Consider the following 54,017-nt stretch of genomic DNA (forward strand, 5'->3'; position numbering starts at 1 on the left):
ATAGCGCGGCCGACTGTGAATCGAGCGATCGCCGCTTGTCCAAGCCGCCTCGCTAAAAAACGCCAGCCTTGCCAAATCGAAGCCGCCCGGCCATGTTCGGCGGGCGTGACGGCGTGAGCGCCGTTGCCTTTATGGGAGTGCAATCTGTCATGACTGAAATCTCCAAGCCGATGTCCAATCTCGCCGCCATCGATGCCGCCCATCACCTCCACCCCTTTTCCGACATGGGCAAGCTCAACGCCGCCGGCACCCGCATCATCGAGCGCGCCGAAGGGGTGTTCATCTATGACAGCACCGGCAAAAAATATCTCGACGCCTTTGCCGGCCTTTGGTGCGTGAATATCGGTTACGGACGCCGCGAGATCGCCGATGTCGTACAGCGGCAGATGAATGAACTGCCCTACTACAACGCGTTTTTCGGCACCACCACGCCGCCCGCCACACTTCTGGCGCAGAAGATCGCTTCGCGCGCCGGACCGAAAATGAACCATGTGTTCTTTACCAATTCCGGTTCGGAAGCCACCGACACCTGGTTCCGCATGGCGCGGATCTACTGGAAGGCGCTCGGCCATCCGACGAAGACCAGGGTAATCGCGAGACGCAACGGCTATCACGGCTCGACCGTGGCAGGCGCTTCGCTCGGCGGCATGAAATGGATGCACGAGCAAGGCGATCTGCCGATCGAGGGCGTGGCCCATATCGGTCAGCCCTATTGGTATGTCGAGGGCGGCGATCTTTCGCCGGCCGAATTCGGCCTGAAGGCGGCGCGCGAACTGGAGGCGAAGATCGATGAACTCGGCGAGGACAATGTCGCCGCTTTCGTGGCCGAACCCATTCAGGGCGCCGGCGGCGTCATCGTGCCGCCGGAAACCTACTGGCCGGAAATCGCCCGCATCTGCAAGGCGCGCAACATTCTTCTCGTCTCCGACGAGGTGATCTGCGGTTTCGGCCGTCTCGGTTCCTGGTTCGGTTACCAGCATTTTGGCGTGGAACCGGATCTCGCGCCTGTCGCGAAGGGGCTATCATCAGGTTATCTGCCGATCGGTGGCGTCATCGTCTCCGACCGGGTGGCGGAGGTGATGCTTTCCGAGGTCGGTGACTTCAATCACGGTTTCACCTATTCCGGCCATCCCGTCTGCGCCGCCGCCGCCCTGGAAAACCTCCGCATCATCGAGGATGAAGGGCTGGTGGAGCGGGTGCGAAACGATATCGGCCCTTATTTCTCCGAAGGCTGGAAAAGCCTGACGGATCACGAACTGGTGGGCGAGGCGGTGAATGTCGGCCTGATGGGCGGCCTGCAGATAACGGCCGACAAGGCGACGCGCCGGCGTTTCGCCAAGCCGGACGATATCGGAACCGCGGTGCGCAACCATTGCCTGGCCAACGGCTTGGTCATGCGCGCCACCGGCGACCGTATGCTGGCCTCACCGGCCTTGACCATCAGCCGCTCGGAAGTGGATGAAATCATCGAAACACTGCGCAAGGGGCTCGACCACCTGCGCGATACGAGGGAGCATTTCCAGTAAAAGGGCGTAGCGGTTTTACGTCCGGAAAATGCGACGAAAAACTCTTAGGGAGGACTAACATGGCAGGACAGGAACATCATTACGCCGTTCAGGTGAAATGGACGGGCAATCGCGGCAAGGGAACGTCGGGCTATCGCGACTATGAACGCGACTATACGATTTCCACTTCGGGAAAAGCTGACATCGCCGGCTCCTCCGATCCCGCCTTCCGGGGTGACGCCTCCCGCTGGAACCCGGAAGACCTGCTCGTCGCCTCGCTCTCGGCGTGCCACAAGCTCTGGTACCTGCATTTCTGCTCCGTCAACGGCATCATCGTCGAAGACTATGTCGACAATGCCGAAGGCACGCTTGTCATGGAAAAGGATGGTGCCGGGCAGTTCAGCGAAGTGGTGCTGAAACCGGTCATTACCATCTCGAAGGGTGATCCCGCCCGGGCGGATGAGCTGCACCATGATGCGCATGACAAATGCTTCATCGCGCGCTCGGTGAATTTTCCCATCCGCGTGGAGGGGATGGTGAAGATGGTTTGAGGCTCACGCCAGTCGCAGACCGAGATGATCGGCCATCGGCTGAAAGTCTCGGTCATTTTGCAACAGCTTGTGCCCGTGCTCGATACAGTAGGTACCGATAATGAGGTCGTTGCTTTTTCTGATCGTATAGCCGCGCTCCCGCAGGAAGCGGTAATTGGCGGCGGCCTTGATGGCGAGCTGGGGCGACATCATCGCGACGCAGGGAAATTCGCCCAGCATCTGCTCAAGTCGGCGCGCATGATGACCGTCACGCGCGCCTCTAAGCACCTCAAGAAGAATGATGTCGCCGATCAGAATTTCGCCCTGCGCCATTAAGGCGCGAAACTTGGCGGAGAGGGTAGGCGCGTCTTTTCGAATAAATGAAATCCAGGCAGAGCTATCTGCTACGATCATTTGGTGTTCTTCACGTCCCAGTCCGTCTCAGCATCCCAATCCGTCCGCATCTCGTCCAGATCACCTTCCCAGCCCATGCCCTCCAACGCGTCGAGGGCACGCATCTGACGATGAATGCGCACCAGATCGCGCAACGCCTTTTCCACCGTTGCCTTTTTTGTCGAAAGGCCGGTGATTTCCATCGCCTCGGCGAGCAAGGCGTCGTCAAGCTCAATATTCGTGCGCATGGAAAAATCCTTGGTGTATCGATTTTTGAAATCATACACCAAGGCAGGCTTTCGCGACAGCTGTTTTTACTGGAACGCCGTCTCGTAAAAACTTCTGAGCTTGCGCGAATGCAGCGTTTCCGTTGGCATGGCCGCAAGCTTCTGCACGGCGCGGATGCCGATCTGCAGATGCTGGGCGACCTGCGTGCGGTAGAACTCCGTCGCCATGCCCGGCAGTTTCAGTTCGCCATGCAACGGCTTGTCGGAAACGCAGAGCAGGGTGCCGTAGGGCACGCGGAAGCGGAAACCGTTGGCGGCGATGGTGGCCGATTCCATGTCGAGCGCAATGGCGCGCGACTGCGACAGGCGCTTGACGGGGCCGGCCTGATCGCGAAGCTCCCAGTTGCGGTTATCGATGGTGGCGACGGTACCGGTGCGCATGATGCGCTTCAGCTCGAAGCCCTCGTAGCCGGTAACTTCTGCCACAGCGCCTTCCAGAGCCAGTTGCACTTCGGCGAGAGCCGGGATGGGCACCCAGACCGGCAGGTCGTCGTCGAGAACATGATCTTCGCGCACATAGGCATGCGCCAGAACATAGTCTCCCAGCCGCTGGCTGTTGCGCAGGCCGGCGCAATGGCCGACCATCAGCCAGGCATGCGGGCGCAGCACGGCGATGTGGTCGGTGATCGTCTTGGCGTTGGAAGGGCCGACGCCGATATTGACGAGCGTAATGCCGGCATGACCCTTTTTCTTCAGGTGATAGGCGGGCATTTGCGGCAGCCGCGCCAGTGTCATATCGGTTGTCGGCCTGTCGGAACCGGCAAGCGTGACGATATTGCCCGGCTCCACGAATTCCGTATAACCTTCACCGCCGTCGGCCATCAATTTCCGCGCCCAGGCGGCGAATTCATCGATATAGAACTGATAGTTGGTGAACAGCACGAAGTTCTGGAAATGGCTGGCGCTCGTCGCCGTATAGTGGCTGAGGCGGGCCAGCGAATAATCGATGCGCTGTGCGGTAAAGGGCGCAAGCGGCGCCGGTTCGCCGGGCACCTGATCATATTCGCCATTGGCGATGAGATCGTCGGTATTGTTGAGATCGGGCGTATCGAAAAGATCGCGCAGCGGCACGTCGGAGAGCGAAGACGCCGCCGCCGCCTCGACATAGGCGCCTTCGCCGAAGGCGAAATGCAGCGGAATGGGTGTGGCCGATTCCGACACCGTTACCGGAACGCCGTGGTTCTTGATCAGAAGCCCCAGCTGCTCTTTCAGGTAGTGGCGGAAAAGCTCAGGGCGGGTGATCGTCGTCGTATAGACGCCGGGGGCGGTGACATGGCCGTAGGAGAGACGCGAATCGACATGGCCGAAGGTTGCGGTCTCAAGGCTGACCTGCGGGTAGCAGGCGCGGTAACGGCCGGTAATCGGCGCACCCTTGGCGAGTTCGGTAAAGGATTTGATGAGGAACGCGGTATTGCGTTCATAAAGCGCGGTCAAAGCCGCCACGGCTTCTTTCGGATCCGTGAATGTCTGCGGCGCGAAAGGCTCGGGGCTGATGAAGGTGAGGGGCGGAATCGTTCGTTTTGCTATTGTCATGGCCCATTATAAGAGGCCAATTTCGACAGGCAAGCGACAGAAATACGAAGAAGCTGAAAAGAAACGCGAAAATGCAGTTCGAATAACTGTGGGGCGGCAGAAATTTCAGCCGAGCGCGCCGCGCTGCAGGCTCATCAGGAGTACGAATCCGGCGCCCTTCGAGGCCGGGCGGGGATCGGCCTTGTAAACCGCAAGTCCGGCCACCGGGCCGAGAAAGATCGAGGCCATCAGCATCAGCCGCAGGGCGGAAAACAGGCCGTTGGAGAAGCTTGTCGTCATCATCAAATCCCTTCTTACAGTACGACGGGGCAATTGGCGGCGGGCGCCGGGCTGTGCTGGCAGGCAATTGCCGCACCGGCATTCACCCGCTGGAAACTGCGGTTGGGATTAACGACGAGCGAGGCGAAGGACATGGCGAAGATCGCCATGAGAAACGCGAAGATTGCCAGTCGGCTGATCAGCTTTGTCATGCCCATTCCCCTTTATTGGAGTTGATGGACAGAGTTTTGCCACACTCGGACTGAACGGACCCTGAGGTCCCGGTTCATATGGTGTTCAGGGATGTTAACGGGTGGTGACATGGTGGATTGATGCCACAGTGGCGCTGGAGAACCCGCTTTTCGATCAGGGCAGAGGGGCTTCCGCACGCGCCGCAAGATCGGTCAGCAGGGTCTCGAATGCCCGAGGCTGGGTCACATTGACAACCGGCACACGGTGCTCCTGCGCGGATGCCAGCATGTCCGTGTTTTCCCGCAACGAACGCTCGATGAAGGCGTCGATGATCCGCCGCTTCTCAGCCGCTGCATCTTGATAGCGGGCGTGAGAGCGCATTCTCTCGAGAAGAAAATCATTGCCGGCATGGAGAAAGACACCGGCGACCTCGTCGCCGAGCAGGGGCGAAATCAATTCCGGCCGCAGGGCCGCGCCCTCGAAGATTGCGGGCGTGCCGGTGCCTGACCTGCTGTCGATCATCGTGCGGATCGATGGCCATATGTTCTGATGATGTATCTTGAGAAACCAGTGGATCGTTTCCGCCGAGAGCTGCGAGTAATATTCCTCCACGGGCACCGGAACGCGCGGCCATGGCCTTCCCGGATGGCGGGCGAGACTGTCGGTCGATATTGCCTCGCAACGCAGCCTATCGCTCAACAGGCCCGCAAGGGTGCTTTTGCCGACATGCGAAGTGCCTGCGATCAGGATTGTCGAAAGGATGGGGCGCATGCGTCGCTCTCGTTGGTGTCGGGCGCAACAATACATCAACGGATATATGGCTTCCATGCGGCCTGCGCCCGCAGGTTCGGGCGAAGTCCTTGGGCGGCGCACCGCACCGTCAGCCGTAGAGTCGCAAGCGGCAGGACAGAAAGCCCACCCGCCGCCTTGTCGATTACAGCCGCGTCCAGGTCTGCGATTTGCACAGAACCTTCAATACGCAACCCTTCATGCTCAGCGAGTTGCCGGAAACGGTGCCGGAGCCGCTATAGGTCTTGTCATTGGCAGGATCGGTGATCTCGCCGGAATAGCTGTTTCCCTTGCCGGAAAGCTTGCCAATCTGTTTTCCGGCATGCTTGCCGGTCTTCAGCGTCACGCAGAAAGCGCCGCCGCAGGGGCCGATCACGGCGGTTTCGCCGCTGGCCGTCTTCCAGTTGCCCTCAATGGCTTCTGCGGCAAAGGCAAGGTTGCTGCCCATCAGCAGGGCAGCGGTCATCATCATCACACGCTTCATGGAAACTCCTCCGTTCACGTCGCGCTGGTCTTTGCCCGTTCATCCTCCGCACGGGCAGGCGGATAGTATTTGACGTTAACGTAAAAGGAAATAGAAATTTGCGTCCATTGCACGGCATTTGCGACGTTTGAAAGCGAAGAAAAGAGGAAAACAGAAAATCGGTGTTTGGATCGTGGTGAACGAAGGGTTTAAATCCAATTCTAAACTTTTCGTAAAATTCGCCGCAAAGTCCTTAATTTCCGCACCTCGTGATATTTAACGAAAACCCAATTTTACCAATCGTTTGCAGTTTGTTTGCGGCCCATTAATCATGCCTTTTAAGCGACCGTTGAAGGCCCGGTGGCATAGTGAACTCATCAAAAGCGCAGGGAAAACCTGCCGGACGGAAGGGCAAAAAAGCCGCAAAAGACGGCGGGTCCGGACGATAGCCTCGGCAAGAAGGCAATGATGAAACAGGCGAGAGCATTCCAGCAAAAGTGCGAAGCGTTTTTGCGTCGGGAAATGCGAAAAAAAAACAAAGAGACAGAGCGCTTCGCTTTTTGACGAAAAGCGGAAAGCTCTGAACGACAGGGATAAAAACGATGGCACGCTTTGAAATCCGCGATATCGAAATGGCTGCCGGTGGCGAAACCCGCGCCGACACTCTTTGCAATCTCGGCCTGGTCTATGCGACCGGCCGGGGCTGCAAGGTGGACCTGATCGCAGCCCATAAATGGCTCAACATCGCCGCGATCCGCGGATCGGAAAGAGCCGCTTCGCTGCGCGCCGATCTCGCCCGCAACATGACGAAATCGGAACTGGCCGAAGCGCTGCGCGCTGCCCGCGACTGGATGACGATGCACTGATTGACCCACGCCATCATTGAGATTTCCGGTCCGGTTCCCTCCAGTCCCGATGACCGGCGCAAAGGAAAGTAAACCCGAAGGGGAACGCGGCGAGGGCTTTGAAAACAGGCTTTTGCGCTGACACATCAAACCGCGACCGGCAGGAACAAGGCCGGCGCGGTTTTCTTATGTTTGGCGATGTCCGTTGCCGGAAAATGATTCGCGGGCAGGAGCTTGCGGGAGGTTGTTGGTTCGATGCGTGCAATGCGGCGCATTCTCCAACCTCATTCCTGTAACAGCCACAGAAACGAGAGTGGGGGGAGTTTACCCGATCGTCTTGAGAACCTTCGGCAGCGCTTGCTCGAAAAGATCGAGCTTGTCACCCGGCCCCACGCTCACGCGAATGCAGCGGTTGAGCGGCGCAACGCCCGGCATGCGGATGAAGACGCCATGTTCCATCAGCCCATCGACGATGGCGCGGGCATAAGCGCCGTCGCGATGGCAATCGATGGTGACGAAATTGGTGGCGGAGGGGAGCGGTGATAGGCCGTTATCTCGGGCAATTGCCGAAATGCGCTCACGGGCGTCAGAAATTTTACCAACGACTTCATGCAGATAGGCTTGATCTTTCAGTGCCGCCAAAGCGCCGGCGATCGAAATGCGTGCCATGCCGAAATGGTTGCGGATCTTGTCGAAGGCTTCGACATTGCCGAGCGTGCCGATGGCATAACCCACGCGCGCGCCGGCCAGCCCATAGGCTTTCGAGAAGGTGCGCATGCGCAGGATGTTCGGCTGGCCGATCAGCGCGTCGATGGCCGGCACGGCGCTGGCCGGCGCGGTTTCGCAATAGGCTTCATCCAGAATGAGCAGGCAGGTTTCCGGCAATGCGCGGGCGAAGGCGACGACTTCGCTCGCTTCCCACCAGCTTCCCATCGGATTATCAGGGTTGGCGAAATAAACGAGTGGCGCATTTTCCCGGATGACGAGATCGAGCAGCCCGTCAAGATCTTCGTGATCGTCGACATAGGGCGTGGTTATGAGTTTCCCGCCAAAACCGTTCACATGGTAATTGAAGGTGGGGTAACCGCCGAAAGAGGTGACGACAGGCGTGCCCGGCTCGACGATCAGCCTGGCGATTTCTCCCAGCAATCCATCGACGCCGCCGCCGATGGCAATATTGCCGCGCGAGACGCCATGGTGGATGGCGAGCGCTTCCTTCAGCTCGAAATTTTCCGGATCGCTGTACATCCATGTCTCTGCTGCCGCATCGCGCATGGCCACAAGCACGGAAGGAGCAGGGCCGAAGCCGCTTTCGTTTGCGCCGATACGCGCTTCAACCTTCAAGCCGCGGTTCCGCTCGATGGCCTCCGGGCCAACGAAGGGAACGGTGGAGGGTAGCGAGACGGCGAGGGGGGTAAGGCGTGAAAAAGCGGACATTGGCTTCAGAGTTTCCGGTATCTGTGTTTAAAACCCGGCTCACAATAGGTCCAAAAAAACCGGACGCAAGGCGCAGCCGGTTGCGGCATGACTGTTTTGGAACAGAATTTTACGTCCCGGTGAGGGGGCGGAAAAGCCATCGGCCTATCGTGCCGGGGTCACGCGTTGGTCTCGAAGCTCAGGCGTCGCACATGGTGCAGGAACTCCGCATCGATCAGCATATTGAAGCCGATCGTCACTTTTTCCTCTTCGCGCCGGATCAGCGTGCAGCCGATCTCATCGCGGATACCGAGAATTTCCAGATAAAAATTGGCCGGCATTTCCAGGTCGGGACTGACATCCAGTTCCGCGCCGTAAAGGGAAATGGTCCGCACCAGGCAGCGCATGGTGTCCTTGGCGCTGAGATGATGCCCGATGAAGGTGATCTTGCCGGGCCGGTCGATCTGAAATTTCTCGTACATCTCGTCCTGGGGGACGTTCTGACGGGGATCCATATGCAAAGCCATGACAACCTCCCGGATTGCCTCTTTTGATGCCGATTTTAACGCCGCTTCCTTGCCAGGGCATGAAGGAAATCCGCGCAATTGTCTGTTCTGTGTCTCGATCTCGACCAATCTTCCCTTCGGAAGCCGATGTTTCCGCTATGGAAATGCGTTCGGCCCCATCCGGTTGCAGCCTGTGCTTATACTGCGTCACGCTTGCACGGGGCTGGTGTTGACTGGGGCCGTACTTGGCGTTACGCCTGAGCCTTGCAATATCGCTTCGCGAGGCCCGGCAGGACCGGCGCTTCGTGATTCTTCTGGGAGTGGACTGTGACGGGAAGGCTGGTAATCGTCGGGGCGGGGCAGGCCGCTTTCGCGCTGGCGTCGAAGCTTCGGGCGCTGAAGGATGAGCGCCCCATCACCATCGTCGGTTCCGAGGATGCCTATCCCTACCAGCGGCCGCCGCTCTCCAAAAAATACCTCCTCGGCGAGATGAGCTTCGACCGGCTGATGTTCCGGCCGGAGGAATGGTACGCCGAAAACAATGTCGATATCCGGCTTTCCACCTGGGTCGAGGAGATAGACCGCTCAGCCAAATCCCTGCGCATGCAGGACGGCAGCACGCTTTCCTATGACCGGCTGGTGCTGGCGACCGGGGCGGCTCCCCGGCTGCTGCCCGCCAGCATTGGCGGCGATCTGGAAGGCGTCCTGACCGTTCGCGACAAGCGCGATGCCGACCGTCTGATGGAGGAGATGAAGCCGGGCCGCAGGCTGCTGGTGATCGGCGGCGGTTATATCGGCCTCGAAGCAGCGGCCGTCGCCCGCAAGCTCGGCCTCGAAGTGACCTTGATCGAAATGGCCGACCGTATTCTCCAGCGCGTGGCGGCGAAAGAAACCGCCGATATCATGCGCGGCATCCACCACGCTCACGGCGTTTCCATTCGCGAAAAGACCGGCCTTGTGCGCCTTGTCGGCATGGATGGCCGGGTGGCCGCTGCCGAACTCTCCGACGGCTCGACGCTGGATGTGGACTTCGTGATTGTCGGCATCGGCGTAACACCGAATGACCGCCTCGCTCGCGAATCGGGCCTCGACGTCGGCAATGGCATCGTGGTGGACGACCATACCCGCACCTCCGACAGCGCCATTCATGCGGTGGGCGATTGCGCGCTGCTGCCTTGGCGCGGTCAGCATGTGCGTCTCGAATCGGTACAGAACGCAGTCGATCAGGCTGAGGCGGCCGCTGCCGTGCTCACCGGGGCTGCAACCGCCTATGATCCCAAGCCATGGTTCTGGTCGGATCAATATGACGCCAAACTGCAGATCGCCGGCTTTAATCTTGGTTACGACGAGACGATGCTGAGGCAAGGCGCGCGCGAGGGCAGCTGGTCCGTCTGGTATTTCCGCGATGGCCGATTCGTGGCGGTGGATGCCGTCAACGACGCCAAGGCCTATGTCGCGGGCAAGAAACTGCTCGATACCGGCGCGGAGCCGGATCGCGCCATCCTGGCGGATGCTTCCGCCGATCTGAAATTACTGCTTTCCTGAGGACATCATGCCCGCTCCCGAAAACCATTTCAAAACCGCCATCCATGCCGGCAAGCCGCAGATTGGCCTCTGGCTCGATATGGGCGAGGCCATCACGGCGGAAATCGCCGGCACTGCGGGTTTTGACTGGCTGGTGATTGACGGAGAACACGGGCCGAACGATCTGCGCAGCATCATCGATCAGCTTCGCGCGCTTGCCACATCGCCCGCCGAGCCGGTGGTGCGCGTGCCGGTCGGCGAAAGCTGGATGATAAAGCAGCTTCTGGACGCGGGTGCGCGCACGCTTCTCGTGCCTATGGTCGATTCGGCCGATCAGGCGAAAGATCTGGTCAGTGCCATGCATTATCCGCCGCGCGGCATTCGCGGCATGGGGGCTGCCGTCGCCCGCGCTTCCGCCTTCAACACGATAACCGACTACGCCGACAGCGCCTCGGACGGCGTCTGCCTGCTGGTGCAGGCCGAAACGCGTGCGGCGATCGACGATCTCGACAATATTCTTGCGGTGGAAGGCGTGGACGGCGTCTTCATCGGCCCGGCGGATCTGGCGGCGGATATGGGTTATCTCGGCAGGATAGACGAGCCGGAGGTGCAGACGGTGATCGAGGCGGCCATTGTCAAGATCGTCAAGGCGGGCAAGGCCGCCGGCATTCTCACCTTCAACGAAACCTACAATCGCCGTTATCTCGAACTCGGCGCTTCCTTCGTGGCCGTCGGCGCCGATGTAACGGAATTCGCCAGCACCCTGCGTGCGCTATCGGCCCGTTACAAGGGCGGGGCAGCACCTGCGCCATCGCGGTCGGGATATTGATTCAGTCGTCGTTGCTGGCGTTCAGCTTTTCCGGCGGAATGCCTTCTTCGCCGGAGGCGAGATAACCGCCATTGATAAGGGCGGCGCGAACGATGCGCTGGATGGCTTCATCCCTGTCGATGCCGTGATCCCTCGCAAAATCCGACAAAGCCGTTTCAAGATCGTCGCTGAACCGCATATTCGCCCCCATTCATCCCATTTCAAATCAATACGAAAAGGCAAGGCGGGATTGACCCGCCTTGCCTGAATTTTAAGCCCGTGCGGCCATCAGCGCCAGCGATAAAGGCTTCCGTTCGACGAATTCTGCTGCGTGCTTGTGCCGACCGCATAACCGATTGCAAAACCGAGTGCGCCAACGATCGTCAGCAGGGAGGTTGCCGTGCCGGGGTTCTCCTTGACCGCTTCGACGACATGCTGGCCCTGGGCGCGCACATTGTGGGCCGCCTTGCGAACGCGCCCGCGCGCCTCATCCAGAAATTCGGATGCATCTTCGCCCACGCCTTCCGCGCGGGCCGAGACGGATTTGGAGAGGGATGCGATCTGCGAACGCAGCTCCGCAATCTGGTTTTCGATCGTGTCTTCGACAACATTCAGTTTGGTCTGAGCCATTAGAACACCTCTTTTGTTACCGAAGCCAGAACGTGCCGGCGTGCAAGAAGTTCCCGAAAGGCCCGCAAAGTTTCGCAGGAGGATGTTCAGCCAACAGGTTTTTGTGCTTCTTGGCGAAAAAGCCTTGCAATCATTTTTTTTACGCAATAATCAGGCCGCACCGGAGAGGTGGCCGAGTGGTCGAAGGCGCTCCCCTGCTAAGGGAGTATACGTCAAAAGCGTATCGTGGGTTCGAATCCCATCCTCTCCGCCATTTCGGCGCAAGACCGGAAATTCCAGCCCGCCCGCTCCTTCACTTCAAGACTGCTGCCGGAGCGCTTTGTCGACTGTCGCCGCTTGTCACCTGTTCTTCCGTCCGTTTCGAATTGGCGCGCGCAACAAATCGGCTGCTGCCGATCATAAAAGCCAATTGTCGAATGCGACGCCGCCTCATCACATCAGATATCCCGAGCGAATAGACGCGATCGATACGACGTCGGTCCCTCGAATCGTTGCGTGGGGAAACGGTGTCAAACGGCTTGGCTTTTCCCTAGTCTCTCCACGCGCGCCGTGAGGGTGTGTTAGATGCAGGGGTGTAAGGATGCGACGGTTTCCACCTCTCTTGCCCGACGAGGCAAGGTTTCTCCGAAAAAGCCGGCAGTTTGTAAATATCTCGTTAATCTAACTAACTAACGGATTTTCAAGCAATTTCTTAACGCATGGTAAACCCGCCTGCGGGGTGGCTGCGCATGGTGTGTTGTTTCCGCAACAAATCGAAATGAAGCATATACGTAAATGCTATTTATCGGATGTTGGCGATTGCATGCGGCGAAACCTTTTGTATTTTCACCACCAGAAGCGAGGCGGTGGATCGTTTGGCTTCTAAGAACACGGGAATGGGGCAGGGAATGCTGTCCTTCAGCGAAAGTACCCAGACCCACTTAAAAACTTTGACTGGAGGTCAACCATGAACATCAAGAGCCTTCTCATCGGCTCCGCTGCGGCTCTCGCAGCAGTATCCGGCGCACAGGCCGCTGACGCTATCGTCGCTGCTGAGCCTGAGCCCATGGAATACGTTCGCGTTTGCGACGCATTCGGCACCGGCTTCTTCTACATCCCCGGCACCGAAACCTGCCTGAAGTTCCAGGGCTACATTCGTTTCCAGACCGACTTCGGTCGTGACAAGTCCGGCACCTCTGACTGGGATTCGTTCACGCGCGCTCAGTTCGAAGTTGACACCCGCACCGACACCGAACTCGGCGCTCTGCGCGGCTTCATCGGCCTGCGTGGCGATGCCGACCAGGACTCCAGCCGTGGCGTCAACGTTGACCAGGCTTTCATCGAACTCGGCGGCCTGAAGGTCGGTAAGTTCTACAACTGGTGGGATGACGGTCTCTCTGGCGAAACCGACGCGCTCTCCACGAACACCAACTTCAACTCCATTCGTTACACCTACGACGCAGGTTCCTTCTGGGCTGGCGTTTCGGTTGACGAACTCGAAGGCCTTGGCTCGAAGTTCGTGACGATCAACGCTGCTGGTACGGCCGCTCGCGCTCTGGAAGCTGACAACAACGTCGGTATCTCCGCTGGTATCGGTGCGAAGCTCGGCGCTGCATCGCTGCAGTTCATCGGTGGCTACGACGTAGACCAGGAAGAAGGCGCTCTCCGCCTCATCGCTACGGCTGACATCGGCCCCGGCACGCTTGGTCTTGCTGGTGTTTGGGCTTCTGGCGTAAACGCTTACTACGCTGAATCCGAGTGGGCAGTTGCTGCTGAATACGCAATCAAGGCAACTGATCGCCTGACGATCACCCCCGGCTTCCAGTACTCTGGCAACATTGCCGGTAAGGGCACTGGTGCAGCGTTCACCGCAGCAGGTGTGCCTGTTACCGGCGGTACGTCCACAACCAGCTACTACATCGTTAACGACTGGTCGAACGATGATGCTTGGAAGGCTGGCGTAACCGTCGATTACAAGATCACCCAGGGCCTGACCACCAAGGTTGCAGTTAACTACTACGACCCGGACAACGGCAACGAGCAGTGGACCGGTTTCGTCCGCCTGCAGCGCGCGTTCTAATCTGATCTGACATTGTCAGTGATGGAAACCCCGGCAGAAATGCCGGGGTTTTTCTTTTTTCAAGGAATGGCGAATCGGGTGGAGCATATCGGGGCCGGCCCATAGATGTGCTATTCCCTCTCTGTTTGCGGTGCATGCTGGAGTTTCTCGGGCAAAAACGAGCCGCATTCCCACGGGGAGGGCTGAGTCGGCCGGTTGCCGAACATCAGGGCGCAGAAAGCAGAAAATGATGTTTCATCCCGATTCACCTCGGCCCAAAGAGTTCCTCTCCGTCCGTACAGTCGCCTTTTGGACAATCTTTCGTGGCGCGAAAATGCTGAGTTTTCGGCAACTAGGTGCGTTCCTAGTCTTTCGACTTTTTTGGTTTTCGCTTAAGTGGCTGAAAATGAATATTTATTAATGATTTTTTAACGAACGGGGTCCCGTCTGTTAGAATTGTAGCTATTTCGCAACAATGAAAAACTAAGGACACCTTACTGTCTTCCTTTTGTCACGATTGCGATTGCCTGTGCGGGAGGTTTTGGCTCTAATCATCTCCATAAGCGGCACGCATCTTTGAAGTGCTTCCCACCCGCTGCTTAGAAGATTAAGCGTTTGACTGGAGGTCAACCATGAACATCAAGAGCCTTCTCATCGGCTCCGCTGCGGCGCTCGCAGCAGTATCCGGCGCACAGGCCGCTGACGCTATCGTCGCTGCTGAGCCTGAGCCCATGGAATACGTTCGCGTTTGCGACGCATTCGGCACCGGCTTCTTCTACATCCCCGGCACCGAAACCTGCCTGAAGTTCCAGGGCTACATTCGTTTCCAGACCGACTTCGGTCGCGACAAGTCCGGCACCTCTGACTGGGATTCGTTCACGCGCGCTCAGTTCGAAGTTGACACCCGCACCGACACCGAACTTGGCGCTCTGCGCGGCTTCATCGGCCTGCGTGGCGATGCCGATCAGGACTCCAGCCGTGGCGTCAATGTTGACCAGGCTTTCATCGAACTCGGCGGCCTGAAGGTCGGTAAGTTCTACAACTGGTGGGATGACGATCTCTCTGGCGAAACCGACACGCTCTCTACGAACACCAACTTCAACTCCATTCGTTACACCTACGACGCAGGTTCCTTCTGGGCTGGCGTTTCGGTTGACGAACTCGAAGGCCTTGGCTCGAAGTTCGTAACGATCAACGCTGCTGGTACGGCCGCTCGCGCTCTGGAAGCTGACAACAACGTCGGTATCTCCGCTGGTATCGGTGCGAAGCTCGGCGCTGCATCGCTGCAGTTCATCGGTGGCTACGACGTAGACCAGGAAGAAGGCGCTCTCCGCCTCATCGCTACGGCTGACATCGGCCCCGGCACGCTTGGTCTTGCTGGTGTTTGGGCTTCTGGCGTAAACGCTTACTACGCTGAATCCGAGTGGGCAGTTGCTGCTGAATACGCAATCAAGGCAACTGAAAAACTGACGATTACGCCTGCATTCCAATATTCTGGTAATGTTGCTGCGAAGGGCTCTTCTGCTGCATTCGCTGCCGCTGGCGCCCCCATTGTTGGCGGTGCTGCTGGTACGACGTACTACGTTGTTAACGACTGGTCGAACGATGATGCTTGGACTGCAGGTGTTACCGTTGATTACCAGATCACACAGGGTCTGGCCGCGAAAGTTACTGCCAATTACACCGACACCGACAACGCACCGGAAGAATGGACCGGTTTCGTTCGCCTTCAGCGTTCGTTCTAATCTGATCTGACATTGTCAGTGATGGAAACCCCGGCAGAAATGCCGGGGTTTTTTGTTTGAGTGCGGTCAGTCCATTAAACAAAAAAGCACCGGGCCTGCCGGTGCTTCGATAGTTTGACAGCGATCAACCGATGAGCGGGTTTCTATCCCGCCCGCCCATGGCGCAGGTCGTCAACGATATCGGCCTGTTGCCCGAGCCTCGTCTTGTAGACCTGATAATTCTCCATCACCCGCTGCACGTAATTGCGGGTTTCGGGGAAGGGGATGCGCTCGATCCAGTCAATCACCTCGTCGATTGGCTTGCCGCGCGGGTCGCCATAGCGGGCGATCCATTCCGGCACGCGCTTGGGCCCGGCATTATAGGCGATGAAGGTGAGGATATAGGAGCCGCCGAAACTGTCGATCTGCTCGCCGAGATAATGCGCGCCGAGCGTAGCGTTATAACCCGCGTCGGTGGTCAGTCGCGCCTGGATGTAGGGCAGGCCATGGCGTCCAGCCACGCCTTTGGCTGTTCCGGGCAGCAGTTGCAAGAGGCCGCGTGCATTGGCGGCGGAGACGGCGGCCGGGTTGAAGGCGCTTTCCTGCCGGGCGATGGCATAGGCAAGCGCCTTGCCGGAGCCGGCAATATTGGCGCTGGCGGGAATGACGCCGAGCGGATAGGCGAGTGCGGCCGCATCGATGCCGCGGCTGAAGGCGGTCTTGCCGATCTGTAGCGAAACCTGATGGTTGCCGTTGCCTTCCGCCCGAGCTGCAAGAATGGCAAGTTCGCCGGGACTGTCGATCTGTTCCGCCAGCGACCGGTAAAGGCTGTCGGCCCGCCAGCCGTAACCCGCCGCTTCCAGCCGGTCGATGGCGCGCACGGCTTCGCGGCCGGCGAAACGTTCGCGGTCGCCGCTGCTGGGGCTTGGATAGGTGACGTTCAGTGTCTTCGTACCTATCCGCGCGGCGGCGAGCTGGCCGTAAAACGTGCCGGGATGCGCGGCGGCTTTTTCGAAATAGTCACGGGCATTCCCCGGTCCGCCCGCTTCCGCCGCCCGTCCGAGCCAATAATAGGCGCGCGAGGCCGAAAGCGGCCGGTTCGACGTCTGCAACAACGTATTGAAATGGCGAGAGGCTGCCGCCGGATCGCGCAGCGCCCTCAGCGCATACCAGCCGGCATGGAATTCTGCATCGGCAATATCGACGGCTGAAGTGGCCGAATGATTGGCGACGATGCGATAGGCTTCGGCAAAATCACCCAGATCGGCAAGGCCGCGGGCGACGATACGGCGTTCGTTCCACCATTCGCCGGGGTTGACGAGCCTGGCCGTTTCCTTCGGCGCCTGCCGCAGAAGCACGGCGGCTTCCGGATATTTCTGCTGGTTGCGTAGGTTCTCGATGCGCGCGAAGAGATAGGTCGGATCGTTGCGCCAGGAGGCGTCGACCTTGCCCAGCAACGCCGTGGCATTGGCGGATCGCTGTAGCACCGCCACCCAGGCATTATAAAGCGACTGCGCCTTGCCGAGATCGCCGAAACGTTTCGCCTGGCCGATGCGGCTGCGATACATCAGATAATCCATGCGCGCCTTGTGATCGGCCGGCGTCAGATAGGTGGGAAACTCGGCAAGCACACGGTCTTCCATGTCCTTGTCCATGCCTTCGCTGACCCAGAGCTGGCGAATGAGGCGCTGCGATTCGTCTGTTTTACCGGAGGAGGCGAGCGCCTTGGCAAGCACGACTGCGCCTTCCGCGGTTTCCGGCCGGCTGCTACCGAAGGCTGAAAGCACCTGCGCGGCCGGCGGATCTTCCCGGTAAAGCGCCTTTTCGGAATTGGCCCGCAGGGTGGCGGCACCGGGCCAGCCAGCCAGTTCGCGCTGGGCAGTGGCAATCTCGGCTGATGGCACGTCCTTCTGGCCGGAGACGGCAATCGCCCAGGAGAGAATATGCCGGTCGAGGCTGCCGCTCGGCATGGTGTTGCGCAGCGCGATTGCCCTGGCCGCATCGCGGCTGGACAGCGCGTCGAGGCCGGCCTTCAGCTGGCTGGTATCATCGGGGCGGGTAAGGCGCGGTATGGCGCCGGTGATCTCGGGCGAGGCCGGCATGAAGGCCGGAACAGCAGGCGCATTCGGCTTGACATAGGGAAGCGGCACCGCACCTTCCGGCGGCGGCCCGGCCAGTGCGTTCCAAACGGTTGCGGCAAGACCCGCCGCCATCAATCCCCAGACTGTCTTTTTCATGCCGTTCTTCATTGTGTAAAGGAGTTGCCGATTTTCCTGTAATATCGCTTCATTGCAGCAGGATTGCCGAAAACGGTCTGATGTCCCACACCGGAATCTTGAGATTTCAGCCTTAATGAAATCTTAATAACCGCCCCGCAATTCAATCAACTTTTATTCACCGGCCCGCGAGCGATGTCTCTTTTCGGCGCCGGCTTTTTGCACTTGCCGGTCATGGTCCGGAGACTGTCACACTTCCGACAATTTCGGACAAAATACGGTGCCTTTGCGCTTGTCGGCGTCAAGGGCTGGCTCTAATGTGTGCCGGTTTTAACCATCGAATGCGGCCGAAGCATGAACCGGCTCGGCGCCAGGAGCTTTGCATGTTCAAGGGATCAATTCCCGCCCTCATTACCCCGTTCACGGACAATGGCGCCGTGGACGAACAGGCATTTGCCGCCCATGTGGAATGGCAGATCGCCGAAGGCAGCAGCGGACTTGTGCCCGTGGGCACGACAGGGGAATCTCCAACCCTCTCCCACGACGAACACAAACGGGTCGTCGAGCTGTGCATCGAGGTGGCGGCGAAACGGGTTCCGGTCATTGCGGGTGCTGGCTCCAACAATACCGATGAAGCAATCGAGCTTGCGCTGCACGCGCAGGAGGCCGGTGCGGACGCGCTGCTGGTCGTCACACCCTATTATAACAAGCCGACGCAAAAGGGCCTGTTCGCGCATTTTTCCGCTGTCGCCGAAGCGGTGAAACTGCCGATCGTCATCTACAATATCCCGCCGCGCTCGGTGGTCGACATGTCGCCGGAAACCATGGGTGCGCTGGTCAAGGCGCATAAGAATATCATTGGCGTCAAGGACGCGACCGGCAAGATCGACCGCGTTTCCGAGCAGCGCATTTCCTGCGGCAAGGACTTCATCCAGCTTTCGGGCGAGGATGGCACGGCGCTCGGCTTCAACGCCCATGGCGGCGTTGGTTGCATTTCGGTCTCCGCCAATGTCGCGCCGCGCCTCTGTTCGGAATTCCAGGCGGCAATGCTCGCCGGCGATTATGCCAAGGCGCTGGAATATCAGGATCGCCTGATGCCGCTGCACAAGGCGATCTTCATGGAGCCCGGCGTCTGCGGCACCAAATATGCGCTGTCGAAGACGCGCGGCGGCAATCGCCGGGTCCGCTCGCCCTTGATGAGCACGCTGGAACCGGCAACGGAAGCGGCCATCGATGCGGCGCTGAAGCATGCCGGCCTGATGAACTGAGGCAGGCCCGAAAGCGTTTAAGGCGCGCCATGAACCGCTTCGCGACAGAAGCCGTTCGGCGCGCCTTTTCTTTTCGCGACGACAACATTAAATAGAGGTTCGAAAACCGCTCTCGGCGGTAAGCCGAAGGCGCAATAAGAAAAACAAGGGATTGAAATATCATGGCCCCCAAAGGCAGCCAGCGCGTGGTGAACAAGATCGTTGCGGAAAACCGCAAGGCTCGTTTCAACTATGAAATCATCGATACCTATGAGGCAGGGCTGGTGCTGACCGGCACCGAGGTCAAGTCGCTGCGCGAAGGCAAGGCGAATATCGCCGAATCCTACGCTTCGGACGAGGGCGATGAAATCTGGCTCATCAATTCCCACCTGCCGGAATATCTGCAGGCCAACCGCTTCAACCACGAGCCGCGCCGCCGCCGCAAGCTGCTTTTGAGCAAGCGCGAGATCAACCGTCTGCGCGCCGGCATCAACCGTGAAGGCATGACGCTGGTACCGTTGAAGGTCTATTTCAACGACAAGGGTCGCGCCAAGCTGGAACTGGCGCTCGCCAAGGGCAAGAAGCTGCACGACAAGCGCGAGACCGAAAAGGAACGCGACTGGAACCGGCAGAAGTCGCGGTTGCTGAAGGGCGGCAACGCCTGAACCGGTTTGGCCGGGCAGGGGATTTGCCGCCTTTCGCGACATGTACCCCCGTCATGCCGGGCTAGATCCGGCATCCAGCCACGGCGCTTCTGTGCCGTGAAAGAGTCTCTGGCGATCAAGGACTTGATCACGCTGGCCCCCGGATCAGCTCCGGGGTGACGGAGTAAAGATCACTCCGGTCATGTCTCAAGCAGCCCGATACGTCCGCTCCACATGCGCCCGCGTTGCAGAAACGCTGAACCGGCTGACAAGCGCCGCCAGATTGGCGCTGACATCGCTCAGATTATGCGTCGCCGCATTCGTCTCTTCCACCATGGCCGCATTCTTCTGGGTCAGGTTGTCCATGCTGTTGATGGCGGCGTTGATTTCCTGAATGCCGACGGACTGCTCCTGCGCCGCCTTTGTCAGCGAGACGATATGTTCCTGAATATGATCGACCTTGTTGCCGATCGTATTCAAGGATTCGCCCGTCTTGTTGACCAGCGAAACGCCCTGCATCACATCGTCGGAAGATTTGGCGATCAGCGTCTTGATTTCCTTGGCGGCGTTGGCGGAGCGTTGTGCGAGTTCGCGCACCTCCTGGGCGACAACGGCGAAGCCCTTGCCGGCCTCACCGGCGCGTGCAGCCTCCACGCCGGCATTCAGCGCTAGAAGATTGGTCTGGAACGAAATCTCGTCGATGACGGAAATGATCTGGGTGATCTTTTGCGACGATTCCTCGATGGCGCCCATCGCCTTCACCGCTTCCGTCACCACATCGCGCGAGCGCGCGGCTTCAACGGCCGAGCTTTCAACGATGGCCTTGGCCTCTTCGGAACGCTGCGCCGACAATTTGGAAATGGTGGTGATTTCCTCGACGGCAGCGGCGGTTTCCTCAAGGGCGGCGGCCTGCTGCTCCGTGCGGCGGGCCATGTCGTCGGTCGCGGAAGTCAGTTCACGGGTATTGCTGGAAATCTTGTTTGCTTCCTCGACGATCTGCGCAAAGGCGCCGGAGAGATTGCCGACCGCGGCGTTGAAGTTGGCGATCAGCCCCTCGAACTGGGGTGCGGTCTTTTCGCCGATGCTGGAAGTGAGGTCGCCGTTTGCCAGCTTGTTGAGGGCATTGTTGAGCAGTTCGAGAACGTGATCCTGCTCCCTCTTCATCTGCGCCTGTTCGGCTTCCACCTTCTGCCGCTCGGCGGCCAGCACGTCGAGATAGACGGAGATCGAATAATCCATGTCGAGAAGGGCGGCCTTGATGGTGGCCGACAAGGCGTCCTTCACCTTTTTGGCCTTCTTCTCCATGAAAAGGCCCTTCAATTCGGACTCGATCACCGCCTTGACGATGCCATCCAGCATCAGCGCGTAACCGCCGATGTACCATCTCGGCTCCAGCCCCAGTCTTGCATGGGTGCGGCCGATGGCGGTTACGGCATCGGTATAATCCGCATTGAATGTACCGGAGGCTATCCTCTCCCAGTGCTTGAGCTGCATGCCCTTGGCGTGCTGGATATGGGCCTCGCTGGAGAAGAACTTCGCCGTCTCCGGCACCGAGCGCGCCTTGGCGTAAAAGCGATCGAGGGACGCATCGAGGGAGCCGGTAATGACGCCCTTCATGTCTGAAAGATTTTGCCGCTCACCGTGGCCAAGCCCCAGAAAATTCAGTCGTTCATCAAGTTGTCGGTCGGTTTTTGCTTGGCCGTGCATGTCTAGTCATCCTGCTTTGACACCCCAAATCACGTAACTGGTGTCTTTGCGTGATTTAGACACGTCTAAAATTAACCAAGATATAATTTCGACTGACCGGATTTGATGTTTGTTAAGTTTAAAAGGAATTTTACCTTGGGCGATCAGCGCAAAACAAAAAAGGCGCCCGTTTTTCAACGGACGCCTTTAAAAGTCTGCGGTGTCTAAACCAGGGTCAAACCGTCTCCGGACCCTCTGCGTGCCGGGCGGGGCGCTCGTTCGGGTCGCGCCCGATCTCGGCCTTCAGCGTCATCAGATCGATGAAGTGATCGGCCTGTCGGCGCAAGTCGTCGGCGATCATCGCAGGCTGCGTGGCCATGGTGGAAACCACCGAAACCTTGCGGCCCTTGCGCTGCAGCGCATCCACCAGAGTGGTGAAATCGCCGTCGCCGGAGAAGAGCACCAGGTGATCGACCGTCTCGGACTGTTCCATGGCATCGACTGCCAGTTCGATGTCCATGTTGCCCTTGATCTTGCGGCGGCCGAGTGCGTCGGTGAATTCCTTCGCCGGCTTTGTCACGACCTTGTAGCCGTTATAATCCAGCCAGTCGATCAGCGGGCGGATCGAGGAATATTCCTGATCCTCGATGAGCGCCGTATAATAATAGGCACGCAGCAGGTATCCGCGCTTTTGAAACGCCTTCAGGAGCTTGCGGTAGTCGATATCGAATCCCAGGCTTTTCGATGCTGCATAAAGATTGGCCCCGTCTATGAAGAGCGCAATTTTCTCCCGTGGATCGAACATTCCATCCCATTCCTTTTCTTGGAAAGGCCATTATCTGGCTTTTATATCCGGTCGATGACGCAAAAAAACATGTCGTATCAACGCGCTTTGCGTGTCGCCGTTGCGTTTTAAGTAAGCTACCTTCCCCCTTATTCCAAGACAATTCTTCTAGACATTTTGCTCATCAGACGCCAAACATGGGCGATATGGTGCCAAAAGACGCCAAAGACAGGAAAAACTTGAATTCCGCGGCCAATGGCTGTATCGGAGGCTGGAAAGCGTCGTCGCGAGAAATCTTGAATGTTTTTCGCAAGGCACGAAGCGCAGATTCAATAGGTTAGAGTACCCCTTGTGCACCCCGAACATCGCACGGCGCTCTGATCCACGACATTACGACCCGCAAAGGACAGGCAATGGCCCGCGTCACAGTTGAAGATTGCATTGATAAAGTAGACAACCGTTTCGAGCTGGTGCTTCTCGCCAGCCATCGTGCGCGCCAGATTTCTCAAGGGTCTTCCATCACGGTTGACCGCGACAACGACAAGAACCCGGTTGTGGCGCTGCGCGAAATCGCTGACGAGACACTGTCTCCCGACGATCTGAAGGAAGACCTGATCCACTCACTGCAGAAGCACGTGGAAGTGGACGAGCCCGAGCCCGATCCGGTCACGCTCGCCGCCTCCGCTGCCGAGGGCGAAGACGACGACCAGCCGGAAACCGTCACTTTCGACCAGATGTCGGAAGAAGAACTGCTGGCCGGTATCGAAGGCCTTGTGCCGCCGGAAAAAAACGACGATTATTGATCCGGTTTTATGATGCCTTTGGCAGGCGGCGGTTACTGTCTGTCAATAGTTGCCGTCATAATCTGATCCCTATTGATGCAGCATTGTGCGCCGACCCCAAGGTTGGCGCGCTTTCTTTTTGTGGAATATCGCATGATGCGGCAATACGAACTCGTCGAGCGGGTTCAAAAATATAAACCGGATGCGAATGAGGCCCTGCTCAACAAGGCCTATGTTTACGCGATGCAGAAACATGGCCAGCAGAAGCGGGCCAATGGCGACCCCTATATTTCGCATCCGCTGGAAGTTGCCGCAATCCTCACTGAAATGCATCTCGACGAATCGACCATCGCGGTGGCGCTGCTGCACGATACGATCGAGGACACCACCGCCACCCGCGCAGAAATCGACGAGCTTTTCGGCGAGGATATCGGCCGGCTGGTGGAGGGGCTGACCAAGCTCAAGAAGCTCGATCTCGTTACCCGCAAGGCGAAACAGGCCGAAAACCTGCGCAAGCTGCTGCTCGCCATTTCCGACGACGTGCGCGTTCTTCTGGTGAAGCTTGCCGACCGTCTGCATAATATGCGCACCATGGAATATATGCCGGCCGACAAGCGCAGCCGCATTTCCGAAGAAACCATGGAAATCTATGCGCCGCTCGCCGGCCGCATGGGCATGCAGGATATGCGCGACGAGCTGGAGGACCTGTCCTTCCGTTACCTTAACCCTGAAGCCTATGAGACGGTGACCAACCGTCTTCAGGAGCTGGAAACGCGCAATGAAGGGCTGATCAAGAAGATCGAGGACGAGTTGCGCGAGCTTCTCGTGGCAAACGGGCTGGTTGGGGCAGGCGTGAAGGGGCGTCAGAAGAAGCCCTATTCGGTGTTTCGCAAGATGCAGTCGAAGTCGCTCTCCTTCGAGCAGCTTTCCGATGTCTACGGTTTCCGCATTCTGGTGGATGACATTCCCTCTTGCTACCGGGCGTTGGGCATCGTGCATACGCGCTGGCGCGTGGTGCCGGGCCGGTTCAAGGACTATATCTCCACACCGAAGCAGAACGACTACCGTTCCATCCACACCACCATCGTCGGTCCTTCGCGCCAGCGTATCGAGCTGCAGATCCGCACCAAGCGCATGCATGAGATCGCCGAATTCGGCATCGCGGCCCATGCGCTTTACAAGGATGGCGAAAACGGGGAGGGCGATCTGCTCTCGCCGGAATCGAACGCCTATTCCTGGCTGCGCCACACCATCGAATCGCTGGCCGAAGGCGACAGCCCGGAAGAATTCCTCGAGCACACGAAGCTCGAGCTGTTCCAGGATCAGGTCTTCTGCTTCACGCCCAAGGGTAAGCTGATCGCCCTGCCGCGCGGCGCCACCCCCATCGATTTCGCCTATGCGGTGCACACCAATATCGGCGACACCACGGTCGGCGCCAAGATCAACGGGCGGATCATGCCGCTCGTCACCCGCTTGAACAATGGTGACGAGGTGGAGATCATCCGCTCCGGCGTGCAGGTGCCGCCCGCCGCCTGGGAAGAGGTCGTGGTGACAGGCAAGGCGCGTTCTGCCATTCGCCGCGCCACCCGCATGGCCATCCGCAAGCAATATTCCGGCCTCGGTTATCGCATTCTGGAACGCACCTTCGAACGCGCCGGCAAGGCCTTTTCGCGTGAAGCTTTGAAACCCGTGCTGCATCGTCTGGCGCAGAAGGATGTCGAAGATGCCATCGCCGCCGTCGGCCGTGGTGAAGTCTCGTCGCTCGATGTGCTGCGTGCGGTCTATCCGGATTATCAGGATGAGCGTGTGACGGTGAAGATGACCGGCGACGATGGCTGGTTCAACATGCGCAGCGCCTCCGGCATGGTCTTCAAGATACCCGGCAAGTCGCGCTCCGTACTTGAGGACGATGGTGCCGCCGAGATGCTGGATGGGCCGGACCCGCTGCCCATCCGTGGCCTTTCCGGCAATGTCGACGTGCATTTCGGTTCCGCCGGCGCCGTACCGGGTGATCGCATCGTCGGCATCATGGAAAATGGCAAGGGCATCACCATCTATCCCATTCAGGCTCCGGCGCTGCAACGCTTCGACGATGAGCCGGAGCGCTGGATCGATGTGCGCTGGGACCTCGATGAGGCGAACAAGTCGCGCTTCATGGCGCGGGTGATGATCAATGCGCTGAACGAACCGGGCACGCTCGCCTCCGTGGCGCAGTCGATCGCCACGCTGGACGTCAATATTCGCGGCCTCAACATGGTGCGCATCGGCACGGATTTCTCCGAGCTGGCGCTGGATGTCGAAGTCTGGGATCTCAGGCAGCTGAACCAGCTTCTGTCGCAGCTCAAGGATCTCGATTGCGTTTCGACCGTAACGCGTGCCTTCGATTGAGGCATTTTTGATCTTTTGTAAGCACTGCGAGGCCGTTGTTATGCGTTGAACGCATGGCAGCGGCCTTTTCCTGTCTCTGGTGGCGGAGGCGGTTTGCGACTATTTTCATCTCAGAAATTGAAGAGAAGGAAATGCGGCGTGCCGGTGGATGAACACCGATGAGAAACGCCAGTTCCAAACCGAAAGGACCGAAAATCATGTTTACTCCGCTTCGCAAGATCGCCCGCGCCGTTCGTGGCAAGACCACCCAGGAACGCGAATTCGAATATCTCAGCGGTTCGGTATCGAATGTCGACCTCGAATTCCGCCAGCGCGAAATCGACCGCGGCCTGTTCCGCCGGTAATGCGCACAGCGCATGGCAGCCCTTCGCCATGCGTTTGGGTCAGCGGGGGCAGCCATATTGGTTGACGTGAAGGCTGACCTTTAGAGACAAGAAGGTGCGCGCGAGAAGCGCGGGCATCGCGGGCTGTGTGGCCATTCCCGCATGGATAGTCGGCGCCGCATGTCCCTGCCGCTTTTGGCGCGCTTCTGAATATGGCCTTGTGCCTCTTGGCTCGGCCCGGGCGATGAAATAAACTGCACCCCATGCCGTTTCGCCGCCGTGAACCCGTTGGTTTTTCAGACAAGATTCGCGACCTGTTTTGGCCGCGCACGGGTTTTTCCCGTTCGCTGCGCTATATGAAGCTGCGTCTGCTGCGGCTTTCCGCGTCTCCGCATTCCGTCGCCGCCGGTGTCGCCATCGGTGTGGCCGTGGCCTGGACACCCTTTCTCGGTGTCCATATCATCATTGCCATGGCGCTCGGTTTTCTGATGCGTGTCAATCTCGTCGCTGCCGCGCTCGGCACCACCTTTGCCAATCCACTGACATTTCCGTTCATCTGGGCATCTACCTGGGAACTGGGGCACTTCATCCTCGGGCGGCAGAAGATCGAAAGCGCAGCGGATGTGGATTTCGTGGCGCTGTTCAGCCATCTCGAATTCCGTCAGATATGGACGCCGGTGCTGGAACCCATGACAATCGGCGCGTTTTTTCCCGCCCTTGTCAGCGCGGTCGTCGCCTATATCGCCGTTTATGGTCTCATCAGCGGTTTCCAGCGGCGCAAGATGGAAAATCTCGCGCATCGCGCCGCCAACAAGAATGCTTCTCTGGAGATGTTGAAATGATCATTGGATTGGGCAGCGACCTGATCGACATCCGCCGCGTTGAAAAATCGATCGAACGTTTCGGCGAGCGCTTCACCCATCGCTGTTTCACCGATATCGAGCGCGCCAAATCCGATGGCCGCAAGAACCGCGCCGCTTCCTATGCCAAGCGTTTCGCCGCCAAGGAAGCCTGTTCCAAGGCGCTGGGCACCGGCCTTGCGAACGGCGTTTTCTGGAAGGATATGGGCGTCGTCAATCTGCCGGGCGGCAAGCCGACCATGGTGTTGACCAATGGGGCAGCGGAAAGGCTGACGGCGCTGCTGCCCGCCGGCCACCGCGCCAATATTCACCTGACGATCACGGATGATTTTCCCTATGCTCAGGCATTTGTGATTATCGAGGCGCTTCCCGTGAACGGGTAAGACCCGGTGAAGCCGCATTGGCGTCCTATTTGCGGACGTGTCACAGAAGCGCTTCCCTTCGGGCTGGAAAGGTTCTAGAGAAGTCGCAGAAATATGAAAGCCTTGCCGGCCGCGTGAGACAGCATCACCCGCCGCAGGCGCGATAAGCAACGGCCCGGGAGCTTCTGAAATCGAAGAAGCCGGGAAACAATCAGGCAGGTCTTTAAGTGTCGGAAAAAGCTGAAAAGAAGCAGAACGCCCTCTGGGAGAACGTCAAGGTCATCATTCAGGCGCTGCTGCTGGCGATGGTCATCCGCACCGTGCTGTTTCAGCCCTTCACGATCCCGTCCGGCTCTATGATGCCGACGCTGCTGGTGGGCGACTATCTTTTCGTCAACAAGTTCTCCTACGGCTATTCGAAATATTCGCTGCCCTTTTCGCCGAACCTGTTTTCGGGCCGCATTCTCGAATTCAGCAAGCCGAAGCGCGGCGATGTCGTGGTCTTCCGCCTGCCGCCCAATCCTGAAGTCGATTACATCAAGCGCCTGGTCGGCTTACCCGGTGATCGCATCCAGGTGACGAACGGCGTGCTGTTCATCAACGGTCAGCCGGTTCCCAAGCAGCCCGATGGCACCTTCACCTCCGATTACCGCGCCGATCCGGGCGCCAATGTGCCTGTCTTCCGCGAAACGCTCGACAATGGCGTCACCTACGATACGCTCGACCAGTCGCCCGACTCGCGCGGCGACAACACCCGCGAATTCGTGGTGCCGGAAGGCCATTATTTCATGATGGGCGACAACAGAGACAATTCGCTCGACAGCCGTTTCGACGTCGGTTTCGTGCCGGAAGAAAACCTGATCGGCCGCGCCAGCGTCATCTTCTTCTCGCTGGGCAATGACACGCCGTTCAGCCGCATTTGGGATTGGCCCGCCAACATGCGTTGGGACCGCCTCTTCAAGGTTGTGGAATGAGCAAGACCAAGCCGCTTTCGGCGGACGAGATTTCCCGTCTGGAAGCGTTGATCGGATATGAGTTCAAGGAAAAGGCCCGGCTCGACCGGGCCTTGACCCATGCCAGCGCCCGCTCCGCCGCGGCCGGCAATTACGAGCGGCTGGAATTTTTAGGCGACCGCGTTCTCGGTCTCTGCGTTGCCGAACTGCTGTTCTCCATCTTCCGCAATGCCAGTGAAGGCGAGCTTTCGGTTCGTCTGAACCAGCTCGTCAGCGCCGAATCCTGCGCCGCGATCGGCGACGAGATGGGCCTGCACAATTTCATCCGCACCGGTTCGGATGTGAAGAAGCTGACTGGCAAGGCGATGCTCAACGTGCGCGCCGATGTTGTCGAAAGCCTGATTGCCACCATCTATCTGGATGGCGGGCTGGAAGCGTCGCGCAAATTCATTCTGAAATACTGGCAAGGCCGGGCCACGAGCGTGGATGCCGGGCGTCGTGATGCAAAGACCGAATTGCAGGAATGGGCGCATGCCAGATTTGCGACCACGCCCTCTTACCGTATTGACGATCGCTCCGGACCGGATCACGATCCACGCTTCACGGTGACGGTGGAAATTCCCGGCGTGAAACCGGAAACCGGTGTCGAGCGCTCCAAGCGCGCAGCCGAACAAGTGGCGGCAACCAGGTTGCTGGAACGCGAAGGCGTCTGGCAGAAAAGCCCCACCGGAAACTGAGCACCCGACGACAGGGTGCTGCAATCGAGCGCATGGCGGACCCTATGGCCGCATGTTGAATACCTCTGACCTTGATGGATATCATGACCGATCACGAAAACCCCGCCGTAACGGGCGAAGACAATGCCCTTCCGACCCGTTCCGGTTTCGTCGCCCTCATCGGGCCGACCAACGCCGGCAAATCGACGCTGGTGAACCGGCTGGTGGGCGCAAAAGTCTCGATCGTCAGCCACAAGGTGCAGACGACACGCGCCGTGATGCGCGGCATCGCCATCCACAAGAATGCGCAGATCGTTTTCATGGACACGCCCGGCATCTTCAAGCCGCGCCGCAGGCTCGACCGTGCCATGGTAACCTCCGCCTGGGGTGGCGCGAAGGATGCGGATCTCATTCTGCTGCTGATCGACAGCGAGCGCGGCCTGAAGGGTGATGCCGAGGCCATTCTGGAAGGGCTGAAGGATGTTCCTCAGAAGAAGATCCTGTGCCTCAACAAGATTGATCAGGTGAAGCGCGAAGACCTGTTGAAGCTCGCCGCCGCCGCCAATGAAGCGGTCGCGTTCGACCGCACCTTCATGATTTCCGCCACCAACGGTTCGGGCTGTGAAGACCTGATGGACTATCTGGTAGAGACCCTGCCGGAAGGCCCGTGGTATTACCCGGAAGACCAGATTTCCGACCTGCCGATGCGCCAGCTCGCCGCCGAAATCACCCGCGAAAAGCTGTTCCTGCGCCTGCATCAGGAACTTCCCTATGCCTCGCATGTCGAGACGGAAAAGTGGGAAGAGCGCAAGGACGGCTCCGTGCGCATCGAGCAGGTGATCTATGTCGAGCGCGACAGCCAGAAGAAGATTGCGCTGGGCAAGAACGGCGATGCGATCAAGGCCATCTCCACCGCGTCGCGCAAGGAACTGTCTGAGATTCTCGAGCAGCCGGTGCATCTCTTCCTGTTCGTGAAGGTGCGCGAGAACTGGGGCGATGACCCCGAGCGCTTCCGTGAAATGGGTCTGGAATTTCCGCGGGGCTAAGGCCGAAAGGCATCCTCCCTCAACCCTGTGCCTGTCACAGGGTTCCAGCCGATGCGGCTCGCGCGCGGCGAGTAGAGCGTTTTCAGCCCAATGACTTGGGCTGACCAATTTCCTGTGACGAGCACAGGAATAAAGGGCGCAAGGGCTTTGAATATCTTCAATATTTATCGGGAACCGAATACGTTCGGGCGTGTTGTTCCAAAACGATTGGGCGCAACCTTTTTTGATGATGGATATTCATGTCGCCGAAAAAACCGAACGGAATTTCCACCACCCCCTGCCAGCAATGTCCCCTGCGCGACCTGCCGCATTTTCGGGACTTTTCCTCCCCTGAACTCGATTTCGTCTCCCGTTTCAAGACAGGAGAACTTGCGGTTGAAAGCGGCTCCGTCATCCTGATGGAAGGCTCGCACAGCGCCCATCTTTATACCGTCCTGCAAGGCTGGGCTTTCCGATACAAGACACTGGAAGACGGGCGCCGGCAGATCCTCAATTATGTCATGCCGGGTGACCTCGTCGGCCTTCAGGGCACGGTGATGGGGGAAATGGAGCATTCGGTGGAGGCCCTGTCGCCGGTGACGCTCTGCGTTTTCGAGCGATCGCGGCTCAACAATCTCTTCACCGATCACCCGACTCTTGCCTTTGATCTCACCTGGATCGCGGCAAGCGAGGAGCGCATGCTCGACAACCACCTCCTCAGCATCGGCCGACGCACCGCGCTGGAGCGCGCGGCCTATCTCATCGCCTTCCTGTATAGTAAGGCGAAGGCGGTTGATCTCATCCGCAACGAAACACCTATTCCCGTCACCCAGCAGCATGTGGCAGATACGCTCGGCCTTTCCATTGTGCACACCAACAAGACCTTGAGAAAGCTGGTCGATCGCGGCCTCATACGCTGGACGGACAAGGGTTGTCTGGTGCTTGATAATGCCGGGCTGGCCAATGTTGCCGGCTGGGAAAGCGACCAAAAGCGCCAAAGGCCCTTCATTTGATCTTCTTCCGACATGTCTTTTTTAAATGACGCTGGAGCCGTAATTTGCGACTTCTGTGGTGATATCTCGCTTGAGATCACGTCGCAGACTGCGACTTTGAGCCATGGGCTCTCTATTTAGGAAGAAGAAAAGATATGGTGCCACAACGGGTTATCATCGTTGAGGATGAATATCTGGTGGCCCTTGATGTCGAAGCGGTTCTCCAGTCCATGGGTGTGGAAACGATCGTAATCGCAACGACGCTTGGGCAGGCAAAGCAGGCCGTCGAACAGGATGGTGCCGATTGCGTTCTTCTCGATGTCAGCCTGACGGACGGCAAAAGTTACGCTTTCGCGCGCGATTTGCGGGAAGTGGGCATTCCCTTCGGTTTCGTCAGCGGTTATGGCGACACGACGGGTTTTCCGGAAGATCTCATGCACGCGCCGTTGCTCGGCAAGCCTTTCGGGGAAAACGAAATTGTCGATTTCGTTCTCAATCTCGTCGGCACGGTCGGCGACGCCGTAAAAGAATAACGTTTTGCCGCCAGATCGGGTATGCTCGGACCTGAATCGAAATCCGGACGCGTTTCATGCAGTGGCAGGAAGAGGCAATCATTCTCGGCGTCAAACGCCATGGCGAGACGAGTGTCATCGCCGAGGTGATGACCCCTTCGCGTGGCCGCCATCTGGGGCTGGTGCGTTCCGGCCGTTCCCGCAGCATGCAGCCGGTGTTGCAGGCCGGAAACCGGGTGGATGTCATCTGGCGGGCGCGCCTTCACGATCATCTGGGCGAGTTCCGCATCGAGCCGCTGCAATTGCGCGCAGCACAGCTGATGGAAACGGCGACCGCCGTTTATGGCGTGCAGGCCATGGGCGCGTTGCTCAGGCTTCTGCCGGAGCGCGATCCGCACCCGCATCTCTATCAGGCGCTGGATATCATTCTCGATAATCTGCATGACCCCGTCGATGCCGGGGAATTGTTCGTGCGTTTCGAACTGGCGGTGCTGAACGAGCTCGGTTTCGGGCTCGATCTTACCGAATGTGCGGCGACGGGGCTGCGCACCGATCTCATCTATGTATCGCCGAAAACGGGCAGGGCGGTTTGCCGCACGGCAGGTGCGCCCTATGCGGAGCGGATGCTGTCGCTTCCGGCTTTCTTGAGCGAAGGCCAGTCGAAGGCGGCCGATCCTGACAGCCTTGCGGCGGCTTTCCGCCTCACCGCTCATTTCCTCAACCGGCATGTCTACGATCCGCGTGGCCTCAACGAAAACGCCGCCCGCGACGGTTTCGTGCAGGCGGCGCTGAAGGCGCTGGAAGGCCGAGTGGCGGCGCCTGCGCTCAACAGGGCCGTGCAGGCTTAGATCAGGCCATTGCAGGCCTCGGAGCCGGCCGCTCCTGAATGGGCCAATGCACGATGGCCGCAAAAATCCCCATGCCGACGCCCAGCCACCAGACGAGATCATAGGAACCGAACCTGTCATAAAGGAAACCGCCCAGCCAGACGCCGAGGAATGAGCCGAGTTGATGGGTCAGGAAAACCACACCGCCCAGCATGCCGAGATGACGTGTGCCGAACATGATCGCCACCAGCGCATTGGTGGGCGGTACGGTGGAAAGCCACAGAATGCCCATGACGGAGGCGAAGAGGATGACCGAAAGCGGCGATTGCGGCAGCAGCAGGAAGGCCGTGACCACGACCGAGCGGGCAATATAGATATAGGCCAGCAGATAGGGTTTGGAATAACGCTGGGCGATGACGCCGGCAGCAAGCGAGCCGATGATGTTGAAGAAGCCGATCAGCGCCATGGCGATGACGGCGTACCGTGGTTCGATGCCGATATCGCCGAGATAGGCCGGAAAATGCGCGGTGATAAAGGCCACCTGAAAACCGCAGACGAAGAAACCGGTGGTCAAAAGCAGGTAGCTTTTATGGCCGAGCGCCTCCTTCAGGGCTTCGCCCGCCGTCTGCTGGAACTGCGCCTGCGACTGGCTGCCGGAGGATGAATTGCCGCGCATGAAAAAGGCGAGCAGCGGCACGAGCATCATCATCGCGGCGAGCCAGACGAGGCTGTCCGACCAGCCATAGGCGGAAATCAGCCCCTGGCTGATCGGCGCAAACAGGAACATGCCGGCCGAACCCGCCGCCGTGCCAATGCCGAAGGCGAGCGAACGTTGCTGCGGCGTCACATGGCGCGCAAAGGCCGAAAGGATGACGCTGAAGGAGCCGGCGGCAATGCCGAGCCCGACGAGAACGCCGCCGCCGAAATGCAGCCAGAACGTCGAGGTCCCGAAAGACATGCAGATGAGGCCGGCAGCATAAAGCAGGCCGGAAAGAACGAGCACGCGACCCGTGCCGTATTTATCGGCGATGGCGCCGAAGAAGGGCTGGCCAAGGCCCCAGAACAGGTTCTGCAAAGCCATGGCAAGACCGAAGGTAGAGCGATCCCAGCCGGTATCGGCAAGCATCGGCAACTGGAAGAAACCCATTGCCGAGCGGGGACCGAAGGTCATGACCGCAATCAGCGACCCGGCGACGATAATCACCCAGGGCATGGTCTGGCGTGTGGCTTGCGACATGAATATTCCCCCATCGCGGCGCCTCGCCTCAGGGAAAAGGCGCATGGCTTGCCGCAGAATCCGCTACGATGGAACGAATATTATCTTTTGTCAGCCGGTCCCACTAGCGACTTTTCTTGACGACCACTATTCATGGCATTGATGGAATACGGCCGGAGTGACGTCGATGAAACAGAATATCTACGACGACGCAGGGTTTTTCGAGCGCTACAGCGCCATGCCGCGCTCCGTGGAGGGTCTGCGTCAGGCCGGCGAGTGGCATGAATTGCGCGCCATGTTGCCGGACCTGAAAGGCAGGTCTTTCCTCGATCTCGGTTGCGGTTTCGGTTGGCATTGCCGTTATGCGGCGGAGCAGGGTGCTGCCCATATCGTTGGCGTCGATCTCTCCGAAAACATGCTGCGCCGCGCCGTCGAGATCAATGGCGGTCCGGGCATAGACTATCGCCGCGCCGCCATCGAAGACATCGATTTTCCGCAGGAAAGTTTCGATGTGGTGCTGAGTTCTCTCGCCCTGCATTACGTTCGCGATCTTGACGTGGCATTCGCGAAGATTTTTGCCGTGCTGAAATCCGGTGGCGATTTCATCTTTTCCATCGAACATCCTGTTTTCACGGCGCTGGAAAAACAGGACTGGTTCTATGACGAAGAGGGCGAAATCCTCCACTGGCCGCTCGACAATTATCAGAACGAAGGCGTGCGCCACTCCAACTGGATGGCGGATGACGTGGTTAAATATCACCGCACGTTGTCAGGCATTCTCAACAGCCTGCTTTCTGCCGGTTTTACCCTGACGCGTCTGGCCGAGCCCAGGCCAGATCCGGCTTTGATGGCTGAGCGCCCGGAATTGAGACACGAGGATCGCCGCCCGATCTTTCTGATTGTCGGGGCGAAAAAGCCGTGACTTCAGACTGCGCGTCGCATTTGCGAGTGTGAAACAATGATGGAGATCGGCGCGTCCAGCTCTGAGCCGGTTGTTGAGCGATGACCGTAGCGCGCTCCTCCTCATCCCTGGGCTCGTCACAGGGATCCAGCCAGCCCAAGTCCTTGGGCTGAAAAGAGTCTCTCCGCCGCGCCGACGCGCGTCGGCTGAATTCCTGTGACGAGAACAGGAGTGAGGGAGAGAAGGTGTGCCCGGTCAGAACCAAGCCGCCGGCCTACCGCCGCTTGATCGCCCAGCCTTCCGGCCTTTCCTCGATCACCCTGGCAACATCGCCGACGGATAGCCGGCCTTCGCCGCGCGGCGTGACGTTCCAGCCGAAGAGCGGGCCGGGCACGCGTCGGTCGCCGGACATGCGGATGCGGCCCATCGCCTTCATGGGGGAGGGCACATCGCGGGAGCCGGTCATCTGGTCCTGTGTGGTCATGATGCAGCGGGCGCAGGGCTTGACGAGATCGAAACGAATGCCGCCCATCTCGATGGCCGCCCAGCGGTCTTCGGCCCATGCTTCCTCCGTGTCGAGCACGATATTCGGCCGGAAACGCTCCATGCCAACGGCCTCCTCGCCATTTTCGCGCATATTGTCGTTGAGTGCGGCAAGCGAGGCGGTGGTGGTGACGAGAATCTGGTAACCGTCGGCAAAGGTGACGGGGGTTTCATTGCCCGTCCATTCGAGGCTCGCAATGCGTTTAGAGGCATCATCGAAGAACGCCAACTTCACCTCGCGTCCGAGCCAGGCCGAAAGCGTGTCATTGGTCTCGTCATCGGCGATATTGGCGCTGACGATCGATTTCCACACCGCCACATCCATGCGCTGGCCTGATGGCTGTGCGACTACCTCGCCGTCTTCGCCCCTTGAAAGCAGCATGCCCTCGTCCTCATGGCGAGCCAGAACCGTGGCAATAGCAGGCAATTCACGCTGGGTGATGAAGTGGCCCGATGGGTCGACAAGCATGGCGCGGCGGTCACCCGGCAGGCCTTCGGCCGAAACGGCACTTTCGGAGAGGGGAATGCCGCGCGCGCTTTTCAGCGGATAGATGTTCAGTTCGGTCACACGCATCTCGGGTCTCCTCAGATTTCGTCGAGAAACAGGTCCAGCACCTGTTTCAGCCTTTCATGGCGGGCTTTGGCCATCTGCCGGCCTGTTTCGGTGCGAAAACCGTCGGCCAGCTTGAACAGCTTGGTTTCGAAATGGTCGATGGCAAAGGCGCGGTCGTCAAGCGGCCGTTCTTTCGCCAGCGGGTCAACCGGATCGTAAAGTGCCGAGCCCAGGCGCCCGGCAATATAAAAGCAGCGCGCCGCGCCCACCATGCCGATGGCATCCAGCCGGTCGGCATCCTGAAGGATTCTCGCCTCCAGTGTCTGCGGCTCGATATTGGCGGAAAAGCTGTGGGCGGTAATGGCGTGGGCGGCGGCGTCGATATCCGCCTGTTTCCAGCCGAGCCCCATTAGAATGCCCGCCGCCTTTTCCGCCGCCAGCCGCGATGCCTGCGCCCGCAAGGGCGAGTTCTTCTCCACCGCCACGCAATCATGCAGCAGCACGCTTGCCGCCAGCACGGTGCCATCCCCGCCTTCACCGGCATGGATGCGCATGGCGTTGCGAAACACGCGGTGAATATGGGCAAGATCATGCGAGCCGTCGCCCGCATCGGCGGCGTGTGGTATCAGTTCCTGCGCAAGCGCCGCATAGGGCGTGAAAGCCTCAGCCGCGATCATGCCTGCGGCTTCCGGGTCAGGATTTTCTGGTAGAACAGGCCGATGCCGATCAGCACCGCGCCGAGCCCGATGAAGGACAGCGCCCTTAGCACACCTTCAAGGTTGCTCATGTCGATGAGGAAGGCCTTGGCAACCGAGATCAGCACGAAGGCAGCCGATGCCAGACGCAGGCTGCGGGCATTGAAGCGCGAACCGAGCACAAGCAGCAACACGCCAATCAGCAGCCAGACCACCGAATAGCTGTAGGTCTCACCCTGCATAAAACCCTTCCAGTCTGCGATATTCTCGCCCTGCCAGAAACGGCGCGCCGAAAGTGTCGCCCAGGCAAAGCCGAGTGCTGCACCCGCCACCGCCAGCATGCTGACATAGGCTGGCGGACGTTTTCCCCGCGCATAATAGGCAAGGCCGCCATAAGCGAGCGCCGGCAGAAGGTAACCGATCAGCAGGAGGTTGAGGACCGGGATGCGGCCGGTATTCTCGCCGGTGAAATAGGGATTGAGCGTGAAGAAGTGCATCGTCAGCACGTTAATGACGGCAATCACGCCGGCAATCATCGAGCCGTAACGGAAGACCGGGCTGGGGCTCTTGAGATCGAGCGTCATCAGCACGCCCGAGAAGCCAATGGTCAGCAGCGTGTAGATCGACTGTTCGCCGAGCGTCGGTACGCTGTTGTCAAGCGTGCCGCCATTCATCGCATGGCGGATGAGGATGGCGACGGCGAGAAGCCCCATGACACTGGCAATCGCCTGCAGGAAGTTCTTCGCCCTGACCCCCGGCCAGTCGCGCAGCAGCCAGGCCGAGGCAACGGCCAGCAGTGCGGGAATGCCGTAACCCGGAAGAAGCGCGTTGAAGACCGGCGTGAGCCCAAGATTTTGCGGCCCGACAATGGTGGGTTCCCAGGCGATGCGGCCGAGAACGGCGACGCTCGCCACGGCCATCACCCAGGGCAGAACCTCCCAGTTGCGATGACGTGTCGCCAGCACATAGACAAAACCAATGACGGAGAGCAGCACGGTTGTCGCAAGCCCCTGCGTCAGCGTGTGCAGGCAGAGCGCGAAGGCGGCGAATGAGCCGAGCACGAGGATGTTCAGCGGCTTGCGATAGGCCTCGTTGTTCTGCCGGTGCAGCCACTCGGCGCCTGCAAGCAACACCAGTCCAAGGCCGAGGCCATAGGCGGCGTGCAGCCAGTCACGGCCGAGATTGCCGTATTCGACGAAGCTTGCGGTGGCGAGCCAGACCGGGAAAAGCGCGGCGATACCGGCCCAGAGCTGGGCAAAATCCGAATCGTCAGCGCCCTTGCGTTTCAGGAAGGAGAAGGCGCAGAGCACGAAGACAGCCCCGAGGCCAAGCGCCATGGCAATTTCCGCCGTGTAGCCGACTGACACGGACGGAAGGGAGACGGACGTATCGTTGATAAGGCCGATAAAATCGATGCCCCGCCGCGACATCAGCGACACGGCAGCCTGCGCACCGAGCGCTGCGATAATGGCTGGCCAGGCCGCATAATGGCGGGCGGCGCCAAGCGCTGCAAGGGCGGCGATGAGCGCTGAAACGATGATCGCCGGATGAGTATCGACGCCGCCATCGGCAAAGAGGAAGCCGATGGCCGGCAGGATCACGGCCATCGAGACGGTGAGATTGAGGGCGAGCGACGGGCGCAGCAGAAGCCGCATGGCGCGGATGGCGCGCCGCGCGGCAACGGCGGGTTCACCGGTTTCGGCAGGCGGCGTGTCGAATGTCTTGCTGGGCCAGAGGAATATGGTTCCCGCCAGCATGACGAGCAGGGCAAGCGTTGGTGGTTCGGCACTGATCGTTTCGGAAAAGCCGATATAGCCGAGCGCCCAGAGGCCAAGCCCGGCATTGGCGAGAGAGGGAACCACGGTCCAGCCCTGCCTGCGCGCCGCGGCCGCTGTTGCCAGCCAGGCGATAGTCAGGAACGTGAAGAGCGCCCAGATATTCGGCGTTTCGGTGGAAATCAGTGCTGGCGTCAGCATTGAACCGAGAAGGCCGAGACCGGCCAGCGCTTGCCCGTGCAGCAGCGAAAGCCCGATGGTGGCGAAGGCGACGAGCCCAAGCAGGCCAAAAGCCGTTCCGGGGCCGATATAGCCGTAAATGCCATAGGCGGCATAGACGACGCCGAACAGCGTCAAGGCGCCGGCCGCCGTCAGCACGCCCGGTATCATGGCGTTGGAATAGGTGGAGGCGATGCCCGGCACCGCCTTGCGGCGGATCGCTTCGCCGGCAACGCCGAGAACGAGGCCGAAAATGGCAGCGAGCGACAGCCTGACCGCCGGGCTCAAGAGCCCCGATTCGATCGAATATTTGACGAGGAAAATACCGCCAAGCGCGAGCGCCAGCCCGCCGGCCCAGACGGCCCAGCGCGCGCCGAGCAGGCTTTCGAAGCTTTCCTTCGTCGCCGGTGCGGATGCCGCCTCGCTGGCGGGAGCTGCGGGTGCTTCCTCGCGGACGGCGTCTTCCGCTTGCGCCATGGCGGCGGCTTCCTGCGGCTCGGATGCGTATTCAGCTTGGAAGGCTGCGTCTTCCGCAGGCGTCCTGCTTTCCTCTTCCGCCTCGAAATCCGGTTTTGCCGTGGATTCCGCGCTCTCCGCCTGCGCCGCCACGGGAGAGGTCACGCCCGCAGCCATCAGCCGTTTGAGGCTGAGAACCTCCCGTTCCAGCGACTTGATTCGACTTGAATTGCGGATGCTCGCGACCAGCGTGTAGATGAAGGCCGCGACGAGGGCGAGGATAAACAGCGGGATTTCCAAACGGATTCTCCAATTACGAAGCTGTTTTTAAAGCCCTTTTGGTGAATTTATGCAAGGCCCGGTTGACGGATGATATGGGTGGCGAAGGAGCGGGCGTGTGCCACTTGTTTCTTCTCCCCGCCGGGGAGACGTCCGCGGCAGCGGGATGAGGGGGTGAGGGTGGATATATTCGGTGAGCTTGCCCCCTCATCCGACCCTTCGGGCCACCTTCTCCCCGGCGGGGAGAAGAAATAGGTGGCACGCGCTCGGCCTCGTGTCAGGAAACATCCGCCAGCCAGTGCCGTGCCGCTTCGATATCGGCAAGCCCGAGTTCATGCCCGTCCTCAACCGTTTCCAGCTCGGCACTTGCGCCGCTCGCGGCGAGCCGGCCCTGCAGTTCGTGCGCCTTGTCGAGATATTTGTCGCGTTCTCCCGCCACAAGCAGGAGATTGCGGCCGGAAAGATCGGTCTGCGGCCATGTTTCGAGAACCGGCATCGGGCGATAGAGCAGGGCGTCGCCGACAAGGTCGGGATAGAGCGCTGCAAAGGCCGCGTAGAAGTTCGCGCCATTGGAATGGCCGATAAACCGCAGTTTCGAACGGTCTAGGCCATAGGACCGTATCGCCCCCTCCACGAAGGCGGCGAAGGCTTCCGCTTCCGAGGCGATATCCTTCTGGTCGAAGCTGAAATCGGGATTGCGACGGAACCAGCGGGCGATCTCTTCCTCCGTGCTGCGGCCGCGCACGCCGAGAAGCGTTGCGCGCGGTGCTGCCCGGTGCGCCAGCGGCATCAAGCTGGTTTCGCTGCCGCCGGAACCGTGCAGCAGGATGATGGTGCTGCCATCCGGCTCCTGCGGCGTGTAGAACCGGTGCACGAAGGGAAGGTCGCGATAGACGATGCGTTCTTCGCCCGGCATTGAAAATTGCGGCAGGGCAACGCGTACATCCGCCTCGTCCTTCATGAAGAGCGGCGGGATGAACAGTTTTTCCCCGAGCGATTCCAGCGGTTCGTCCACCGTCATGCCCGGCCCGTCGGTTGCCATTTCGATCAGCACGCCGCCCGGTTCGCGGACATAAAGCGAGTGGAAATATTTCCGGTCATGGGCGTTGGTGGTGCTGGAATTCAGCGATTTCAGCCCGGTTAGAACCGTGTTCAGCTCATCCATATCCTTCGCGCGGAAGGCGATGTGATCGACGGTGCCGGTGCCCGGCGCGCTGGACCAGAAGCCGGTGGCGTCGCGCACGTCGATAATGTCGCCGCTGTCGGAAACGAGCCGGCGGATTGCGCCTGCCTGGCTTTCCTGCCGGTAACCGAAATGTTTCTCCAGAAACGCCACGGTTTCTTCCGGCACTTCGCTTAGCACCGTCGCGCCATAGATACGGCGAATGGCGTCCGCGGCGGAAATATCGTCCGTCACATGCGGCGTGGCATCGGCAAAGTCGTGGGTGCCGACCAGCTTGACGATCAGGCCGTCAGGATCTTTCAGCCGGATGACCGGGGCACCGAACTCATCGGAGGGGCCTTCCGCCCGGATACCAAATCTCAGCGCCCGCGTCAGCCAGAAGCCGATGGCGGCGGGATCGATGGCCACGGAAACTTCCAGCGTCTGGCCGTACCCGACACGGCCCTGGCCGCCATCTTCCCAGACGAGAAAGGTGAGAAGCGAGCCGGGCGAGGCGATATCGTCGCCATAAAGCAAATGCAGCTGCATGGCGTCTTCGAAACCGGCCGTGCGCTTGGCCAGCCTCAGGCCCAGAAAGCCGGCGTAAAAATCCACATTCGCCTGCACCTTCCGGGTAATCATGGTGATGTGGTGTATACCAAGTGCAGAATTCATCTTGCCGTCCCGCGTTTGCCTGCTGTTCGTGGCCCTATTTGTCGCACGCTGCCCCTGATCCGCAACCCCGGCAAATGAGAACGCTGTGTTCTCTGCGTGAACGATCCCGCTTTCGCTTCGTTGCATGCGCGATGAGCAGATTGCCGGCTTTTTGCCTGTCTTGCGACTGATTGTGCATATAAAATAAGCATACAAAATAACGGCTATTTTGTATGCAATTTTATCTTGCCTTGAGAGTTGGAATTGGGTCTTATGCAACCAATCCAACAAAACCATCAGGGGGAACAGATGATTTTAACGCGCAGGTTGTTGTCCAGAACGCTGGCCATTGCCGCCATCGGTGTCACCGCCGGATTTTCATTACCGGCGGTAGAGGTGCGGGCCGAAACGCCGGTGAAATTCACACTCGACTGGAAGTTCGAAGGCCCCGCCGCGGGTTTCCTGCTGGCGCTCGACAAGGGTTACTTCAAGGCTGAAGGGCTCGATGTCACCATCGATAGCGGCAACGGCTCGGTGGAGGCGATCCCGCGTGTTGCGACCGGTGCCTATCAGATGGGTTTTGGCGACATCAACTCGGTGATGAAGTTCCTCGACGAGGATCCAAGCCAGAAGATCAAGGCCGTTTATATGGTCTATGAGCGCCCGACATTCGCCGTGGTCGGTCGCAAGTCGCTCGGTGTTACCGGTGATCCGAAGTCGCTGGAAGGCAAGAAGCTCGGCGCACCGCCGCCGGATGGTGCTTTTGCGCAATGGCCTGCTTTCAAGCAGGTCGCAGGTCTCGATGACAGCAAGATCAAGATCGAATCGATAGGTTTCCCGGTGCGTGAACCTATGCTCGCCAAGGGCGACGTCGATGCCGTTTTCGGCTTTGCCTTTTCGGTGATCCTCAATCTCAAGAAACAGGGCATAGCCGATGACGATATCTCGACCATCCTGATGGCCGAGCATGGCTTGAATCTCTATGGCAATGCGGTGCTGGTAAACACTGATTTCGCTGAGGAAAACCCTGAAGCGGTGAAGGGTTTCCTGAAAGCGCTGGCCAAGGGTTTCGCTGATTCCGTCAAGAACCCGGAAGAGGGCGTGGCGGCCGTCCTCAAGCGCAACGAGACGCTGGACAGCGCCATCGAGCTGGAGCGCCTGAACATGGCCAACAGCATGAACATCAAGACGCCCTATGTGGTGGAAAACGGTATGGGCGGGGTCGATCCGGCCCGGCTTGCCGCTTCACTGGAAACGCTCAAGGTGTCCATGGGCCTGAAGGGCAACGTCAAGGCGGAGCAGGTGTTCGACGCGACCTACCTGCCGGCCAAGGCAGAACGCATGCTTCCCTGATGGGTGAAATGAGCGGGTGCGGCCCGATTCTTCTCTCCGCCGGGGAGAAGTCCGCGGCAGCGGGATGAGGGGGCAAGCTCTCCGTATATCTCTACGCTTGCCCCCTCATCCGACCCTTCGGGCCACCTTCTCCCCCTCGGGGAGAAGAAACAAGCGGCAACGCTGCGGGGTTCAAAAGCCCGATCAGCAACTGAAAACGGAACTGCGATGTCACGTCTCGTGGAAATAGATAATGTCGACATGCGTTACGGCGGTTCCGCCGGAACGCTGGCCGTATCCGGTTTGAACCTGACGGTCGACAAGGGGGAATTCGCGGCTGTAGTCGGCCCGTCCGGCTGCGGCAAGTCCACGCTGATGAAGCTGGTGACGGGGCTGCATATTCCGCAAAGGGGCAATGTCATCGTCGCCGGGCGGCAGGTCACCGAACCGGTCTCCATCGTCGGCATGGCCTTTCAGAACCCGACGATGCTGCCCTGGCGCACGACGCTTGAGAACATCCTGCTGCCGCTGGAGATCGTCGAGAAACACCGTCGTCGCCTGCGCGCCCACAAGGCGGAATATGTCGCGAAAGCCGAGCGTCTTCTGGAGATCGTCGGTCTGAAGGGCTTTGGCTCCAAATATCCGTGGCAGCTTTCCGGCGGCATGCAGCAGCGCGCCAATCTCTGCCGGGCGCTGATCCATGAGCCGGAACTGCTGATGCTCGACGAGCCATTCGGCGCGCTCGACGCCTTCACCCGCGAGGAGTTGTGGTGCGTCATCCGCGATCTGCACGCCGCGCAGCGCGTCACCATCATCCTCGTGACCCATGATCTGCGCGAGGCGACATTTCTGGCCGACAAGATTTTTGTGATGAGTGCAAGGCCGGGCCGGGTGCTGGCGGAACATCGCGTGCCTTTCGCCCGCCCGCGCCAGCTCGATATCATGTATGACAAGGGTTTCAACGACATGGTGCAGGCACTGCATGGCGAAATCGCGCAGGCGAGGGTGGCGGCATGAGCGCGATCATGGAAACCACCGTCACGACTGAGCCGCGCAAACCGCTGATTGCCCGCGTCAACTGGGTGAAAGCCGCCCCATGGCTTTATACGCTGGCGCTTTTCGTATTGTGGGAACTGCTTGTCTACGCGCTGAAAATGCCGCCCACCATCCTGCCGTCGCCGGTCAGGGTCGGGCAGGCCATCGTGCAATATTGGTCGCCGATCTGGAAGAATTCGCTGCAAACGCTGTATACCACGACGCTGGGCTTCGCCATTGCTGTGGCCGCCGGTCTCGCTATCGGCCTGTTCATCGGCTGGTCGAAAACCATCTATGCCGGGCTTTATCCGCTGATGATCGGCTTCAACGCCATTCCGAAGGTGGCGCTGGTGCCTATCCTCGTCATCTGGTTCGGCATCGGCACGGTTCCCGCCGTTCTGACCGCTTTCCTGATTTCCTTCTTTCCCATCGTCGTCAATGTCGCCACCGGCCTTGCCACCATCGAGCCGGAAACCGAAGATGTGCTACGGGCGCTCGGCGCCAAGAAGATGGACATCATGCTGAAGGTCGGTATTCCGCGGTCCATACCCTATTTCTTCGGCTCGCTCAAAATCGCCATCACGCTCGCCTTCGTCGGCTCGGTCGTGTCGGAGACCGTCGCTTCCAATTACGGCCTCGGCAACATGATGAGTTCGGCGCAGAGCCAGTTCAACGTGCCTCTGGTCTTTGCTGGCCTGCTGATGCTCGCGGTGGAAGGCATCGTCATGTACGCCATCATGGCATGGCTTGAAAAGCGCATGACCGGCTGGGCGCATCGCTCCACCATGGGGCAATAAGGAATGCAGCACGGGCATGAAGAATATGCCCGTGCCGGAATGTCATGCGAAGTTAATGCGCCGCCATTTCTTCCACGATATCGCCGCCGTCCATCAGGAACGGGTAGTAGGTCGGCCAATTGGTCACTTCGTCCAGCAATGCCTTGCGGTCGTTGCCCCAGTAGAGATGGTAATGGCCCGCCTTGACCGGGGCGATGGAGTGATCGCTGAACTGGATGAATTGCGGCGCGGCCTCGTCGCCGGCGGTTTTCTTGAAGATATAGCGTACGCCGCGATTGCCCTTCTTGTAGGTCAGGATTTCATGGCCGTCGCTGACATAGGTGCCTTCAGCGGGCTTGCCGTCCTTGTAGAATGCCACGCTGTCGGCCTTGATGACGATGCGGTTCACGTCGGTCTTGTAGCCGATCTCGTAATAGGCGCGGTACTCCGCCGCGGTCTTGTCGCCATGCGCCGCCTTTTCGGCCATGACGGAATCGAGCGAGCCGTTCAGCAGATAGGGGTAGACCGATTGCCAGTCGCCTTCCCAGTCGGAAAGCGCGCGCGGTTTCACCTGGGCATCTTCGAAGTAGCCCTTGTAAATCTGCTTTTCCGCCTCGGTCATCTGGTGGCCATGATCGTGCCCATGGTCGTGGCTGTGGGCAGCGGATTTGTCGCCGCCGGCGGCCATCGCCGCGGTCGTCGCCAGCAGCATGGAACCAAGTGCGACAGCGCCGGTGACGCGGGTGAGTATCTTCTGCATTTGTTTCGGCCCTCTTATCTTCATAATGGCAAGTTACGTAATAACATTACATCATGATCCATAAAGGCCGCGTTCGAGGGATGCAAGTGGCGTCCCGGCTCGGTGCAACGAAAAAGCGCGATGGCTTTGCAGCCGTCGCGCTTGAGAAGAGGGTAAGGTGCAACGCCTCAGGCGGGTTGCGCGCTTATGTCCGCCTTGCGCTCGTCAAAGGCGAGTTTTATGGCCTTCGTCACGTCGCGGGTCGTTGTAAAGTAACTGTCGCTGCGCACCCAGTAGCGTAATTTCACCGTGGCACTGTCCGCACTGACTGAATCGACAAAGGTCACGGGGGCTGGATCCAGCAGCACGCGGCTTTCGGATCGCGCCACCCGCATCAGCATGTCCTGTGCAGCGGCGAGGTCCTCGTCATTCTTGACCGTCAGGCTCACTTCATGACGGCGCGACGGAAAGCGGCTGTAATTGGTGATCGGCACGTTCCACAGGGTCGAGTTAGGTGCAAGGCGATAAAGCCCGTCGCTCGTCTTGAGCTCGGTAGCGAACAGCCCAATCTCGATGATGGTTCCTTTGACGGTGGTCGTCTCGATATATTCGCCGACGCGGAAGGGACGCAGCACCACGAGCATGATGCCCGCGGCGATGTTCTGCAACGTGCCCTGCAACGCAAGGCCGATGGCAAGGCCGGCGGCGCCGAGAACTGCAAGAATGGACGCTGTTTGTACACCGAACTGGCTAAGCACCATGACCAGAACCAGAATTAGCACGACATAACGGACCGCCCCGGCAAAAAAACCGGCTAGCGTCGCATCGAAGCCGCGAACGCGCGACAGGCCCTGAAATGCCCAGCGTTGCAGGAATGTTGCGGCCAACCAGCCGATGATCAGAAGAAGAAGCGCGCCAATGACCGAAAAGGAATATTGCACTGCCAGGGCGCTGGCCTGCCGAACGGCTGCCTGCGATGCGACGAAGATATCCGCTGCCTGCTGTTCCATGAATTGTCCCGTAATCTTTATTGCTGTTCAGCGTTGGTAACGAACGGGCGCCTTGGCGGTTCCGCCAAAATTCGGGCTTCAGCCGCCAAGCGGCAGCACGAAAGGCACGTTGCCGTCGGTATCCGCACCCCTGCCGATCGCCTTTATCGCGCTGACAAGTCGCCCGTCGCGCCTCAGAAGCCGGTCGCCAATGGCGATGATACGGGCATTCGGCGTGGCGTAAGGGGAAACCGCCCGCAATCGCCCGGCGAGTTCGTTCTCGTCTTGGTCCGGATAGAGGCTGAGGGCTGCGATGACGGCGGCGGCGGGTGAGCGCGAAACACCCATCCAGCAATGGATGAGCAGTGGTGCCGACTGGTCCCATTGCCGGGCGAAATCGATTAGCTTCAGCACATGCGCATCGTCCGGCGCGATGAGATCGGCGGTGCCCTTGAATGCAATGTCGTTCATGGCAAGCGTCAGGTGCCGGTCTGCGGCAATGACGGCAGGGCGGTGAAAGGACTGCTCTTTGGCGATCAGCGTCACCATTTCGCGGGCCTTGTGCTTCACGGCCATCTCCGCGATCCGCGACAGCGGCGATACGACAATGGCGGTCATGTCGCACTTCCCGTCTTGACCATACGCAGCTCTTCAATTGCCTCAAAACGCTCAATGAAAAGCTTTTGCGCTTCAGTCGAGGGCAGGGGCGTCATGTCGAACATATCGCGGGTGATGCCGCGCGGCAGGCCGAAGAACTTCTGCGCCTCGGCGGTGGAAAAACCGGCAAGTTCCGTCGCTTCGAAAAAGGCGGCGACCGTATCGGCCCTCTTGATGCGGTCCTTCAATTCGCGCGATGCATGCGGCGGCAGGCCGAAACGCAGATGCACCGCGGCTTCCAGGCGTTTTTCCACGGTCTTGTAACCACCGCCGACCACCGATTTGAACGGCGAGATCATGTCGCCGATGACATATTCCGGCGCATCGTGCAGAAGCGCCATCTGCATCTCGTCAGGCGTGGCACCGGTGCACATGCGGCAGAAGATGGTCTCGACGATGAGGCAATGCTGGGCCACGGAAAAGGCATGGTCGCCGCGCGTCTGGCCGTTCCAGCGGGCCACACGGGCAAGGCCATGGGCAATATCGACGATTTCCACATCGAGCGGCGAAGGGTCGAGCAGATCGAGCCGCCGACCGGACAGCATGCGCTGCCAGGCACGCGGGCTTTTTGCGGGTGTCACTCTCAGTCCTCCGCCCGCGCTGCCGGATCGGCCGTCGGCAAGGAAAGGCCGCTCCACGCCGGCAGGGCCACCGTCACGGGAACATTCCCGGCAAGAAGCGGCGTACCCGAAGCAAGCGCATCGGCAATACGGTCGATCCGCACAATGGCGAGCGCCCTGTTACCGGAAACGGTTCCGAGCGCGCCGACCGGCTTTCCATCGGCAGTAATCTCCGTTCCGCTGGCGGGAAGCGCGACTTCGGCCGAAACGCTGACGACGCGGCGTCTTGCCGTGCCGCGATGTTTCATGCGCGAGACGACTTCCTGACCGACAAAACAACCCTTATTGAAGGAAACGCCGCCATTCACATCCATCAGCACATCGTGCGGAAAAGCATCCTGAAGCGCATAATCCCGACCGGATTCGGCAATGCCCTGCTCGATACGGAGCGCATCATAGGCCGCGATGTCGCCGGATGCGGAGGCGCCCGGTATACGGTAGAGATCGATGCCGGCTTTGGCGAAACGGCCATCCCTGACGCCAGCCGCTGCGGCAGTCTCGTTCCAGAAAACGCTCACGCCTTCCACCGTCTCGGCTTTGAGGTCGACCGGTGCACGCAGCTTGTACATGGTCAGGCGGCGCAACAGCGCGTCCTGTTCGGCCGCGCCCGTCTCGATCAGATAGTCCCCGCCATCGCGCCAGATCAGAAAATCGAACAGAATCTTGCCCTGCGGCGTTAGAAGGGCTGCGGCCCTTGCTTCGCCTTGCGGCAGGTTTTCAACATCTGCGGTGATGAGGTTGTTCAAAAATTCCTCGGCGCCGGCGCCGGAAACCCGGATCAGACGGCGGTCGGCAAGAAAGGCGGAAGGCATGGCGTCACCGTTCGGTTCGTCGAGACTATGCGGATAGCAGGCAAGATGCAGATGCATTTGCCGGAATGCTCATTCCGCACAGTTAGGATTTTTGCAAAAGAACGGCAAGCGCTGCGATGCGATCAATCGCCGGCTGTGAAGAACTTCCACTTGCCGTCAGGCGAAATGCCGACGCGATAAAAGCTGTAATTGCCAAATTCCTGCATGTCAGCCAGATCGCCCGCCGTAATGATTCGCAGAAGCTCCACCTTTTCCGGCGCAGTCAGCGTATTCAGCGGTTTTCCGGAAAAATAGGGGAAAACATAGGCCTCGTCAGGCGTGCCGGCGTCCACATGGGCATAACCGGTCGACAGCAGGTCGATGATGATCGCCAGCACTTCCAGCCCGTCAGGATCGCCGGAATAAGTTTTCAGCGCCGCAATCGGGTCTTCGCCGTCATTGCCGTCGATGCGGAATTCGTTCTGGCCGGCAGCGATGAAGGGTCGCAGCTTTTCTATATCGCCGGAGGCGGCGGCATCGATGATCTGCTGGCGCAGCTTGCGCACGGGTTCCGGCGCCTTGGAAATGTCGTGCTCGATCACGACAGACATTTCAGGCGTGTTGTCGGACGTGGAGGATTGCTGGTTGGCCTGATTGGCGGAACGGTCCACCAGAGGGTCGGGCAGGGGAATACCTTCCGAATCGCCTTCGATTTCGTCCGGCTCCGCGGGCTGGGCCTGCTGCGGCTCACCGCCATTCTCAGCCTTCGGCTCGCTTTCGGTGTTCTGCGCCGGCTTCAGCTCGGAAAGGGCAAAGGCGCGGCCTGGCATGCCAATCGGGCTGGCGGCGAGCGCAAGCAGGATGGACAGCAGGGCGGAAGAGCGCAAAAGCCCCTTGCTCAGGCAAGACATGATAGACCCCGGCTTTACTGTATTACCCGCTGCGGCGAAAATTCGCCCTGAAGCATGCGCTGGCGCAGCGATTCCAGCATTGCTTCAGCGCCGGCCTCGCCATGGATACGGATGGTTTCGCGCATGGCCAGAGCGATCGCGGCATCGGCGATGATCTCAGGCTCGATGCCGTCGGCCATGCCGTCAGCCCATGCCTCGTTCTGGTGTTCCAGAGCGACCTGCATTTTTTCATGCACGATCATATCGTCGATTTCGTTACGGCTTGTCTGCATTTTTCATCCTCGACAGGGCGGGCAAGTCCTTACCACCCTGTTAACAACACTAGCAGCCTTTTATCAAAACGGCACGGCCTGCGGCGAAAAGAGGTTAATAATCCTCTAATTTCCGAACCGGGACGCGATTTCCTGCGCGAGTGTTGCCCCTTCGTTACGGTAGTTCTCTTCTGCCATGATGGCGGCGCGTGTGCAACTGGTGTGGATGGCTGCAAAGGAGCGGTATCCACGGTTGAATGCGGCCGTCATGCGCTGGCGGCGTTCGGGTTCGTTGGCCGTATCAGCGGCCAGAAGGTCGCTCATCGATTTGCGCCAGTCCTCCGGTCCGGAGGAGGGGCACAACGTTCTCAGATACTGCACCGCGCCCAATATTTCCGAAAGCCGCGCCAGCTTGTCGTCGTAAGGAGCGGGTTTGGGCGGTGTCGCTTCCGCAGGACGCGCCGTCGAAACGGATTTTGAAGGCTGCGCATAAGCGATGCCCTCTTGCCCTGATACGGCAAGCATTGTCACAAAAAGAGACAGGAAGATGGTTGGTCGTATCAAAATTCTATTCTGCCCCACACATACGCGTGAACTGTTGGCTCGTGACCATCCGGCGGGCGGATCGATCCTAGATAATAGCGATTCTGGCTGGCTGGCAATCATGCAAGCAGGCGTTCGGCGCATTCGACGACGCTTTCGGGCGCGGGCAGCAGGCGAATTTCCGCCAATGTGTACCAGCCCGCATCCGCCGCATCGTCGCCGACAGTCACGAGGGGGTCGGCATCGGTTTCCACGGTGAAAACCGACAGGAAATAATGGCTCGTCAGCAGGCCTGCCGCATCTTGCGAGGTAAGATCGTATGTCGCGAAAAGCTGCGGCCGGCGGGCGACGATGCCGGTTTCTTCCTGCAATTCGCGCAGTGCAGTCTCGGCCGGGGTTTCGCCGTCTTCGCCGCGACCGCCCGGAAAGGCGAACATGTCCTTGGAGGGTGGGTTGATGCGGCGCACGAGAAGCAGCCGGTCTCCATTCCTGACGATGGCGGAGGAGGCGGCACGGGGCTTGATACGAAGGGTCATGAAGGGTTTCGCTTGTTTCGGCCGTTTCCGACCTGTCTATCGTGGTATCGTGGCTCGGAAAAATCGATTCCGGTTTCCGCGCCGATGGTTATAGTCCGGAACGGAAGAGATTGTGCACACTAAAGACGGTGGAATGAAGGTCTATCTTATCTACGTTCTGGCGGCTCTTGCCGAAATCGCCGGCTGTTTTTCCTTCTGGGCCTGGCTGAAACTCGGTAAGACCGGTTGGATATTGTTGCCCGGCATGGTGGCGCTGGCGGCTTTTGCCTGGCTTCTGACGCTGGTGCCGACAGAGGCGGCGGGCAGGGCCTATGCCGCCTATGGCGGGATCTATATTGCCGCCTCGCTGTTCTGGCTCTGGGGCGTGGAAGGCCATGCGCCAGACAGGTGGGATATCGCCGGCGGCATCGTCTGCCTTGCCGGCACCGCCATCATCCTGTTCGGACCAAGGGCATAAGGAGAAGGCGATGTGCGGACGTTTCGTGCTGAAGGCGACGCCCGAAGAGATTGCCGATTATCTCGATCTGATCGGCCTTGAGGACTTTCCCGCCCGTTTCAACATCGCGCCGACCCAACCCATTCTGGTCGTCATGGAAGGCGAGCGGCAGGAGCGCGGCAGCAACCTGCCCAATCGCCGCGCCCTGCTGGTGCGCTGGGGTTTCATGCCGGGCTGGGTGAAGGATCCGAAGGACTTTCCGCTGCTCATCAATGCCCGTTCCGAAACCGCAATCGGAAAGGCCTCCTTCCGCGCCGCCATGCGCCATCGCCGCGTGCTCGTCCCGGCAACGGGTTTTTACGAATGGCGGCGCCCGCCAAAGGAGGAGGGCGGCAAACCGCAACCCTATTTCATCCGCCCGAAAAGCGGCGGCATCGTCGCTTTCGCCGGTCTCATGGAAACCTGGTCGTCTGCCGATGGTTCGGAAGTCGATACCGGCGCAATCCTCACCACGGCCGCCAATGCCGCGATTGGCCGTATTCACGACCGCATGCCCGTGGTCATTGCGCCGGAAGATTTCAGCCGCTGGCTCAACTGCAAGACCCAGGAGCCACGCGAGGTCGCCGACCTGATGCGGCCGGTTCAGGATGATTTTTTCGAGATGATTCCCGTCTCGGACAAGGTCAACAAGGTCGCTAATGTCGGCGCCGACCTCATCGAGCCGGTGCCGGAAAGCGCGCCGCCGGCAAAGATCAAACCGCCGAAGGACGAGGGGCAGATGTCGTTGTTTTGAGGTGTTTCGCAAGGCCAATGACGACGGCTGAGCGAGCCGCCTCTTTCTTCTCCCCGCCGGGGAGAAGATGGCCCGAAGGGTCAGATGAGAGGGCTACGGTAGAGATATGCGGAGAGCTTGCCCCCTCATCCCGCTGCCGCGGACTTCTCCCCGGCGGGGAGAAGAAACAAGTGGCACTTGCTCGGTCCCATAGAAGACTTCAGAGACAATCAGCCGTTCAGCCCGATCTTTTGCAGGCCTTCCTGGATCATGATGTCGGAATAGACGCGGTTGCGGCCATTCGCCTTTGCGAGATAGAGCAACTGATCCGCCGCATTCAGCTGGTTGTCGAAGGGCTCGCCCTTTTCGATCTCCACGACGCCGAGCGAAATGGTCAGCGCCAGGCTGCTGCCGCTCAGCTGGCGGCCGTTCCTTTCCACCTGTTCGCGCAGTTCCTCGCAGAAGGCATAGGCAGCCCGGGCATCCAGTCCGCGCAGGAACACGGCAAATTCCTCGCCGCCGAGGCGGGCGGGAATATGGCGTTGCTCGTCGCACATGTCATGCAGCAGTTCGGCCAGCTTCTTCAGCGCCCTGTCGCCGGCATCGTGCCCCAGCGTGTCGTTGATCTTCTTGAAATGATCGATGTCGAGAATGGCGACGGCGCCGCTCTCGTCATTGCCATTGATGACATCCATCAGCGCCCGCGTGCGCTCGAAGAAGGAGCGACGATTGGGCAGGCCGGTGAGGTGATCTCGCTCTGCCAGTTCGCGCAGGCGTTTGAGCTGTTTCAACGTCTCGATATTGTTGTCGATGCGGCATTGCAATTCTTCCGGCACGAAGGGGCGGTAGACGAAATCCGACGCGCCGGCCTTGAGAAAACTTGCCGAAAGGAGACGATCCGTTGAAGAGGAGATGCCGATGACCCGCAAATCTTCGGAGGACCGGCTGTCGCGGATACGGCGTGTGAGCTCGTAGCCGTCCATGTCGGGCATATGATAATCGGTTATGACAAGCTGGATCGTCGGATCTTGCGACAGTATCTCCAGCGCCTGCTTGCCCGAATGGGCCTCGCTGACCCTGAAATTCTGCCGCTCCAGAATTTCCACCAGGCCGGAACGGGCTGTGCGCACATCATCGACGACCAGAACGGAGAAGAGCTTGTTGCTCAAAATCCGCTGGACCGTTCTGACGACCGCATCGACGGTTCGATGGCCGTCCTTGACGATATAGTCGATGATCTTCTTTTCGGCGTAGCGCTTGCGCGCCTCGTCATCCACCGTGGCGGTGAAAACGATGGCTGGCACCTTGCGCTCGGATAAAAGTGCGAGAATCTCGCCCTTCGGCGCATCGGGCAGGTTGAGGCCCGTCAGCGCCAGCGTGAAATCATGGGCCTGCATGAGGGTATCGGCCGCGGCCATGCTGTCGCAATGGACGACTTCGGCTTCCGTTTCTTCCGAAAGCCGCGTCTTCAGCAGCATGGAAAGAGCAACGGAATCTTCAATCAGAAGGATTTTATCCTGCATGGCCGTCCCAAGCCCCCCTGGCCTGTCTTCACAATCTTCCCTCAACGCCGAACATCCGCCATCCGCGTGTCTGCGGATTCGAGAGCCGGCTTATGCATTGTTGTGGAAAAAAATGCGGAATAGAAAAGTTCTTTTGTATTCACTAATCTATACGTCGGTGTTCGTATAGCCTTCTTGTGGAAGGCGAGCCTTTTACTACACTTTCGTTGCAGCTTCGTTACAGAAGGCTGCCGATTGCGTGAATGACTGACGCTTTGCAGTATCGCGGCGGTGCCTGAAACAAAAAAACGGCGCCCGAAAAAGGCGCCGCGTGATTGTCGATTTTCCGTCGGCAACGTTCCGTTTTCTGGAAGATTCGCAAAATCCAAAAAAATCAAAAAAGCTAATATTTTCAGGCGGTTTTGGCGGCGGGCTTGCGCTTCAGCATCAGGGTTGCGGCCGCTACGGCCTTCAGTCCGAGCGGGCGGTAGTGGCTGTTGAGGTCGGGCTTCGCCGGCGGCTGCGCCTTCGTCTCGTTCGTCATTTCTCTCTCTCCACAATTCACGTCAATCGCCGTTGCGATGCGTGTGAGCCACTTCTTTCGCGGCTAATCTTGACGGATTCGAGGCGAAGAAAAACGAAGCCGGCTTTCCAGACTGCGACATTTTGCGTCACATCCTGCGCCGGCTTGTGTGAGAAAAAATAAACCTGCGGTTTTAAATGCCGCGATCGAGGCCGTTGCCGCCATTGGCGTCGTCATGTGCGTCTTCCTCGATGGTCAGCGTGCCGTAGCGGCGGTGCCAGAGGCGGGCGCTGATGGGAATGAAGACGAGATAGGCGGCAACCGTCAGAACCAGCACTTCCCAGGTGAAGCTCATCAGCATTGCGACATAGAGCACGACGACGAGGATCATCGGCAGGACCAGATCGCGACGGATGCGGCTGGTGCCGGATTTTCCCGACCAGACCGGCAGGCGGCTGATGAGGAGATAACCGATCAGCACGGTATAGGCGGCGGCCACATAGGCGAAGGGCTTGTCCGGCTCGACGCCGAGGAAGCCGAGATAGACAGGCAGCAGCACCAGCATGGCGCCCATCGGGGCGGGGACGCCCACGAAGAACTCATTCTGCCACGGCGCCTTGACCGGCCGCTCGATCATGACGTTGAAACGCGCCAGACGCAGGCCGGCGGCGATGACATAGATGAGGGCGGCGATCCAGCCGATGGAGCGCGCCTGGTCGAGAAGGTAGGCATAGACCACGAGGGCAGGGGCGACACCGAAATTGACGATATCGGCCAGCGAATCCATCTGCTCGCCGAATTTGGACGTCGCTTTCATCATGCGGGCGATGCGCCCGTCTATGCCGTCAAGGAAGGCGGCAAGCAGCACCATGCCGACGGCCAGCTCGAAGCGGCCCTCTATGGCGAGACGCACGCCGCTCAGGCCCGCACAGATGGCCAGAACGGTGATGAGATTGGGAACGACGAGGCGAAAGGGAATTTCCCTCAGCCGTGGTCCACGGCCGCTGTCGCTGCGGCCCTCTGGTTTGCCGTTCTGTTGCGGCTCGGCGATCGGCGTTTCCATGCGCATGCCCTTCCTGTTTCCGTCAGCCGCGGCGGCTGACGACCGGACCCTTGGCGGAGCCGAATTCGGCGAGCACGGTTTCACCGGCAATCGCCGTCTGGCCGACCGATACGCGCGGCTCGAAACCTGCGGGAAGGAAGATATCGAGACGCGAGCCGAAACGGATAAGACCGAAACGCTCGCCGGCGTCGACTGGTTCATTCGGCTTTACCCAGCAGACGATGCGGCGGGCAACCATGCCGGCGATCTGCACCACGCCGACCTTGCCGTGCGACGTCTCGATGACGAGGCCGTTGCGCTCATTGTCTTCGGAAGCCTTGTCCACTTCGG

General features: G+C 59.5%; 60 protein-coding genes and 1 tRNA gene (2 of these 61 only partly in view). 28 read left to right on the forward strand and 33 right to left on the reverse strand.

The window, feature by feature from the left end:
- The 3 genes from ACQZ48_RS06765 to ACQZ48_RS06775 all read left to right on the forward strand — a co-directional run.
- On the forward strand, positions 1-4 hold the final stretch of the coding sequence (locus ACQZ48_RS06765) for a diacylglycerol/lipid kinase family protein (protein ID WP_142912472.1). The gene continues 905 nt to the left of window position 1, outside the view; only the last 4 of its 909 coding nucleotides appear in the window; its start codon lies beyond the left edge, outside the window; its stop codon occupies positions 2-4.
- A gap of 145 nt (positions 5-149) precedes the next feature.
- Entirely contained in the window at positions 150-1,526 is a 1,377-nt protein-coding gene (locus ACQZ48_RS06770) for an aspartate aminotransferase family protein (RefSeq protein ID WP_191218659.1), read from the forward strand.
- A 59-nt stretch (positions 1,527-1,585) separates the two neighbouring features.
- Positions 1,586-2,056 carry an OsmC family protein gene (locus ACQZ48_RS06775; protein WP_173988507.1) on the forward strand — a complete coding sequence of 157 codons (471 nt, stop codon included), beginning with the start codon at positions 1,586-1,588 and terminating at the stop codon, positions 2,054-2,056.
- Positions 2,057-2,059: 3 nt separating this feature from the next.
- Here the strand turns inward: ACQZ48_RS06775 and vapC are convergent, their stop codons facing one another.
- From vapC to ACQZ48_RS06810, 7 genes are all read right to left on the reverse strand, one after another.
- Positions 2,060-2,449 carry a type II toxin-antitoxin system VapC family toxin gene (vapC, locus tag ACQZ48_RS06780; RefSeq protein ID WP_003524104.1) on the reverse strand — a complete coding sequence of 130 codons (390 nt, stop codon included), beginning with the start codon at positions 2,447-2,449 and terminating at the stop codon, positions 2,060-2,062.
- The gene (locus ACQZ48_RS06785; RefSeq protein ID WP_077982994.1) at positions 2,446-2,676 is read right to left on the reverse strand and encodes a type II toxin-antitoxin system VapB family antitoxin; all 231 of its coding nucleotides are present in this window, start codon (positions 2,674-2,676) and stop codon (positions 2,446-2,448) included. The genes vapC and ACQZ48_RS06785 overlap by 4 nt, the downstream gene beginning before the upstream one ends.
- Before the next feature lie 66 nt (positions 2,677-2,742).
- Positions 2,743-4,248: an AMP nucleosidase gene (gene amn / locus ACQZ48_RS06790; RefSeq protein WP_191218658.1), complete on the reverse strand. Its 1,506-nt coding sequence runs from the start codon at positions 4,246-4,248 to the stop codon at positions 2,743-2,745.
- A gap of 105 nt (positions 4,249-4,353) precedes the next feature.
- Positions 4,354-4,530, reverse strand: coding sequence for a hypothetical protein (locus ACQZ48_RS06795; protein WP_162520402.1), 177 nt, complete (start codon positions 4,528-4,530; stop codon positions 4,354-4,356).
- 11 nt (positions 4,531-4,541) lie between these two features.
- Complete coding sequence (locus ACQZ48_RS06800) at positions 4,542-4,724, reverse strand: hypothetical protein (RefSeq protein WP_162520419.1); 183 nt, start codon at positions 4,722-4,724, stop codon at positions 4,542-4,544.
- Between the two features lie 148 nt (positions 4,725-4,872).
- Complete coding sequence (locus ACQZ48_RS06805) at positions 4,873-5,469, reverse strand: hypothetical protein (protein ID WP_173988511.1); 597 nt, start codon at positions 5,467-5,469, stop codon at positions 4,873-4,875.
- Positions 5,470-5,632: 163 nt separating this feature from the next.
- Positions 5,633-5,971, reverse strand: a complete 339-nt coding sequence (locus ACQZ48_RS06810; protein WP_077982624.1) for a DUF2147 domain-containing protein — start codon at positions 5,969-5,971, stop codon at positions 5,633-5,635.
- Between the two features lie 581 nt (positions 5,972-6,552).
- Between ACQZ48_RS06810 and ACQZ48_RS06815 the strand changes: the two genes are divergently transcribed.
- The gene (locus ACQZ48_RS06815) at positions 6,553-6,816 is read left to right on the forward strand and encodes an SEL1-like repeat protein (RefSeq protein WP_003524109.1); all 264 of its coding nucleotides are present in this window, start codon (positions 6,553-6,555) and stop codon (positions 6,814-6,816) included.
- Positions 6,817-6,941: 125 nt separating this feature from the next.
- Here the strand turns inward: ACQZ48_RS06815 and ACQZ48_RS06820 are convergent, their stop codons facing one another.
- The 3 genes from ACQZ48_RS06820 to ACQZ48_RS06830 all read right to left on the reverse strand — a co-directional run bounded on the left by ACQZ48_RS06820 (position 6,942) and on the right by ACQZ48_RS06830 (position 8,738).
- Positions 6,942-7,070 (reverse strand): hypothetical protein, encoded by a 129-nt coding sequence (locus tag ACQZ48_RS06820; protein ID WP_269824385.1) that lies wholly within the window; start codon positions 7,068-7,070, stop codon positions 6,942-6,944.
- A 49-nt stretch (positions 7,071-7,119) separates the two neighbouring features.
- Positions 7,120-8,232: a pyridoxal phosphate-dependent aminotransferase gene (locus ACQZ48_RS06825; protein WP_173988513.1), complete on the reverse strand. Its 1,113-nt coding sequence runs from the start codon at positions 8,230-8,232 to the stop codon at positions 7,120-7,122.
- A 158-nt stretch (positions 8,233-8,390) separates the two neighbouring features.
- Positions 8,391-8,738: a hypothetical protein gene (locus tag ACQZ48_RS06830; RefSeq protein WP_035240153.1), complete on the reverse strand. Its 348-nt coding sequence runs from the start codon at positions 8,736-8,738 to the stop codon at positions 8,391-8,393.
- 306 nt (positions 8,739-9,044) lie between these two features.
- Here ACQZ48_RS06830 and ACQZ48_RS06835 point away from each other — a divergent pair, with 306 nt between their 5' ends.
- Both ACQZ48_RS06835 and ACQZ48_RS06840 read left to right on the forward strand, forming a co-directional pair.
- On the forward strand, positions 9,045-10,262 hold the full coding sequence (locus ACQZ48_RS06835) for an FAD-dependent oxidoreductase (protein ID WP_191218657.1): 1,218 nt from the start codon (positions 9,045-9,047) through the stop codon (positions 10,260-10,262).
- A gap of 7 nt (positions 10,263-10,269) precedes the next feature.
- Positions 10,270-11,070, forward strand: coding sequence for an HpcH/HpaI aldolase family protein (locus ACQZ48_RS06840; protein WP_191218656.1), 801 nt, complete (start codon positions 10,270-10,272; stop codon positions 11,068-11,070).
- A 1-nt stretch (position 11,071) separates the two neighbouring features.
- On the opposite strand, the gene ACQZ48_RS06845 is transcribed toward ACQZ48_RS06840, so the two are convergent.
- Together ACQZ48_RS06845 and ACQZ48_RS06850 are read right to left on the reverse strand one after the other, a co-directional pair.
- The gene (locus ACQZ48_RS06845) at positions 11,072-11,248 is read right to left on the reverse strand and encodes a hypothetical protein (RefSeq protein WP_162854288.1); all 177 of its coding nucleotides are present in this window, start codon (positions 11,246-11,248) and stop codon (positions 11,072-11,074) included.
- 89 nt (positions 11,249-11,337) lie between these two features.
- Positions 11,338-11,679, reverse strand: coding sequence for a hypothetical protein (locus ACQZ48_RS06850; RefSeq protein WP_077982618.1), 342 nt, complete (start codon positions 11,677-11,679; stop codon positions 11,338-11,340).
- 162 nt (positions 11,680-11,841) lie between these two features.
- Between ACQZ48_RS06850 and ACQZ48_RS06855 the strand changes: the two genes are divergently transcribed.
- The 3 genes from ACQZ48_RS06855 (at position 11,842) to ACQZ48_RS06865 (ending at position 15,462) form a co-directional block, all read left to right on the forward strand.
- Positions 11,842-11,932, forward strand: a tRNA-Ser gene (locus ACQZ48_RS06855).
- Between the two features lie 693 nt (positions 11,933-12,625).
- Positions 12,626-13,738: a porin gene (locus ACQZ48_RS06860; RefSeq protein ID WP_448728691.1), complete on the forward strand. Its 1,113-nt coding sequence runs from the start codon at positions 12,626-12,628 to the stop codon at positions 13,736-13,738.
- Between the two features lie 611 nt (positions 13,739-14,349).
- Positions 14,350-15,462 carry a porin gene (locus ACQZ48_RS06865; protein WP_142912492.1) on the forward strand — a complete coding sequence of 371 codons (1,113 nt, stop codon included), beginning with the start codon at positions 14,350-14,352 and terminating at the stop codon, positions 15,460-15,462.
- A 143-nt stretch (positions 15,463-15,605) separates the two neighbouring features.
- Here the strand turns inward: ACQZ48_RS06865 and ACQZ48_RS06870 are convergent, their stop codons facing one another.
- Positions 15,606-17,678, reverse strand: a complete 2,073-nt coding sequence (locus tag ACQZ48_RS06870; protein WP_448728692.1) for a lytic transglycosylase domain-containing protein — start codon at positions 17,676-17,678, stop codon at positions 15,606-15,608.
- Positions 17,679-18,040: 362 nt separating this feature from the next.
- Here ACQZ48_RS06870 and dapA point away from each other — a divergent pair, with 362 nt between their 5' ends.
- Positions 18,041-18,925: a 4-hydroxy-tetrahydrodipicolinate synthase gene (gene dapA / locus ACQZ48_RS06875; RefSeq protein WP_077982991.1), complete on the forward strand. Its 885-nt coding sequence runs from the start codon at positions 18,041-18,043 to the stop codon at positions 18,923-18,925.
- Between the two features lie 161 nt (positions 18,926-19,086).
- Positions 19,087-19,569 (forward strand): SsrA-binding protein SmpB, encoded by a 483-nt coding sequence (gene smpB, locus ACQZ48_RS06880; RefSeq protein ID WP_142912493.1) that lies wholly within the window; start codon positions 19,087-19,089, stop codon positions 19,567-19,569.
- 186 nt (positions 19,570-19,755) lie between these two features.
- Here the strand turns inward: smpB and ACQZ48_RS06885 are convergent, their stop codons facing one another.
- On the reverse strand, positions 19,756-21,255 hold the full coding sequence (locus ACQZ48_RS06885) for a globin-coupled sensor protein (protein ID WP_191217721.1): 1,500 nt from the start codon (positions 21,253-21,255) through the stop codon (positions 19,756-19,758).
- A gap of 214 nt (positions 21,256-21,469) precedes the next feature.
- Entirely contained in the window at positions 21,470-22,039 is a 570-nt protein-coding gene (locus ACQZ48_RS06890; RefSeq protein ID WP_004440903.1) for a LabA-like NYN domain-containing protein, read from the reverse strand.
- Between the two features lie 392 nt (positions 22,040-22,431).
- On the opposite strand from ACQZ48_RS06890, the gene rpoZ reads away from it, so the two are divergent.
- From rpoZ to recO, 11 genes are all read left to right on the forward strand, one after another.
- Positions 22,432-22,821 carry a DNA-directed RNA polymerase subunit omega gene (gene rpoZ / locus ACQZ48_RS06895; protein WP_077982613.1) on the forward strand — a complete coding sequence of 130 codons (390 nt, stop codon included), beginning with the start codon at positions 22,432-22,434 and terminating at the stop codon, positions 22,819-22,821.
- Between the two features lie 132 nt (positions 22,822-22,953).
- Positions 22,954-25,188 carry a RelA/SpoT family protein gene (locus ACQZ48_RS06900; protein ID WP_077982990.1) on the forward strand — a complete coding sequence of 745 codons (2,235 nt, stop codon included), beginning with the start codon at positions 22,954-22,956 and terminating at the stop codon, positions 25,186-25,188.
- Positions 25,189-25,385: 197 nt separating this feature from the next.
- On the forward strand, positions 25,386-25,532 hold the full coding sequence (locus ACQZ48_RS06905) for a hypothetical protein (protein ID WP_003496944.1): 147 nt from the start codon (positions 25,386-25,388) through the stop codon (positions 25,530-25,532).
- A 242-nt stretch (positions 25,533-25,774) separates the two neighbouring features.
- Entirely contained in the window at positions 25,775-26,353 is a 579-nt protein-coding gene (locus ACQZ48_RS06910) for a DUF2062 domain-containing protein (RefSeq protein ID WP_191217722.1), read from the forward strand.
- A complete protein-coding gene (gene acpS / locus ACQZ48_RS06915) occupies positions 26,350-26,754 on the forward strand; it encodes a holo-ACP synthase (protein WP_191217723.1) in 405 nt (134 codons plus the stop codon). Before ACQZ48_RS06910 ends, acpS begins: the two co-directional genes overlap by 4 nt.
- A 206-nt stretch (positions 26,755-26,960) precedes the next feature.
- Positions 26,961-27,707, forward strand: a complete 747-nt coding sequence (gene lepB, locus ACQZ48_RS06920) for a signal peptidase I (protein ID WP_080791042.1) — start codon at positions 26,961-26,963, stop codon at positions 27,705-27,707.
- Entirely contained in the window at positions 27,704-28,423 is a 720-nt protein-coding gene (gene rnc / locus ACQZ48_RS06925) for a ribonuclease III (protein ID WP_191217724.1), read from the forward strand. Before lepB ends, rnc begins: the two co-directional genes overlap by 4 nt.
- 74 nt (positions 28,424-28,497) lie before the next feature.
- On the forward strand, positions 28,498-29,448 hold the full coding sequence (era, locus tag ACQZ48_RS06930; protein ID WP_173988547.1) for a GTPase Era: 951 nt from the start codon (positions 28,498-28,500) through the stop codon (positions 29,446-29,448).
- Between the two features lie 239 nt (positions 29,449-29,687).
- Positions 29,688-30,440, forward strand: coding sequence for a Crp/Fnr family transcriptional regulator (locus ACQZ48_RS06935; protein WP_173988550.1), 753 nt, complete (start codon positions 29,688-29,690; stop codon positions 30,438-30,440).
- A gap of 134 nt (positions 30,441-30,574) precedes the next feature.
- Entirely contained in the window at positions 30,575-30,952 is a 378-nt protein-coding gene (locus ACQZ48_RS06940) for a response regulator (protein ID WP_077982607.1), read from the forward strand.
- A 56-nt stretch (positions 30,953-31,008) separates the two neighbouring features.
- A complete protein-coding gene (recO, locus tag ACQZ48_RS06945; protein WP_077982606.1) occupies positions 31,009-31,779 on the forward strand; it encodes a DNA repair protein RecO in 771 nt (256 codons plus the stop codon).
- Position 31,780: 1 nt separating this feature from the next.
- Here recO and ACQZ48_RS06950 read toward each other — a convergent pair whose 3' ends face one another.
- Complete coding sequence (locus tag ACQZ48_RS06950) at positions 31,781-32,995, reverse strand: MFS transporter (RefSeq protein WP_170985467.1); 1,215 nt, start codon at positions 32,993-32,995, stop codon at positions 31,781-31,783.
- A 166-nt stretch (positions 32,996-33,161) separates the two neighbouring features.
- Between ACQZ48_RS06950 and ACQZ48_RS06955 the strand changes: the two genes are divergently transcribed.
- Positions 33,162-33,896, forward strand: coding sequence for a class I SAM-dependent methyltransferase (locus ACQZ48_RS06955; protein WP_077982605.1), 735 nt, complete (start codon positions 33,162-33,164; stop codon positions 33,894-33,896).
- 253 nt (positions 33,897-34,149) lie between these two features.
- On the opposite strand, the gene ACQZ48_RS06960 is transcribed toward ACQZ48_RS06955, so the two are convergent.
- The 4 genes from ACQZ48_RS06960 to ACQZ48_RS06975 form a co-directional block, all read right to left on the reverse strand.
- Positions 34,150-34,992: an MOSC domain-containing protein gene (locus ACQZ48_RS06960; protein WP_137410020.1), complete on the reverse strand. Its 843-nt coding sequence runs from the start codon at positions 34,990-34,992 to the stop codon at positions 34,150-34,152.
- Positions 34,993-35,003: 11 nt separating this feature from the next.
- Positions 35,004-35,648, reverse strand: a complete 645-nt coding sequence (locus ACQZ48_RS06965; RefSeq protein WP_137410021.1) for an HD domain-containing protein — start codon at positions 35,646-35,648, stop codon at positions 35,004-35,006.
- On the reverse strand, positions 35,645-38,416 hold the full coding sequence (locus ACQZ48_RS06970) for a DUF2339 domain-containing protein (RefSeq protein WP_448728693.1): 2,772 nt from the start codon (positions 38,414-38,416) through the stop codon (positions 35,645-35,647). The genes ACQZ48_RS06965 and ACQZ48_RS06970 overlap by 4 nt, the downstream gene beginning before the upstream one ends.
- Positions 38,417-38,672: 256 nt before the next feature.
- Positions 38,673-40,232, reverse strand: a complete 1,560-nt coding sequence (locus tag ACQZ48_RS06975) for a VOC family protein (RefSeq protein ID WP_191217726.1) — start codon at positions 40,230-40,232, stop codon at positions 38,673-38,675.
- A 288-nt stretch (positions 40,233-40,520) separates the two neighbouring features.
- Between ACQZ48_RS06975 and ACQZ48_RS06980 the strand changes: the two genes are divergently transcribed.
- The 3 genes from ACQZ48_RS06980 to ACQZ48_RS06990 all read left to right on the forward strand — a co-directional run bounded on the left by ACQZ48_RS06980 (position 40,521) and on the right by ACQZ48_RS06990 (position 43,375).
- A complete protein-coding gene (locus ACQZ48_RS06980) occupies positions 40,521-41,564 on the forward strand; it encodes an ABC transporter substrate-binding protein (RefSeq protein WP_077982602.1) in 1,044 nt (347 codons plus the stop codon).
- A 207-nt stretch (positions 41,565-41,771) separates the two neighbouring features.
- A complete protein-coding gene (locus tag ACQZ48_RS06985) occupies positions 41,772-42,560 on the forward strand; it encodes an ABC transporter ATP-binding protein (RefSeq protein ID WP_162520424.1) in 789 nt (262 codons plus the stop codon).
- Positions 42,557-43,375: an ABC transporter permease gene (locus ACQZ48_RS06990; RefSeq protein WP_448728694.1), complete on the forward strand. Its 819-nt coding sequence runs from the start codon at positions 42,557-42,559 to the stop codon at positions 43,373-43,375. The genes ACQZ48_RS06985 and ACQZ48_RS06990 overlap by 4 nt, the downstream gene beginning before the upstream one ends.
- 52 nt (positions 43,376-43,427) lie before the next feature.
- On the opposite strand, the gene ACQZ48_RS06995 is transcribed toward ACQZ48_RS06990, so the two are convergent.
- From ACQZ48_RS06995 to ACQZ48_RS07035, 9 genes are all read right to left on the reverse strand, one after another.
- A complete protein-coding gene (locus ACQZ48_RS06995) occupies positions 43,428-44,114 on the reverse strand; it encodes a metal-binding protein ZinT (protein WP_142912504.1) in 687 nt (228 codons plus the stop codon).
- A 167-nt stretch (positions 44,115-44,281) separates the two neighbouring features.
- Positions 44,282-45,103, reverse strand: a complete 822-nt coding sequence (locus ACQZ48_RS07000) for a mechanosensitive ion channel family protein (RefSeq protein ID WP_448728695.1) — start codon at positions 45,101-45,103, stop codon at positions 44,282-44,284.
- Positions 45,104-45,181: 78 nt separating this feature from the next.
- Entirely contained in the window at positions 45,182-45,700 is a 519-nt protein-coding gene (locus tag ACQZ48_RS07005) for a tyrosine phosphatase family protein (RefSeq protein ID WP_077982598.1), read from the reverse strand.
- The gene (locus ACQZ48_RS07010; protein ID WP_269834430.1) at positions 45,697-46,320 is read right to left on the reverse strand and encodes an HD family hydrolase; all 624 of its coding nucleotides are present in this window, start codon (positions 46,318-46,320) and stop codon (positions 45,697-45,699) included. Before ACQZ48_RS07010 ends, ACQZ48_RS07005 begins: the two co-directional genes overlap by 4 nt.
- A 2-nt stretch (positions 46,321-46,322) precedes the next feature.
- Positions 46,323-47,171: a CAF17-like 4Fe-4S cluster assembly/insertion protein YgfZ gene (gene ygfZ / locus ACQZ48_RS07015; RefSeq protein WP_173989595.1), complete on the reverse strand. Its 849-nt coding sequence runs from the start codon at positions 47,169-47,171 to the stop codon at positions 46,323-46,325.
- A gap of 122 nt (positions 47,172-47,293) precedes the next feature.
- Entirely contained in the window at positions 47,294-48,061 is a 768-nt protein-coding gene (locus ACQZ48_RS07020; protein WP_137410028.1) for a hypothetical protein, read from the reverse strand.
- A 14-nt stretch (positions 48,062-48,075) separates the two neighbouring features.
- Positions 48,076-48,333 carry a hypothetical protein gene (locus ACQZ48_RS07025; RefSeq protein ID WP_003501987.1) on the reverse strand — a complete coding sequence of 86 codons (258 nt, stop codon included), beginning with the start codon at positions 48,331-48,333 and terminating at the stop codon, positions 48,076-48,078.
- Positions 48,334-48,438: 105 nt separating this feature from the next.
- Positions 48,439-48,876, reverse strand: coding sequence for a TIGR02301 family protein (locus ACQZ48_RS07030; RefSeq protein ID WP_077982596.1), 438 nt, complete (start codon positions 48,874-48,876; stop codon positions 48,439-48,441).
- A gap of 98 nt (positions 48,877-48,974) precedes the next feature.
- Positions 48,975-49,391, reverse strand: a complete 417-nt coding sequence (locus tag ACQZ48_RS07035; protein WP_137410029.1) for an NUDIX hydrolase — start codon at positions 49,389-49,391, stop codon at positions 48,975-48,977.
- A 133-nt stretch (positions 49,392-49,524) separates the two neighbouring features.
- Here ACQZ48_RS07035 and ACQZ48_RS07040 point away from each other — a divergent pair, with 133 nt between their 5' ends.
- A complete protein-coding gene (locus tag ACQZ48_RS07040; RefSeq protein ID WP_448728696.1) occupies positions 49,525-49,848 on the forward strand; it encodes a YnfA family protein in 324 nt (107 codons plus the stop codon).
- Between the two features lie 10 nt (positions 49,849-49,858).
- Entirely contained in the window at positions 49,859-50,620 is a 762-nt protein-coding gene (locus ACQZ48_RS07045) for an SOS response-associated peptidase (RefSeq protein WP_448728697.1), read from the forward strand.
- 209 nt (positions 50,621-50,829) lie between these two features.
- Here the strand turns inward: ACQZ48_RS07045 and ACQZ48_RS07050 are convergent, their stop codons facing one another.
- The 4 genes from ACQZ48_RS07050 to ACQZ48_RS07065 form a co-directional block, all read right to left on the reverse strand.
- Complete coding sequence (locus tag ACQZ48_RS07050; protein WP_173988586.1) at positions 50,830-52,122, reverse strand: GGDEF domain-containing response regulator; 1,293 nt, start codon at positions 52,120-52,122, stop codon at positions 50,830-50,832.
- Positions 52,123-52,513: 391 nt separating this feature from the next.
- A complete protein-coding gene (locus tag ACQZ48_RS07055) occupies positions 52,514-52,645 on the reverse strand; it encodes a hypothetical protein (protein ID WP_264673018.1) in 132 nt (43 codons plus the stop codon).
- Positions 52,646-52,817: 172 nt separating this feature from the next.
- Positions 52,818-53,687 carry a CDP-diacylglycerol--serine O-phosphatidyltransferase gene (pssA, locus tag ACQZ48_RS07060; protein ID WP_020009523.1) on the reverse strand — a complete coding sequence of 290 codons (870 nt, stop codon included), beginning with the start codon at positions 53,685-53,687 and terminating at the stop codon, positions 52,818-52,820.
- Positions 53,688-53,709: 22 nt separating this feature from the next.
- Positions 53,710-54,017, reverse strand: the 3' portion of a protein-coding gene (locus tag ACQZ48_RS07065) for a phosphatidylserine decarboxylase (RefSeq protein ID WP_245307032.1). Its footprint extends 391 nt past the window's final position; only the last 308 of its 699 coding nucleotides appear in the window; the start codon falls outside the window, past its right edge; its stop codon occupies positions 53,710-53,712.

This window comes from Agrobacterium sp. 22-209-1 (assembly GCF_053522485.1).

Excerpts from the sequence above, each read along its gene's own strand:
- ACQZ48_RS06770 (WP_191218659.1), top strand. The coding sequence starts at position 150 with ATGACTGAAATCTCCAAGCCGATGTCCAATCTCGCCGCCATCGATGCC.
- ACQZ48_RS07000 (WP_448728695.1), bottom strand. The coding sequence starts at position 45,103 with ATGGAACAGCAGGCAGCGGATATCTTCGTCGCATCGCAGGCAGCCGTT.
- ACQZ48_RS07040 (WP_448728696.1), top strand. The coding sequence starts at position 49,525 with ATGAAGGTCTATCTTATCTACGTTCTGGCGGCTCTTGCCGAAATCGCC.
- ACQZ48_RS06960 (WP_137410020.1), bottom strand. The coding sequence starts at position 34,992 with ATGCGTGTGACCGAACTGAACATCTATCCGCTGAAAAGCGCGCGCGGC.
- ACQZ48_RS06935 (WP_173988550.1), top strand. The coding sequence starts at position 29,688 with ATGTCGCCGAAAAAACCGAACGGAATTTCCACCACCCCCTGCCAGCAA.
- ACQZ48_RS06870 (WP_448728692.1), bottom strand. The coding sequence starts at position 17,678 with ATGAAAAAGACAGTCTGGGGATTGATGGCGGCGGGTCTTGCCGCAACC.
- ACQZ48_RS07005 (WP_077982598.1), bottom strand. The coding sequence starts at position 45,700 with ATGACCGCCATTGTCGTATCGCCGCTGTCGCGGATCGCGGAGATGGCC.
- ACQZ48_RS06820 (WP_269824385.1), bottom strand. The coding sequence starts at position 7,070 with ATGCGCCGCATTGCACGCATCGAACCAACAACCTCCCGCAAGCTCCTG.
- ACQZ48_RS06865 (WP_142912492.1), top strand. The coding sequence starts at position 14,350 with ATGAACATCAAGAGCCTTCTCATCGGCTCCGCTGCGGCGCTCGCAGCA.
- ACQZ48_RS06990 (WP_448728694.1), top strand. The coding sequence starts at position 42,557 with ATGAGCGCGATCATGGAAACCACCGTCACGACTGAGCCGCGCAAACCG.
- smpB (WP_142912493.1), top strand. The coding sequence starts at position 19,087 with ATGGCCCCCAAAGGCAGCCAGCGCGTGGTGAACAAGATCGTTGCGGAA.
- ygfZ (WP_173989595.1), bottom strand. The coding sequence starts at position 47,171 with ATGCCTTCCGCCTTTCTTGCCGACCGCCGTCTGATCCGGGTTTCCGGC.
- amn (WP_191218658.1), bottom strand. The coding sequence starts at position 4,248 with ATGACAATAGCAAAACGAACGATTCCGCCCCTCACCTTCATCAGCCCC.
- ACQZ48_RS06950 (WP_170985467.1), bottom strand. The coding sequence starts at position 32,995 with ATGTCGCAAGCCACACGCCAGACCATGCCCTGGGTGATTATCGTCGCC.
- ACQZ48_RS06940 (WP_077982607.1), top strand. The coding sequence starts at position 30,575 with ATGGTGCCACAACGGGTTATCATCGTTGAGGATGAATATCTGGTGGCC.
- ACQZ48_RS07045 (WP_448728697.1), top strand. The coding sequence starts at position 49,859 with ATGTGCGGACGTTTCGTGCTGAAGGCGACGCCCGAAGAGATTGCCGAT.
- ACQZ48_RS07035 (WP_137410029.1), bottom strand. The coding sequence starts at position 49,391 with ATGACCCTTCGTATCAAGCCCCGTGCCGCCTCCTCCGCCATCGTCAGG.
- ACQZ48_RS06800 (WP_162520419.1), bottom strand. The coding sequence starts at position 4,724 with ATGGGCATGACAAAGCTGATCAGCCGACTGGCAATCTTCGCGTTTCTC.
- pssA (WP_020009523.1), bottom strand. The coding sequence starts at position 53,687 with ATGGAAACGCCGATCGCCGAGCCGCAACAGAACGGCAAACCAGAGGGC.
- rnc (WP_191217724.1), top strand. The coding sequence starts at position 27,704 with ATGAGCAAGACCAAGCCGCTTTCGGCGGACGAGATTTCCCGTCTGGAA.
- acpS (WP_191217723.1), top strand. The coding sequence starts at position 26,350 with ATGATCATTGGATTGGGCAGCGACCTGATCGACATCCGCCGCGTTGAA.
- ACQZ48_RS06840 (WP_191218656.1), top strand. The coding sequence starts at position 10,270 with ATGCCCGCTCCCGAAAACCATTTCAAAACCGCCATCCATGCCGGCAAG.
- dapA (WP_077982991.1), top strand. The coding sequence starts at position 18,041 with ATGTTCAAGGGATCAATTCCCGCCCTCATTACCCCGTTCACGGACAAT.
- ACQZ48_RS06910 (WP_191217722.1), top strand. The coding sequence starts at position 25,775 with ATGCCGTTTCGCCGCCGTGAACCCGTTGGTTTTTCAGACAAGATTCGC.
- ACQZ48_RS06810 (WP_077982624.1), bottom strand. The coding sequence starts at position 5,971 with ATGAAGCGTGTGATGATGATGACCGCTGCCCTGCTGATGGGCAGCAAC.
- ACQZ48_RS06965 (WP_137410021.1), bottom strand. The coding sequence starts at position 35,648 with ATGATCGCGGCTGAGGCTTTCACGCCCTATGCGGCGCTTGCGCAGGAA.
- ACQZ48_RS06805 (WP_173988511.1), bottom strand. The coding sequence starts at position 5,469 with ATGCGCCCCATCCTTTCGACAATCCTGATCGCAGGCACTTCGCATGTC.
- era (WP_173988547.1), top strand. The coding sequence starts at position 28,498 with ATGGATATCATGACCGATCACGAAAACCCCGCCGTAACGGGCGAAGAC.
- ACQZ48_RS06955 (WP_077982605.1), top strand. The coding sequence starts at position 33,162 with ATGAAACAGAATATCTACGACGACGCAGGGTTTTTCGAGCGCTACAGC.
- ACQZ48_RS07025 (WP_003501987.1), bottom strand. The coding sequence starts at position 48,333 with ATGCAGACAAGCCGTAACGAAATCGACGATATGATCGTGCATGAAAAA.
- ACQZ48_RS07055 (WP_264673018.1), bottom strand. The coding sequence starts at position 52,645 with ATGACGAACGAGACGAAGGCGCAGCCGCCGGCGAAGCCCGACCTCAAC.
- ACQZ48_RS06995 (WP_142912504.1), bottom strand. The coding sequence starts at position 44,114 with ATGCAGAAGATACTCACCCGCGTCACCGGCGCTGTCGCACTTGGTTCC.
- ACQZ48_RS06900 (WP_077982990.1), top strand. The coding sequence starts at position 22,954 with ATGATGCGGCAATACGAACTCGTCGAGCGGGTTCAAAAATATAAACCG.
- ACQZ48_RS06845 (WP_162854288.1), bottom strand. The coding sequence starts at position 11,248 with ATGCGGTTCAGCGACGATCTTGAAACGGCTTTGTCGGATTTTGCGAGG.
- ACQZ48_RS06795 (WP_162520402.1), bottom strand. The coding sequence starts at position 4,530 with ATGATGACGACAAGCTTCTCCAACGGCCTGTTTTCCGCCCTGCGGCTG.
- ACQZ48_RS06885 (WP_191217721.1), bottom strand. The coding sequence starts at position 21,255 with ATGCACGGCCAAGCAAAAACCGACCGACAACTTGATGAACGACTGAAT.
- ACQZ48_RS06985 (WP_162520424.1), top strand. The coding sequence starts at position 41,772 with ATGTCACGTCTCGTGGAAATAGATAATGTCGACATGCGTTACGGCGGT.
- ACQZ48_RS06775 (WP_173988507.1), top strand. The coding sequence starts at position 1,586 with ATGGCAGGACAGGAACATCATTACGCCGTTCAGGTGAAATGGACGGGC.
- ACQZ48_RS06825 (WP_173988513.1), bottom strand. The coding sequence starts at position 8,232 with ATGTCCGCTTTTTCACGCCTTACCCCCCTCGCCGTCTCGCTACCCTCC.
- rpoZ (WP_077982613.1), top strand. The coding sequence starts at position 22,432 with ATGGCCCGCGTCACAGTTGAAGATTGCATTGATAAAGTAGACAACCGT.
- ACQZ48_RS07050 (WP_173988586.1), bottom strand. The coding sequence starts at position 52,122 with ATGCAGGATAAAATCCTTCTGATTGAAGATTCCGTTGCTCTTTCCATG.
- ACQZ48_RS06905 (WP_003496944.1), top strand. The coding sequence starts at position 25,386 with ATGTTTACTCCGCTTCGCAAGATCGCCCGCGCCGTTCGTGGCAAGACC.
- ACQZ48_RS07020 (WP_137410028.1), bottom strand. The coding sequence starts at position 48,061 with ATGTCTTGCCTGAGCAAGGGGCTTTTGCGCTCTTCCGCCCTGCTGTCC.
- ACQZ48_RS06785 (WP_077982994.1), bottom strand. The coding sequence starts at position 2,676 with ATGCGCACGAATATTGAGCTTGACGACGCCTTGCTCGCCGAGGCGATG.
- ACQZ48_RS06980 (WP_077982602.1), top strand. The coding sequence starts at position 40,521 with ATGATTTTAACGCGCAGGTTGTTGTCCAGAACGCTGGCCATTGCCGCC.
- ACQZ48_RS06890 (WP_004440903.1), bottom strand. The coding sequence starts at position 22,039 with ATGTTCGATCCACGGGAGAAAATTGCGCTCTTCATAGACGGGGCCAAT.
- ACQZ48_RS06860 (WP_448728691.1), top strand. The coding sequence starts at position 12,626 with ATGAACATCAAGAGCCTTCTCATCGGCTCCGCTGCGGCTCTCGCAGCA.
- ACQZ48_RS06815 (WP_003524109.1), top strand. The coding sequence starts at position 6,553 with ATGGCACGCTTTGAAATCCGCGATATCGAAATGGCTGCCGGTGGCGAA.
- vapC (WP_003524104.1), bottom strand. The coding sequence starts at position 2,449 with ATGATCGTAGCAGATAGCTCTGCCTGGATTTCATTTATTCGAAAAGAC.
- ACQZ48_RS06975 (WP_191217726.1), bottom strand. The coding sequence starts at position 40,232 with ATGAATTCTGCACTTGGTATACACCACATCACCATGATTACCCGGAAG.
- recO (WP_077982606.1), top strand. The coding sequence starts at position 31,009 with ATGCAGTGGCAGGAAGAGGCAATCATTCTCGGCGTCAAACGCCATGGC.
- ACQZ48_RS06830 (WP_035240153.1), bottom strand. The coding sequence starts at position 8,738 with ATGGCTTTGCATATGGATCCCCGTCAGAACGTCCCCCAGGACGAGATG.
- ACQZ48_RS06850 (WP_077982618.1), bottom strand. The coding sequence starts at position 11,679 with ATGGCTCAGACCAAACTGAATGTTGTCGAAGACACGATCGAAAACCAG.